This is a genomic window from Cellulomonas sp. P4_D11 (assembly GCF_056401915.1).
Genome location: NZ_JBFUIK010000004.1, coordinates 56,776 through 112,874 on the forward strand (window position 1 = coordinate 56,776; position 56,099 = coordinate 112,874).

The window sequence follows — 56,099 nt, forward strand, 5'->3', positions numbered from 1 at the left end:
CTCCGCCAAGGTGAACGGCTCGCAGTACAACGGCAACGTCTGCGCGCGGAAGGTGCGCAAGTCGAACGTCGTGGGCTTCGTGACGATCTTCGAGGGCTCGATCACCCCGCAGACCGCCGATCCCGTGCGCCAGGACGTGCAGTCGATCCTGCACGGCCTCGGCTTCTACACCGGGCCGATCGACGGCGTCACCGACCCGACCGCGGCGGTCACGGCGTTCCAGCTGGCCGCCGGCCTGGTCCAGGACGGGACGCTCGGCCCGGTGAGCCGGGCCGCCGCCGCCCTGGTGCCCCCGTTCCCGGGGTCGACCGAGCAGGGGCAGACCAGCGCCGCGACGAAGGCCTACCAGCAGCGCCTGCACGACCGCGGCGCCGTCATCGACGTCGACGGCATCCACGGACCGCAGACGTCGTCGGTACTCAGGTCGTTCCAGCAGGCCCACGGCCTGGAGGTCGACGGCATCGGCGGCCCGCAGACCTGGACCGCCCTGTACACGCGGGCCGCGTGACGGCCCCCGACGAGGCCGGGTCGTCGTTGCCGAGGGGGCGACGACGACCCGGCCCGCCGCACGCGTGACGCGGTGACGCACCGGGGGCCGGTGCGTGTGTCGGCGACGGGTCGTGCGGTCGAGTCAGTGCGTCTTGCAGCACGGCTCGGCGAGCACCACGGAGCCGTGGGAGGCCGCGGAGACGCCCGCGAGACCGGTCACGGTGGCGAGGGCGAGGACGAGCGTGATGGCGAGCTTCTTCATGAGGGGACCTTCCCGAGGGTGTGCCGGACTCTCCGGTACACCTGGCATGGTCCCCAGCCTGGTGTCGTGGGCGCAATGACGCGGACAACACCGGGGTAGACACGACCCGGTACGTCAGGGCCGCGGGGGGAGCGGCACCGCCCCTCGGATACCTGCCGCGGCCAGCGCGCGACCGTACGCCTCGACCACCCGTTCGTCCGCGTCACCGGCCACGCGGAGGCGGTCGCCGATGCGCCGCCACAGCGTCGCCGCGGACCGGCCGGACGCGATCATGTCGAGAAGCTCGGCGGCCGACCGGTACTCCTTGACCGCCTCGGTGCGGGCACTCTGCGCGAGCAGCGCGTCGCCCAGCGCCTCGTGCGCGGCCGCCGCGTCCCGGCGCACGCCGTCCCGCAGCAGCTCCACGGCCTGCGCGGCGTGCCGTTGGGCGGCGTCGGCGTCGTCGAGCAGCAGCCAGGCGCGCGACCGCACGGACTCCACGCGCGCCAGCTCGACCTGCGACTCCCCGATCTCGAGGGCGGTCTGGGCGGCGTCGAGCTCGGCAAGCGCCTCGGTGGGCCGGGGCGGCTCGACGGTGACGAGGAGGTAGGCCCGGTCGAGCCGCAGCCGCGGCAGGTCCCGGTCGATCTCGTCGGCGCCCGCGAGCGCGATCGCGGACTCGAGGTGGACCAGGGCGGCGTCGGGATCGGCCAGGGCGTCGTCGACGAACGCGAGGTTCCAGTGCACGGACGAGACGGCCCGGGCCGAGCCGTGCTCACGCGTGTGCGCCAGCAGCTGCCGGCCGCGGAAGCGTGCATAGGTGGTGTCGCCGCGAGCGACGTAGGCCCAGATGATGGTGGACTCGAGCCGGACGACCTCGTCGGAGCCCGCCACCGAGGCGGGCAGGCGCTCGCGCAGGTCCTCGCCGCGCGCGACGGCACGGTGCAGGTCGCCGAGCTCCGTCAGCGCCATGACGATCCGCATCGCGGCGTACGCGGCCTGCGGGTACCGGCGGGCCTCGATGAGCCGCTCGCAGACGCCCTCGAGCACGTCGACCGACCCCTCGAGCTCGCCGGCCACGTCGAGGGCCTCCGCGTGCGCCAGGCCGACCCGGGCCGCCGCGTCGACGTCGAGCCCCGACACGTCGGCGCCGGCGAGCACCTCGGCGGCCGCCTTGGGCGACCCCATGCGGGACAGGCGACGGGCCTCGACGATGGCGCTCTCGGCGGAGCGGTACTCGGGTGCCCGCTCGCCGTCGACCAGGAACGCGACCGGGACGTCGAGCACCTCGGCGACCCGGGCGAGCGAGTCCGGGCCGAGCGTGCGCGTCCCGCGCTCGACGTGCGAGATGTAGGTGGGGTGCACGCCGGCGGCACGCGCGAGCTCGCCCTGGCTGAGCCCAGCCTTCTCCCGGGCGTCCCGCACGCGTCGGCTCAAAGGGTGCACGGACTCACGATAGGTACGGGGGCCGTCCACCGAAAGGTGGAGGTCGGCTGACGTCCCGCAGACAGCTGGTCGTCACGAGTTGACTACCGAACAATCTTTCTGTCTAGACAAATGAATCGATCGGCTGCAGACTGGAGCCACCGACGAGGCGCGACCACCGCCCCGGGACGGCGACGACGGACAGGAGCGACCGATGCGGACACTGACGCTGGGGATGAACGTCTCCCTCGACGGCTTCGTGGCGACGCCGGAGGACGGGCTCGACTGGATGTTCCCGAACTTCAGCCCTGAGCTCATGGCGGACACGGAGGTGCTCCTGGCGGGCTTCGACGCGATCGTCATGGGCCGGGTCAACTACGAGGGTCAGGCCGCGACGTGGCCCGGCGCCGAGGGACCGCTGGCGGACATCATGAACGGCCTGGAGAAGGTCGTGTTCTCGACGACTCTGGAGTCCGTGGACTGGCAGGGGTCGCGGCTGGCCACGGACCCGCCGGAGGTCGAGATCCCGCGCCTCAAGGCCCAGGACGGCGGACCGCTGGGCGCGTCCGGCGGCGCGACGTTCGCGCGGTACCTCACGTCGCACGACCTGGTCGACGAGTACCGGCTGACGGTGCACCCCGTGTTCCTCGGCAACGGGAAGCCGATCTTCGCGGACCGGACGGCGCTCGAGCGGGTGTCGTCGACGGAGTACCCGAACGGCGTCGTCGTGACCACCCTGCGCCCGAGGCGGGGCTGACGTGCTCGACGTCGCGGTCATCGAGGACCCGGCCGTGGCCGAGGCGTCGCTGGACCCGATGCGCACGCGGCTGCTCGCGGAGCTCGCCGAGCCCAGCTCGGCCGCCGCGCTCGGGCAGCGGCTCGGGCTGCCGCGCCAGAAGGTCAACTACCACCTGCGGGCGCTCGAGCACCACGGCCTGATCGAGCTGGCCGAGGAGCGCCGCAAGGGCAACGTCGTCGAGCGCGTGATGCGGGCGACCGCGCTCTCGTACGTCATCTCCCCCGCCGCGCTCGCGTCCCTGCGACCGGACCCGAAGCGATCGCCCGACCGGCTCTCCGCGGCCTGGCTGCTGTCGCTGGCCGGCCGGCTGGTCGAGGACGTCGGCGCCCTGATCACGGGCGCCGCGCGCGAGCAGCGCACCCTGGCCACGTTCGCGCTGGACGGCGAGGTCCGGTTCGCCTCCGCGGCCGACCGGTCCGCGTTCGCCGAGGAGCTGAGCAGCGCCGCGCTCGCCCTCGTCTCCAAGTACCACCACGAGGACGCCGCGCACGGCCGGACCTTCCGGCTGGTGGTCGCCGTCCACCCGAGCACCACGTCCCGCGCCGACAGAGAGAAGGAGTGACATGCCGCACGCGTTCGAGGTCCCCGAGGAGCTCTCGTTCGACCTGAGCCCCGACGCCGTCTGGGACGCCATCGCCACCGGACCGGGGATCAGCTCGTGGTTCATGGGCGCCACCGAGGTGCGGCCCGAGGACGGCGTCGTCACCACCCGCATGGGCGGCTGGCAGCAGGAGTCGCAGATCGTCGCCCTCGAGCCGGGACGGCGCTTCGCCTTCCGCGGCGCCGAGAGCCCCGACGGCCGGTTCTTCGCCATGGAGTTCCTCCTCGAGGCCCGCCAGAGCGGCTCGACGGTGCTCCGCGTCGTGAGCAGCGGCTTCCTGCCCGCCGACGACTGGGAGGACGAGTACGAGGCCATGCGCAGCGGCGGCCGGATGTACCTGCACACCCTCGCGCAGTACCTCACGCACTTCACCGGGCGGCCTGGCATCGCGGTCACCCCGTCGGGCGCCCCGGGCGACCTCGACGGCGCCTGGGCCGCGGCGAAGGCCGACCTCGGGCTGTCCGACGACGCGACGGTGGGTGACACGGTCACGCTCACACCGACCGGCCTGCCCCCGATCGAGGGCGTCGTCGACTGGGCCGCTCCCGACGTGGTCGGCGTGCGCAGCGGCGACGGGCTCTACCGGTTCTTCCGCGGCTACTACGCCCCCAGCGTGGGGCACCACCTGTTCGGCACGACCGACGAGACGCGCGCGACCGCCGCCTGGCAGGGCTGGCTCGACGCCGTCACCGCCTGAGAAGGAGAACGACCATGACGATCGACGAGTACCTCGCGGGCCTGCCCGCCGACCAGGCCGCCATTGGGTCCGCGCTGCGAGACCGGCTCGACGCCCGCCTGCCCGACGCCGAGGGAAGCATGTGGCACGGCCACCCCGTCTGGCTGCGCGGCAACGACCCCGTCGCGGGGTTCAAGGCGTTCCCCCGCTGGGTCACCCTGCTCCTCTGGCACGGCTCCGAGGTCACCGAGGCGACCGGCGCGCTGACCGCGTCGGCCGACGGGTCGCGGTGGAGCCTGAAGATCGCGACGGCCGACGACCTGGACGTTGCAGCGGTCGACGGGTGGATCGGTCAGCTCGCCGGCTGAGGCCCTCTCGACGGGCCGGAGGGGTCTGGGGGTGGACATCGGGTCGCCATACCCCCAGACCTCCTCGGTGAACGGGTCGGGTCAGTGACCCTCCTGGACCGGGTACACGGCGTCGGCGACGAGGCCGTGCGCCTCCCGGTGCACCGTCGAGGCGGCCTCGGCGGACGGGGCGTCGACGAGGCAGAAGACCTTCCCGTTCTGCTCGTCGACCCAGTACTGCAGGTAGCTGACCCCGTGACCCTCCTGGGTGGCGAGGTCGGCCTGGTGCGCCTGGGCGACGTCACCCAGCGTGACCTCGCCGAGGTGGTGGACATCCATGAACAGCGGCATCGGAGTGCTCCTTGGAACAGTGATCGGACCAGCCCGGAAGTGGGCTGGCCCGATCACCGTAGGAATCCGCACCGCCTGTGCAGATCGGTAGTGACTACCTATGTTTCAGTGCGCCAGCACCGGTGCCCCGTCCTGGGTGGCCGGGGCGAGAGCCTCGGCGCGAGCGGCGCGGTCGGCGCGGGTGCGGAACAGCGTCGCGGTGAGGATCGCGCCGAGCAGGAAGATCCCCGCGGCCCACGAGTAGGCGACCGAGAAGCTGTGCAGCGCCGCGTTGGCGAGCACCTGAGGGCTGGCGGGCGCGTGGGCCGTGACGTACGCCGCGGCGGCCGTCGCGGCGAGCGTGTTGAGCACGGCCGTGCCGATGGCCCCGCCCACCTGCTGGCTGGTGGAGACCATCGCCGAGGCGGCGCCGGCCTGCTGGCGGGCGATGCCGAGCGTCGCGATCTGGAACGACGCGGGCATGATCGAGCCCATCGCCATGCCCATCACGATCAGGCCGACCAGCACCCGCGGGTAGCCGCTGGTGAGCCCCAGCGTGGTGAACCAGAGCATCGCGCTCGCGCCGAGCAGCATGCCGATCGGGACCAGCAGCTTGGGCCCGAACCGCGGGACCAGGATGTTCGACTGGACCTGCGCGGTGATGACGATGAAGACGACCATCGGCAGGAACGCGGCGCCCGTCTGCATCGGGGTGTAGCCCAGGGTGAGCTGCAGGTAGTACGTGAGGAACAGGAACACCCCGAACATGCCGGACCCGGCGACGAGGATCGCGAGGAACCCGGCCCCGCGGTCGCGGTCGACGACGATCTCGAGCGGCAGCAGCGGGTGCTGCGCGGTGCGCTGCCGCAGGACGAAGCCGACGAGCAGGACCAGGCTGGCGGCGAGCGAGCCCCACACCGCCGGCGCGTCCCAGCCCTGAGGCTGGGCCTGCGAGAAGCCGAACACCAGGGCGAACAGGCCCGTGGACGCGAGGATCACGCCCGGCACGTCGATGCGGGTGTCGTGCCGCTCCTCGGTGCGGGAGAGCAGGACGGTGCCGGCGACGAACGCGAACGCGGCGATGACCACGTTGACGTAGAGGTTCCAGCGCCAGTTGAAGTTCTCGGTGAGGAAGCCGCCGAGCAGCAGGCCGATGGCGCCGCCCATCCCGGCGATGGCCCCGAAGACGCCGAACGCGCGGGCGCGCTCCTTCGGGATGGTGAAGGTGGTGGTCAGCACGGACAGGGCCGCCGGGGCGAGGACCGCGGCGAACGCACCCTGCAGCGCGCGGGCGCCGACGAGCATCTCGAAGGTCTGGGCGGCGCCGCCGAGGGCGGACGCGAGGGCGAAGCCGACGAGGCCGATGAGGAACATGCGGCGGCGGCCGAACATGTCGGCGAGGCGGCCGCCGAGCAGCAGCAGGCTGCCGAAGGCGAGCGCGTAGGCGGTGACGACCCACTGGCGGTCGTTGTCGCTGAACCCGAGGTCCGCCTGGGCGGAGGGCAGCGCGATGTTCACGATGGTCGCGTCGAGGACGACCATGAGCTGGGCGAGGGCGACCGTGGCCAGCACGAACCAGCGATGCCGGCTCTGTGTGGCGGTCTGGGCGGGTGACGACATGGTGATGCTCCTGGGACGTCGTGGTCGGTGGAGCGACTGTAATACGGAACTTGCCAGTTCCGGAACCCCCCAGTCTCGATTTATCCGGCTACAGTGGGTCCGACGACGAAAGAGGCGACGAATGACCGTGGACGACCTGACCGGGGCGACGACGACCCGGAAAGCCGGCCGACGACGTGACGAGTCCAAGGACGACGCGATCCTGCTGGCCACGCGCGAGCTGCTCGCGGAGCGCGGGTTCGACGGCATGACGATGGACGCCGTCGCCGACCGCGCGGGCGCGGGCAAGGCCACCGTCTACCGCCGCTGGCCGTCCAAGGTGCAGCTCACCGTCGACGCCGTCGTGTGCGTCCGCGGGGTGGCCCAGACCGTCGACGACATCCCCGACACCGGCTCGCTGCGCTCCGACCTGCTCGCCGTCCGCTACGGCCGGCCGCGCACGGACGACTCGGAGCTGATGTCCGGCCTGATGTCCGCGGTGAAGGAGAACCCCGAGGTCGCGGCGGTGTTCCACGAGCAGTTCGTCCGCACCCGCGTGAACCTCATGCGCGGGCTGCTCGAGCGCGCGCAGGCCCGCGGCGAGCTGCGCGCGGACGTCGACCTCGACATGGTCGCCGCCGTCGCGCCGGCCATGATCGCCTACCGCAAGATGGTCGCCGGGCAGCACGTCGACGACGAGTTCGTGGTGCAGATGATCGACTCCGTGATCCTGCCCCTGGTCACCGGCTCCTGAGGAAGGTTCCCGCAGGTCGCGGCACACCTTGACCCGCGCGCCGCACCGCTGCCACGCTCGGACGAAGCGGGACCGGTGGCGCACCGAGGGGGTTGTGCATGGCGGGCGAGCGGATTGTCACGGTCGATCTCGGCACCGATGACGAGGGCAACCCCGTGTTTCTCGCCGTGGCCGCGGAGCAGGTCGGGCCGACACTGGTCGCCGACGAGGACGTCGTTGCCCGACTGGGTGCCCTCACCGCACCGATCGAACGGCTCAGCCGTGAGGTGCTCGAGGCGCTGAAGCGCGCGTCCCCCACCAAGGCCACCGTCGAGCTGTCGTTCGGCGTCGCCATCGAGTCGAGCGGGCTGGTCGCGATGATCGGCAAGGGCAAGGGCGAGGGCAGCATCACCGTGACCCTCGAGTGGGACGGGTCACGGGAGACCGGGGCCAAGGGCTGACCGGTGACACTCCCGGAGGCCACGGTCGACAAGCTCAAGGCCCTACTCAAGGCGTCCACCGCGCTCGTCGTGGTGGACGGCAAGCCCAAGGGCTCCGCGGTCTTCGTCGACGACGACCTGGTCCTCACGTGCGAGCACGTGGTGCGCGGCGGGACCCGGCTGGACATCCAGCCGTTCACGGGCGCGCTGGTCCCGGCGGTGGACGTCGTGTCAGTCCTACCCGACCTCGACGTCGCGCTCCTGCGGATTCCAGCGGCGCAGGTCGTTGCCAGCCAGCCGTGCGCCGCGCTGGGCGGGGAGCTGGTGGACGGGCCGTTCTCCGTGGTGGGCTACCCGCGCGAGGACGGGCATGAACCCGGCATCGAGGTCCGGGACGCGGGCGGCCACACGCGGCAGGACGCGGTGACGGGCGCCGTCCAGCTCCTGCAGATCGACCCTGGCGTCATCGTGACATTCGGCAACAGCGGCGGCCCGGTGTTCAGCCAGGAGACCGGCGCCGTGGTCGCACTCGCCCGCACGTCGAAGGACGCGGCCGACGCGCTGGGCGGGGGCGCGGTACCGGTCTCGCGGGCGGCGGCGCAGATCCCCGAGCTGGCCGCCCTCCTGCGCGAGCCGCCGGCTGCCTCCCGCCGTTGGCGCGACGCGCTCGGGTCCGAGGCGTGGGCGCAGCTGGGCTACGCGTGGGACCCCACGAGCCAGATTGAGGTGGTGGTCCAGGAGGACGAGGACGACAAGGCGGTGTGGCGCATCGGGGTGGACCCCGCGCCGATCGGGCGGGTCAAGGACCAGGTGGGCCCCAACCTGGGCAGCGACATCGGCGACGCCCTCTTCCGGTGGGCGCAGCGCCAGCGCACCCGCGACGACGACGAGGTGCTCGTCCTGGGAAGGCTCTTGGCTGGCGCGCTGTTCCCGCCGGCCTTCACCGACGAGCTCGAGCGGCGGCATGCCTCCGACCAGGTGATCGTGCGGCTCACCATCGCCCCGGGCAGCACGCTCGCGGACATCCCCTGGGAGCTGTGCGCCGTGCCCAGCACCCAGGACCGGTTCCTATCCACCGATGAGCAGTACCTCCTCGTCCGTACGCTCCCCGACCGCCGGCCACCCGCGCCGGCCACCGACGACGTCCTGCACGTGGCGGCGGTGGTCGCCCTCCCGGGCAAGTGGGACTACCCCGTGGTCTACGGCGACGAGAGGTACGAGTACCCGGCGGCCGCCGACGTCGCGTACGGCCTGACGGCCTCGATCGAGGGCGACCAGGGCGGGCGTGTCCGCTCGGCGGAACTGGTCAACCCCCGGCTCGGAGACATCCGCCCGACCTTCGCCGACGGGCCGACCCCCTTCCGGGTCTTCCACCTCATGGCGGTCGGGCGGACCTCCACCCGCGACGGCCGGGAGACTGTCCAGGTCGCGCTCGCCAACGAGCGTGCCACGGTCCAGGCGCAGCTGGTGGGCGCCAGCTGGTACCCCCTGGAATCGATCCTCGCCACGGCGGTCGGCGCCGGTGCCACGGTGGCGGTCCTACAGCTCCTGCTGCCGTCGGTCGACTCCCGGGAGCAGCCGCTCACGCTCAAGGCGCTCGCGGCGGCGATCCCGGACGAGCTGGACTCGGTGGTCGTGACGCGGTTCCCCGTGCACCCCCGGCAGGCACAGGAGTTCAACGACGCGTTCTACGACGAGCTGCGCGCCGGGCGGTCCGTCGAAGCAGCGGTTCAGGCGGCCCGTCGCGAGCTCTCCGTGAACAAGCCCATCGAGGACAGTTCGGGCTTCGGCTGGTTCTGCGTGCTGACGCGCGGGATCGAGGAGGTCCGGCTACTGGTTCCGGTCGACGAGGTTCGCCTCGCAACGCCCGGACGTCCGGCAGGACCGGTCGACCGTGAGTGACCACGCGCCGCCGAGCGAGGAAGCCGGGATGCCGACGGACCTCCTCGCGCGCGCTCTCCGCGAGGCGGGTGCCACGTTCGCCGTCGAGGGCGACCTGCAGGCGGCGCTCGACGCGCTCAGCGCTGGCCGTACCGTCGACCGCGCGACCGTCGAGGAGATGGGGACCGCCCTGCACGAGCGGGTCCAGGCTGTCGGTCGCGGGCTCACGATGCTCCGCACGGTCACGCAGCGCGTCCAGCACCTCGCGCGGGTCGTCGAGCTGACGGAGCTCGGGTGGCCGGCCACGCGCGAGCACCTGCGCGAGGTACTCGACCGCGACCCGGCCGCCGGGCGCGCCGAGTGGCTGGACTTTGCCCTCACGGCTGCGAGCCGGATGCAGACGAACGCCCTGCTGCGGCTCGTTGACGAGGTTCCGCTGACTGGGTCGGTGGTCCTGCAGGACCGGATCGCGGCTCTGCGCGCGGCGCTCTCCGTGACCGGGGCACCCGAAGACGTCGGTCACCAGATGAGCCTCGCCATCGCCCGCTCGGTCTTCGCCCCGGCGGTCGCCGGGCTGACCGTCGACGGGACGACAGTCCCCGACCCCGCCGTGCGGAGCGACCTGCGGGCGCTATGGGCGCGGCTGGCGTTGCGCGCGGGCATGCACTCCGAGGCGGAGCTCGCCCTCTCAGGCGCGCCGGACGACGTCGACGACGACCGGACCGAGGCCCAGCGGCTCGCGCTGCGCGCCCAGGCGGCCGCGGCCCGGGGCGACGACGCCGGGGCCGACGGGCTGTGCGCCGCGGCCCGTCGGCTGGACGCCACGCAGCCGGACGTCGCGCAGACCTCGATCCTCCTGCGGCGGCGAGGGCTGACCGAGGAGCCGGAGCAGACGGGCACCCGCGGCCGCCGCGACCTCGACGGCGCGCTCGGCGCCGCCCGGGCGGCCGTCGTCGCGCTCGAGTCCCTGGCCGACGTGGACGCGGAGCTCGGCGTGCTGCTGGACCCGGCCCCGGAGCTGTGGCACGCCGTGGCCGAGCGCGCCGCCGCCGAGGGCGACACACAGACGTGCCGGCACGGCATCGAGCAGGTCGCCGCCGACCCGAGCAGGGCGGACGGCACACTGCGCGCGTCGGCCGCCGAGATCCTCGCGAGCATCGAGGTCGAGCCGGACGCGCAGGTCGAGGCCCTCACGCAGGCCGGCGACGCGCGATCAGGGGCCGGGCAGTTCCGGCTCGCGGCGGACTGCTACCGGCGGGCGATGCGGGTGGACGGCGCCTCGGACCGGCTGCACGCGCTCGCGGCGCTCTCGCTGGCGGACATCGTGGCCGTGACGTCGCAGAGCCTGCCGTACCGGGAGGTCGCCGCCGAGCTCGACGAGGCGATCCGGCTCGCGCGGTCCGTAGGCGAACACCTGGACCTGGCCGGGAGCGAGTCGTGGTGCTACCTCGTCATCGCGGTCCTGGACAAGCAGCTGGCTCGGGCCGAGGACCAGCCCAAGTCCGCCCTCATGCACGAGGCGCTGCTCGCATCGGCCCGTGCGGTCGCGTTCCTGCCCGACGCTGCGAGCCGCTGGGCGGCCCTCGGAGACGCCGCCGACGAGCTCGACCTCGAGCACCTGGCCTACGAGTGCTTCGCCCGCACGGGCAGCATCACCGGCGACCTCGCCCACTCCGGCATCGCCCGGACGTTGGCCAACATGGGCCGCTTCGACGAGGTCGTTACGGTGCTCGACGGGATCGACGACACTTGGGAGGCGTGCGCCCGAGGCTTCGCGTACGTGCGCAGCGGCAGGCCCGCGGAGGCAGTACGCGAGTTCGAGTCCCTGGCCGAAGTCGACCCGACCTGGGCGTGGGCGTGGGCGTCGCACGTGCTCGCCCTGCTCACGCTCGAGCGCCAGGACGACGCGCTCGCGGTGGTGCGAGGGTGGCTCGGCCAGCTCGACAATCAGCAGCGCGAGATGTCCGGCCTGGCCGCGCAGGCCCTCGCGGCGTTCGTCGCTCAGGACGTCCCGGCGCTCCTGAGCGCGGGCGAGCGCCTACGGGCCGCCGAAGGTCAGGACGGCGGGGACGGCCAGAACGCCATCGCGCGGGCGCTGCTGCTCGGCGGGCGCACGGCGGAGGCGGTCGACGCGTGGACCCTGCTGCTCGAGTCCGCGACGAACCCGCTGGCAGTCACGGACTGGGCCCGGCTGGAACGCCCGCTCATCGAGTCGATGCTGGGCACCCTGCCGGACGAGGTCGCCCGGATCGACGAGGTGGCGCGGCGTCGCCTCGCGGAGTTCGAGGCCGTCGACGCCGACGTCGACCTCACGCGGCTGCGCCAGGATGGCGCGGCCAACGCAGAGTTGACGGCCGACCTATGTGCCGCGCTGCTCGCCGTCGCCCACGGCGGACCGGTCGAGCTGGCCGCAGTGCTGGACGGACCGGGACGCTGGGACGATCTTGCGGCCGAGGTGACGTCGCTGCGGGCATACGCCGACCAGCTCTCGCAGCAGGCAGTGCTGAGCAGCCTCGCGCGCGAGGCCGTCGAGACCGCGGTGCGCGGCGACGAGGACCAGGCGGCCGCGGCGCTGCGTCGGCTGCTCGACGAAGCCCCGTGGACGACGGACGACCTGCTCCGCGAGGCATCTGGCGAGGTGCCGCCCGAGGTCCTCCAGGTGCTCGGAGCCCTCGCCGACGATCCGGCCTACGCGTTAGCCGCGAGCACGGTCCTGGGGTGGCTCGGCACACCGACGGACACCGGCGCCGGCGCGGACACGCTGCGGGTGTTCCTGCCTGCCTCGTGGTTCGCAGGCCTCACCGACCCGGTGTCGCAGCACGAGATATTCCTCGTCGCGCTCCCCACGCTGCGAGTCACGTCGCCCGTGCCGATCCCGACCGTGCGGGTGGTGGCCGCCCCCGAGCTGGAGCCCGACGGGTACCTAGTCCTCGCCGCGGACGACATCGTGCTGAGCCAGGGCACCGTCCCGGCGGACCGCCGGTACCTTCCGGACCACGCCCTCCCCGTCGGCCACGCCCTGGAGCCCGACGATCGCGTGCCGGCCGGGTGGAAGTCCGTCGCCGACGACCCGGCGATCGCTCTGCTGACGCTGTCCCCCACCGAGCTGGTCGCGACGCTGCTCGGCCAAGTGGTCCAGCGCCGGGCGGCCGGAGACTGAGAGGGTCTCAGGTCAGCCAGACCGCCCGCCACGGCGCGAGCCAGAGGTTGTCGTCGTCCCCCGGCCCGGCCGGCACGCCCGTGAGCGCGTCGACGGGCGACGCCAGCCCGACCTCGCGCAGCCGCCACCCAGGCACCGGCCGCCAGTCGCCGGTCACGTTGTAGGCCGCGAGCAGCGGTCCGAGCGGGTGCCGGCGCACGACCGTGAGGACGCCGGGGTCGTCGGGACCGAGCACCTCGCTCGTCACCGACGCGTGCAGGTGCGGCAGCGACGCCCGGACCCGCGCGAGGTGCCGCAGCCCCTCGAACACCCGCCGCTCGACCGTTCCGTCCGCGTTCCGCCGCACGACCGCCGCCGGGTCGAGCCGCGGCCGGTGCGCCCACCGGTTGTCGCCGCCGTGCCCGGGCTCGTCGGCCCACGCCGGGTCGTTGGCCAGCCCCAGCTCGTCGCCCGACCACACCACGGGGACGCCGCCCCAGCCGAGGACCACGGCGTGCGCGAGCAGCAGCCGCGCGACCGCGGCGTCGACCCACGCCGGGTCGTCGGCCGCCCGCGCCGCCTCCAGCCCGACCAGGCTGGCCGCCGTCCCGCTGATCCGCCGGTCGCCGGTCGCGGCGTTGTGCTGGAACACCAGGCCGCGGGCGTCGGACCCCGGGAACTCGCCCGCGTACCAGTCCGAGAGGAAGTGCCGGTGCCGGTAGCCGTCCAGCCCGACCGCGGCCGCGTCCTCGTCGGCGATCGCCCAGCCGATGTCGTCGTGGCACCGCACGTACGTGACCCACGCGGTGGTCGACGGGATCGGCGGGAGGGCGCGCAGGGCCTGGCTGGCCAGCGTCGCGTCCTTCGCGGCGAGCATCGACCAGACGTGCACCATCAGCCCGTTGTGGTACGCCAGGTCGCTGACCTTGCCGTGGTGCTGGCCGGTGCCCAGGTAGTGCACGAGGTCCGCCGGCCCGACGATCGCCTCGGCCTTGAACACCACCGCGGGGCACGCGATCCGGGCGACGGCGCGCAGGGCCTGCGTGATCGCGTGCACCTCGGGCTCGTTCTGGCACGACGTGCCCATCCGCTTCCACAGGAACGCGATCGCGTCGAGCCGGAACACCTCCACGCCCTGGTTGGCCAGGAACAGGACCACGTCCATGAGCTCCGCGAAGACGTGCGGGTTGGACCAGTCCAGGTCCCACTGCCACGAGTGGAACGTGGTCCACACCCAGCCCTGCAGGTCGTCGTCCCAGGTGAAGCTGCCCGGCGCGAAGTCGGGGAACACCTCGAACAGCGTCCGCTCGTACGCGTCGGGCAGCGTGCGGGTGGGGTAGACGTGGAAGTAGTCGCGGTACCGCTCCTCGCCCGCGCGCGCCCGGGCCGCCCACTCGTGCTCGCGCGCGACGTGGTTGAGCACGAGGTCGAGCACGAGGCTGATGCCCTGGTGGCGCAGGTCCGTGGCGAGCGCCCGCAGGTCGTCCATGGTGCCGAGGTCGTCGCGCACCGTCCGGTAGTCGGCCACCGCGTAGCCGCCGTCGTTGTCGCCCTCGCGCGGGCGCAGCAGCGGCATGAGGTGCAGGTACGTCACCCCGAGCTCGCGCAGGTAGTCGACCGACCCGCGCACCCCCGCGAGGTCACCGGCGAACCTGTCGGTGTACGCGGCGTAGCCGAGCATGCGCGGGTCCTGGAACCAGTCCGGCGCCAGCGTCCGCTGCTGGTCGAGCCGGTGCAGCTCCGGGTCGCGCTCGGCGTAGGTGCGGGCGGCGCTCGCGACGAGGTCCGCGAGGAGCCCAGGCGCCCCCGGGTACGCGGCCTCGATCCCGTCGCGCAGGTCCGGCCACCAGCGCTCGAGCCGCAGCTCGAACAGGTCGCGGCGGGCGGGATCGACGTCCTGCAGCGCCGACGCGGCGGCCGCGAGCACGTCCGTCGGTATCGCCATGCCCTCCCCCTCAGGGACCCGGCGCGACGCTGCGCCTGCTCGAAACCCTAGGTGCTGCTTGCACCGAGCGGGTGACGACACTGCCCCCGGCGCCCTCCGCATCGATACGGTCCGCTCAGTCCACGACGCAGCGAGGAGGGTGGCGCATGTCGCACGATCCACGGTCGCGGGCCCGCGCGCGGTGGACGATCGCCGCGACGGTCGTCGGGTGCGCCCTGCTCCTGGCACTGCGCGCCGTCGGCCATCACGAGCCCCGGTGCGGCGCGGGCGCGGCGGACACGCTCGTGCTCTGCGTGTCCGTCGACGTGGTCGACAGCCCGCCCGCGCCCGCCCCGCAGGACGCGAACCAGCTCGACCCCATAGCCCAGCTCACGATCTCCGCCGGCCTCGACGAGGACTGGGTGGAGACGGCCACGACGGACGACCCGGTCGAGGTGTGCCCGGACGGGTCCACCCTCAGCGCCGCGGCCGAGAACCTGCTGAACACCCCCAGCCTCGTCGGGAAGTGGACCTGCGGGTCCGCACCCTGAACCACCCGATCGAGTCATCCGGACATTTCCACCCGAACGCTGCCATAGCGCGCAAGCCCGACTGCCCCCACACTGGCCGGATGAGCCCGTCCGCGGCAGCCCCGTCGACGGCCGCGGTGCGCGTGTTCGACGTCCTGGTGGTCGGCACCACCAACGTCGCCCGCTCGCCCGCCGCCGAGAGGCTGCTGCGCGCCCGGCTCGGGCAGGACGGTGGCATCGCGGTCACCAGCGCGGGGACGCACGCCGCGCTCGGCGAGCCGGTGCCGAGCCCGCTGGACGAGCTGCTCGCCGGGGCGGGCGCCGGCGATGCCAGGCACGAGGCCCGGCTGCTCGACTCCGAGGCGCTGCAGTCCGCCGACCTCATCCTCACGGCCACGCGGCAGGAGCGGTCGGCCGTCGTCCGCCAGGTGCCGTCCGCCGTCGGGAAGACGTTCACGCTGCGCGAGCTCGCGCGGGTGGCCGAGGCCATCGGCCCGGACGCCCTGCCCGAGGGCGACGTGGCGACGAGGCTCTCGGCCCTGGTCAAGGCGGCGCCGAAGCACCGCGGGCCCACGGCGCCGGCGGTCGCGACCGACGACGACGTCTCGGACCCCGCCGGGCAGGGCAGGGGCGCGTACCAGCGCTCGTTCGACCAGGTGGAAGCGGCCGTCGACGACATCGTCCGGACGGTCAAGCCGATCCCCGGCCCGGCCGACCCACCCGCGCCCGTCCGCCACCACCCGGCGCCGGTGCGCCACCCCCGCCGCAGCCGCAAAATCGCCATCATCGGGGTCGCGGCGCTGCTCGCCTTCGTCCTCGCCGCCTCCGCGGGGGTGCTGCTGGTCGCCGGCCTGCTCGACAGCCGCGTCCAGCGCTTCGCCGACCCGTTCGCGGACCTGCCGACTCGACCCCCGTCGTTCGTCCCGAAGCCTCCGTCGTACGGGCACCCGGTGACCATCCTCGTGCTCGGGTCGACGGACGACCTGAAGACGGAGAAGACGGGAAGCTGGGCGGCCGCCGCCGCGCAGACGGACGTCGTGATGCTCGTGCACGTCTCCGCGGACCGGTCCAGCGCCCAGGTCGTCGCCATGCCCCCGGACCTCGGGGTCGAGGTGCCCGGCGAGGGGCCCGGCACCCTGCGCACGGCCTTCGCCGCGGGCGGCCCGCCGCTCGCGGTGCAGACCGTCGAGCAGCTCACCGACGTCCGCCTCGACCACGTCGCCCTCACCGACTCCGAGACGTTCGCCCGCGTGACGGAGACGCTCGGCGGGGTGGACCTGAAGCTCGAGAACGACCTGGTGGTGAACGGCCGCGTCGAGGCCAAGGCCGGCGAGCGTCACCTCAGCGGCGCGCTCGCGCTGGCCTGGGTGCGGGGCGGCGGCGGCGACGACCTCGCGCGCTCGCAGCGCTCGGCCACCTGGCTGCGCGCGATCCTGGACCGGCTGGGCGACAGCGAGGTGCGCCGCAACCCGGTCACGTGGCTGCGGCTGCTCAGCGTCGTGTCGGGGTCGGTCGCCGTGGACGAGGGCTTCGACCGCGCCGAGATGGTGGGTCTGCTCACCAGCGTCCGCAACCTCGGGCCGTCCGCGGTGGAGGTCGTGCCGGTGCCGACGACGCTCTCGGCGACCAGCGTGCCGCCCGCCCTCGTGCCCGACACCGAGCCCTTCGGCACCCTCATGGACGCGCTGCGCGAGGACACCTTGAGCGAGCATCTCGACGCGAAGGTCCCGAGCGGCTAGACCGCGATCACCACCTTCGCGCGCGCGTGCTCGCTCTCGAGGTACCGCAGGGCGTCGGCCGCTGCCGGCAGCGGGTACGTCCGGTCGATCACGGGCACGAGCGTCCCGGCCTCGGCCAGCTCCCGCAGGGCGTCGAGGTGCTCGGCGCCGGGCACCACCTGGAGCGCCACGATCCGCTGGCTGACGAACGGCCTGGCCAGGAGCCCACGCACCAGCAGGCCGATCGGGCCGAGGACCGACCCGCCGCGGGAGACCCCGCCGCCGGACAGGATCAGGGTCCCGGTCGGCGTGAGTGCCCGACGCAGGTCCCGCAGGGAGCGGTTGCCGACGAGGTCGAGCACGACGTCGTGCCGACGCCCGGCCCGGAACGCGTCGTCGCGCGTGTAGTCGACCACGTCGGCCCCGAGCGACCGCAGCAGCTCGACGTTCCGGGTGCTGCAGACGGCCGTCACCTCGGCGCCGAACGCCCTCGCGAGCTGCACGGCGAACGTGCCCACTCCTCCGGACGCGCCGTTGACCAGCACGCTCTGGCCGGGCAGGACCCGGTCCGTCAGGCCCTGCAGGGCGGTCGTCCCCGCGAGCGGCGTGGCCGCGGCCTGCTCGAACGTCAGGTTGGCCGGCTTGCGGGCCACCAGCCGCTCAGGCGCGCACACGTACTCCGCGAGCGCGCCGTCGCACTCCCCGTAGACCTCGTCGCCGGGCCGCAGGGCGGTGACGTCCGGACCGACCGCCTCGACCGTGCCGGCGAAGTCCGATCCGCGGATCGGCTCCTTCGGCCCTCGTCGGCCGAAGTCGCTCGAGAGCCGCGCGACGTACGGGTCGCCGCGCATGAGGTGCCAGTCGCGGGCGTTCAGCGACGCCGCGCGCACGCGCACCTTGACCTGGTCCGCGGTCGGTTCCGGCTCGTCGACGTCATCGAGCGACAGCACGTCGGGTGAGCCGTACCGGCTCTGCACGATCGCCTTCATCAGGCCTCCCTTACGCCGTAAGGCTGTGTGCGACCAGCGTGACTTACGACGTAAGTTTGGTCAAGGGTCTACGAGGACAGCTTCCGGTCGAGGCCGTCGAGCAGGAGGTCGAGCCCGAACTCGAACTCGGTCTGGTCGTCACACCAGCCCAGCGTCGAGCCGGGGTCGTCGTGCGCGATCTCGGACAGCATCCCCACCAGGTTCGGCAGGGCGGCCGCGAGCTCCGGGGGTAGCGCGCCGGCGGAGGCCCCGTCGCCGGGGTCGAAGAGCTCCTGGGAGAACCCGAGCGCCCGGCTGCCCAGGGCGTGCAGCGCGTGGTGCGCGAGGTCGTAGGAGAACCCGCCCTCGCGCAGCAGCCCGACCAGCCGGTCGTGGTACCGCACGACGTTCGGGCTCACGGCCGTCTGGGTGGTCAGCAGCCGCGTCACCCACCGGTGCCGGAGCAGCACCTCGCGCGCGGACAGGATCCGGGCGCGCACGGCGGCCTTCCAGTCCGGCCCGCTTGGCAACCGGTCGACGACGTCGTTGATCTCCTCGGCGACCAGGTCCACCGCACCGTCGAGCAGGGCGTCCTTGCTGGCGACGTGGTGGTACAGCGACATGGCCTCGGCGCCCAGCTCGTCGGCGACCCGCCGCATGGTGACGGCCTCGATGCCGTGCTCGTCGGCGATCGCGACGGCGGTGCGCAGCACGCGCGCACGGCTGAGCGGCAGCCGCGGCTGCACCGGTTCGGCCGTCACCCACACCACCCCTTCCCTCCCCGGATCGTACGAGGTGGTCGGGCCTACGACGTGACCGCGATCGTGTAGGTGCCGGTCGCGCAGCCGGTGACCTGCCACCCCCCGGGCACACGCACGGCGTCGGCGTCCGCCACCCCGGTGGTGTCCAGCTGGGGCTCGGCGTCGCCCGGGACCCAGACGTCGACCTCGCAGTTCACGTCCGCGTCGTCGACGGTGGCGACGACCTTCAGGTCGCGTCCGCTCACGCTCGACGACAGCGAGTCGAGCCGCCCGGGGAACGCCCGCGGGTAAGCCCGCATCAGCGGGTCCGCGAAGCCGGCCGGCGGCGGCGTGAGCTCGCCGGTCTCGCAGTCGACCGAGACGAGGTTCCCCGACGACGTCGCGTCGTCCCCGGTCTCGGGCGAGCCGCACCCCTGCCGCCACACCCAGAACGCGCCGCCGAGGCCGAGCCGGTCCTGCGCCGCCCCGAAGCGTTCGACCTTCGCCCCGTCGACCGTCGGGTCGCCGAACCAGCCCCACTCGCCCGCCCACAGTGCCGCTCCGTAGGCCGCGGCGGCGCGGGCCGACACGGCGAGGTTGCGCTCGATCGAGGCGATGGTCAGCCCGAGGCTCTGGTCCATGGTGATCGACTCGCTGTACGGGTGCGGCGAGAAGACGAGCTGGCGGTCGTCGGTGAACCCCGGCGGCGGCGTCACGTCGAACGCGAGCCCGGACCACAGGACGCTCGGCTCGAAGAACGCGAGGTGGTGGTAGCCGCCGGCCTCGTCCTCGGCGGCGCGGATCGCGGTGATCGCGGCGTTGTAGTAGCGCCCGAGCAGCAGGCCGGAGCTGATCGGCGGGGTGGCGCCGATGCCCGGCTCGTTGAGCAGGTCGTAGCCGGCCACGGCGGGTTCGTCGGCGAACGCGCTCGCCACCCACGCCCACGTGCGGACGAGCTCGGTCTGGATCCCGTCGCGGTCGGTGTAGAAGTTGCCGAAGGCGGTCGCGACCGCCGGCGCGAGGTCGCGGGCCATGAACTGGCAGTGCAGCGTCCCGTCGGTGATCGTCGCCCACGCGGGCGCGCCGTCCCACCCGGTCGTGGCCGACGTGCCGCCGCCGCACTGCTGGTCGGGCTGGGCCAGGGCGTTGCCCCAGGCGTCCTGGTGCATGTCGAGCACGGTGTAGAGGCCGTGGGACTTCGCCGACGCCACCGCGTCCCGCACCTGGTCGAGGTACCCCTCGTCGAGCTCGCCGCGGGCGGGCTCGAGCCGCGACCACGACATCCCGAGCCGGACGACGTTGAAGCCCATCGCGGCGATCGCGGCGAAGTCGTCGTCGGTGAGCTCGCCGGTGGCCGGTGTTGCGGGGTCGCGCAGGTAGTAGTCGATGAGCTGGTTGACGTTGACGCCGCGCAGGATCACCTGGCGGCCGGTGACGTCCCCGATGACCGGCAGCCCGCCCGACGTCGGCGCGGGCAGCACGGTCAGGCGCTCCATCCCGCCGGTCGGCGCGACGGGTGCCGTGGCCGGCGGGCCGGCCGAGGCCGGCGCACCCACCAGGAGCGGGACGGCGACGAGCACGAGCGCCACCGCGCCGCCGGCGACCAGCCGGGACCGCGGGTGCGGCGCGTGTGGCACGTGCGAGCGCAACCGCCACCCGACCGCGGTGACCACCGCCGCGACCAGGCCGACGGCGACGCCGTAGCCGATCCCGGTGGCGAGGCTGATCAGGGTCGTGGCGATCCACCAGCTGTCCGCGCCGGCGCCGGCCAGCGTCGGCACGCCCGAGAGGCCCGCGACGACCGCGTCGATGACACCCAGGCCCAGCCCGGCGACGAGCGCGGCCAGCCAGACGGCCGCGACGAACGACCCCGCGCCGGTCCGGTCGGTGAGGCGTCGGTGGGCGGTCCGCACAGCGAGCGCGAACGCACCGACGAACACCGCGATCCCCGCCAGGGTGCCCAGCGCGCCGGCGCCGGACGACGGTGCGAGGAGCGGCCCGGAGAACGCGAAGCCGACGGGTCCGCCGCGCCACACCGACGCCGCGAACCCCACGGCGGCGAGCGCCACCACGACGAGCACGGTCGCCACGGCGGGGCCGGTCGCGCTGCGCGCTGGAACCGGCGCCGTGTCGTCGTCGGCCGACGCCCGCCGGCCGACGCGGAACGCGATCGACGCGGCCGCCGCGACGAGCGGCCCGACGACGAGCCCCTTGACGCCCGCGAAGCCGCTGGTGGTGACGGAGAACTGCAGGGCGGACCAGAACGAGAGGTGCGGGCCGACCATCGGCAGCGCGGCGGCGAGCCCGGCCGCGGCGGCGGCCAGCGCCGTGGCGCCGACGGTCGCGAGCCACGCCGGCACGAAGACAGCGGACCGAGCTGGCCGCGCGAACGCGTACACGGGCGCGGCCGTGGCCACCAGGAGGACCGGGAGCCCGACCACCAGCGGCGCCCAGCGGTACACGCCACCGGTGCCCAGCAGTGGGAGCCCGTGGCCCCCGACCGGGGCGAGCAGGCCGCCCGACGGGTCCAGCAGCGCGAGCGCCACGACGAGCACGAGCACGACCGCCGCGGCCGCCGCGGACGCGCGGAAGGCGGGGCGGGACGGAGACGTCGTCGTCTGGGTAGCCATGGTGATCGCGAACTGTAAACCGCCGATCTGTCCGCCGTCCGCCGTTCCCCCCAACGGCCCAACGCCTAGTGTCGGGACGTGCCCGACGCGCGAGCCTCCGAGACGGCGCTGAACCGCGCGCTGTGGTCGGTCATGAACGAGCGCTTCACCGACGCCGCCGCGGAGGCGATGTGGGTCCGGCCGGAGGCGGTGTGGGGGCTCTTCGCCATCCCGGAGAGCGAGCTCGGCGTCCTGCGCGACGTGCGCGGCCTGGATGTCGTCGAGCTGGCGGCCGGCACCGCGTACTTCTCGGCGTGGCTCACCCGGGCGGGCGCTCGGACCGTCGCCGTGGACCTCTCGTTCGAGCAGCTGGCCACGGCCCGGCGGCTGCAGCGCGCGCTCGGTCCGGTCTTCCCGCTGGTGCACGGGGACGCGGAGCGGGTCCCGCTCGCCGACGCCTGCGCCGACCTGGTGGTCAGCGAGCACGGCGCCGCGGCGTGGTGCGACCCTGAGCGGTGGTTGCCCGAGGCGGCCCGCCTCCTGCGACCGGGAGGTCGGCTCGTCTTCCTCACCAACAGCCACCTGTCCGCGCTCTGCGTGCCGGCCGACGAGGGCGTCGCCGAGGAGCAGCTGCTCCGCGGTCAGCGCGAGGCCCACAAGGTGCAGTGGCCCGGTGGCGGGGTCGAGTTCCATCCCTCGCACGGCACGTGGATCCGGGTGCTGCGCCAGGCCGGGTTCGTGGTGGAGGCGATGCACGAGATCTACGCGCCGCCCGACGGTGGGGACCACCCGTTCTACGAGATCGTGTCCGCGGACTGGGCGCGACGATGGCCCGCCGAGGAGCTGTGGGTGGCCACGCGCCGCCCCTGACCCCCGCTCGCTACGATCGGCCGATGCCGCACGAGGACTGGATCGAGCACCGCCGCCAGGGCGACCGCGAGCTGCTCGGGTGGATCCGACCGGAGGGCGACGGCTACGTCGCCCTCGACGCGCTCGGCCGCCCGGCGACGGAAGCGGTCGACTGGCTCGAGGCCGAGGAGGCGCTCGACGAGCGCGGCCTGCACTGGATCGCCGACCTCTTCCAGCTCGACCGCCCCGACGGCACCCGCGAGCGCGTGCGCATCGTGGAGGTAACGCCCGACCGCGTCGTCGTGAAGGTCGACGACTTCGGCGACGTGGGGGCAGGGACCCCGTCCTACGTCCTCCCGTTCCCGGCCCCGGACGCGCTGCGCCCGTTCGAGGGCGACGCCCAGACGATCGGCGGCTGACGGTGCTGACGACGACCTTCGCGGACCTCACCACTGCCCACGTCGCCGACGCGTGCCTGCGCCTGGGGATCCCCGTGCGGTGCGCCCCGCCGGCGGTGCGCCCGCTCTGGGCCGGCATCCACGTGGTCGGTCGCGCCCGGCCCGCGCAGCACGTCGGGAGCGTCGACGTCTTCCTCGAGGCCCTCGAGCACGCGTCGCCCGGCGACGTCCTGGTGGTCGACAACGGCGGCCGCACCGACGAGGCCTGCGTGGGCGACCTGGTCGCGCTCGAGGTGGCGCGCGCCGGCCTGGCGGGGATCGTCATCTGGGGGCTGCACCGCGACACCGCGCAGCTGCGCTCCATCGCCCTGCCGGTGTTCAGCCTCGGCGCCTACCCCGACGGCCCCGAGCGCCTCGACCACCAGCCCGCCGATGCCCTGGACCGGGGCGCGTGCGGCCCGCACACGGTCACCGGCGACGACGTCGTGCTCGGCGACGACGACGGCGTGGTGTTCGTGCCGTCGTCGCGGGTCGACGAGGTCGCGGGCGTCGCCGCCCGGATCCGGGACACCGAGCGCCACCAGGCCGCGCGCATGCAGCTGGGCACGTCGCTGCGCGAGCAGACCCGGTTCGCCGACTACCTCGTCGCCCGCGACCGCGACGGGATCACGTTCCGTCAGCACCTGCGGTCGCTGGACGCGGCGATCGAGGAGTGAGCTCCCTCAGGCCGACGGGACCCGGACGCGTCGGCGCTTGGTCCTGGCCGGAACTCCGCGGCGTCGCAGCGCCGTGATCCGGCGCCGCGGCACCACGGCGTCCACCACCGCGGACCCCTCGGCGGGACCGTCGAGGACCTCGACCTGCGCGCCGGTCACCGGCTGGAGCGCGAGCCGCCGCTGCGCGACCACGTAGGCCGGCACCAGCAGGACGACCGCCCCGATCCAGGCGAGCGGGTTGCCCCACACGACCCCGCTGTAGCCGTAGGCCGCGCCGAGCACGCCGGCGGCACCCACGCGGCAGACGAGCTCGACCACGCCCGTCAGGGTGGGCACCACGGTCTGCCCGAGGCCCTGCAGGCCGCCGCGCAGCACGAACAGCACCCCGAGCACGCCGTACAGCACGCCGTTGACCAGCAGGTAGTGCGCGGCCATGTCGACCACCCGCTGCTCGCCCTCGCCGACGAAGACGCCGATGATCGCGGAGCCGCCGGTGACGAGCACGACGCCGAGGACCAGCGAGCCGACGACCGACATCCCCATGCCCTGCACGACGCCGCGCCGGATCCGGTCGGGCCGGCCGCCGCCCAGGTTCTGCGCGACGAACATCGAGACCGCCAGGCCCAGCGACGCGAGCAGCGCGACGGCGAGCCCGTCGACCCGGACGGCCGTCGTGTAGGCCGCGACGGCGTCGGGCCCGAGCTCGTTGAGCCGCACCTGCACGGCGAGCGCGCCGATGGCGATGATCGATGCCTGGAACCCCATCGGCAGCCCGAGCCGCAGGTGCCGACGCAGCTCCGCGGTGTCGACGCGCCAGGCCACGGGCGGCACGTGCAGCACCGGGACCCGCCGCCGCACGAACGCGAGGCAGAGCGCGACCGACACCCCCTGCGAGATGACGGTCGACACCGCCGCGCCGGCGACGCCCATGCCGAGGCCGGCCACCGCGGTGACCACCAGAACGATGTTGAGGACGCAGCTGATCGTCAGGAAGATCAGCGGCGTCCGCGAGTCGCCGATCGCGCGGATGATCGCGGACAGGTAGTTGAAGAACATCATCGTGCTGGCGCCCAGGAAGCTGATGACCGCGAACGTCGTCGCCTCGGGGAGCAGCTCCTCGGGCGTCTGCAGCAGTCGCAGCGCCGGGCCGGCCAGCAGCGGCGCGGCCACGGTGAGCAGCGCGCTGGTCGCCGCCGACAGCATCGTCCCGGCCACGACCGACCGTCGCACGGCCGCGTGGTCGCCGGCACCGAACGCGTGCGCCGTCGGGATCGCGAAGCCGTTGGTCATGCCCCACGCGAACCCGAGCAGCAGGAACAGCAGGCTGCCGGTGGCGCCCACCGCGGCGAGCGAGTCGACGCCGAGCACCCGGCCGACGACGACGGCGTCGGCCGCTTGGTAGAGCTGCTGGACGACGTTGCCGACGAGCAGCGGGACGGCGAACAGGAGGATGACGCGCCAGGGGCGACCGGCGGTGAGGACCTTGGGCACAGCGAGACCTTGGGACTGGAAGGGCGGGTGGGAACGCCGCGGAGGTCCGTGGTGCGGGTCGCGTCGTGCTGCGATCGTATCGATACGACACCGTCCGAACGAAACGATTTGATGCAGGTCACAGCGGGTTTCGCCCAGGGATCAGGAGGACCCGGACATCGCGGGCGTCCCGGCGCTGCCCACGCCTGCGCCGCGGTCGCCGGGCGTCAGGGAGCCGGTGTCTCCGTCGGGTCGGCGGAGACGATCGCGGCGGGCTCCTCCGTCGCGAGCGTCGTCGCCGCGGGCGGGTCGGTGGGCGTCTCCGTCGGCGTCGGCGACTCGCTCGGCGCGGGGGTCTCGCTCGGGTCCGGCGTCGGCGACTCGCTCGGCGTGGGGGTCTCGCTGGGCGTCGGCGTCGGCGTCTCGCTGGGCGTCGGCGTCGGCGTCGGCGCCGGCGTCGGCGTCTCGCTGGGCGTCGGCGACTCGGTCGGCGTCGGGGTCGGGGTCGGCTCGGGTTCCGTGGTCGGGGCTGGGGTCTCGGTCGGCGTCGCCGTCGGGGCGGGCTCCTCGGCCGTGGGCGCCACCGGGACGACCGGGGTTGCGGCGTTCGGCTGCCCGTTCACCAGGATCGGGGTCGAGGTCCCCGCACCGCGGTCGTCCGTCGTGCCGAACTCCCAGTGCCACGGCTCGTTCGGTCCCCGACCGCCCTCGTCCATGTAGGTCGGGTGGTGCCAGCCGAAGAGCGCGGCGTTGGCCTTCAGCCACGCGTACTGCGGCGACCGGTAGCTGTCGGCGCCGTCGCCGAGGTCGATGGCCAGGCCCCAGCCGTGGTTGGACGTGCCGGGGACGGCCGCGAGGCCACCCTTGGCCGCCTTGGTGGTGACCTGCTCCGCGAAAGAGCGGTACGAGTCCGAGAGGACCATGTCGTGGCCGAACGCCTCGCGGTACGCCACGTTCATGCGCGCGAGGGCGTCGGCGGCGTCGCACCGCAGGTGGTGCTGGGGGGCGAACTCGACCGCGCAGAGCACCTCGAGAGGGATGTTCCCGTTGGCGTAGCCGTCGATGGACCGAGCCTGCTGCTCGGCCTTGGCGATCGCGGCCTTGGTGGCCTCGTCGGCGGACACGGCGGCCTGCTGGGCCGCGAGGGTGATGCCGGCGGCGGCGTCCCGAGCCTGGACGGCGGCCGCGGCCGCGGCGACGACGTCCCGGGTGTCGGCCGCGGCGTGGGCGCCGACGACGGCGGCATCGAGCGCCGCGACGTTCGGGTCGGCGGCCACGAGCATGCGGGCCAGCGCGGCGTTCTGCGCCGACTGGTCCGCCAGGTCGAGCGCGACCAGGAGCACGTCCGTCTCCACGTCCTGGACCGCGCGCGAGGCGGCCTCGACGTCGCCGCCGGCCACCTCCTGGCGCGCACCCAGCACCCGTGGCGGCAGCTGCTCGACCGTCAGCTGCGGGGTGGTCGCCGGCTTCTGGTGAACCACGACCTCGACGCCGTCGGGGAGCCGCAGCGAACCGGGCTGCACGACCGGCACGGGCGGCACCGCCACCAGCGGGCCGCCGACGAGCGTGACGGTCGCGGTCTCCACGGCCGTGATGCGGTCGTCGAGCCGGAGCAGTGCCGTCCGCTTCACCTGACCGACCGGCTCGGTCGCCACGGGGAGGTGCGCGACCTGCGGCTGCGCCACCGCACCGACCTGGGCGACGTCCGCGGAGTACGAGGCGACGAACGGCACGACGGCAAGTCCGGCCGTCAGGATCGCCGTCGTCGACACGAGCAGGACGGACTGCGGCACCCGACGACCCGGATTCGAGCGCGCGCGGTGACGGCCTCTGCTCTTACGTGATCCGAGCACTGATGCCCTCCGCACTGCCTCGACAGTCGACCTTCTCACCGGCTGCGCCCGCGCGTCGACCGGTGCGGTGGGCGAAACCGGGCCCCAGGGAGGCGAAGTTCTCGGAGACTCTTGCCCACGCGCGCGAACACCGGGTGAGCCTCAGGCGCCGAAGGGACGAACGGCACATATCGGGCCGACCGGCCGCTCACGGCCGGGTCGGTCCCTTCCTGCAGGTCAGCGGCTCAGCCGCTCGCCCGAGCATCGATCAGGTCGAGGTCGCGCACGGCGTACCGGTAGTGCTCCCACTCCTCCTCGAGGATCACATGGAGGCACGAGAGCACGGTCTCGGGGTACTGCGGGGCGTGCGGGTTCTTCCGTGCCTCGGCCAGCAGCTCGGGCGTCGCGGCGTCGAGGAAGTCGCGCACCATCGCGACCCGGCCCGCTCGGACCTCGAGCACCTCGCCGTACGACGGTGTGTCCGTCCGGAAGATCGACATGTCGATGCCGTCCTCCCCCGCCGAGCCGGCGTCCATCTGCCCGAGGGGATGGAACGGCTGCTCGAGTTCGAGGATCCCCCGCCCCAGCCACACGTCGGTGGCGAGCACCAGGTGCCGCAGCGTCTGCGCGAACGACCACTCGCCGTCCACCGACTCGTCGACGGTCGCCGCCGGCATCGTCGCGACCCGGTCGAGCGTGCCCGCCCACGTGCGCTCGAGGACCGCCCACGCCGCCCGCAACCCCGCAGGGCTGTCGGCGCGCTTCTGGTCCCGGCCGGGGAAGCGGCGGTTCAGCTCGGCCTCGACGAACGGGACCACGTCGACGCCATTCACGTAGAACGCGCTCTCGCCGTCCAGGAGCCACGGCGCGTCGATGTCGGCGCCAGCCGCGTCGACCCCCCGCATCACCACGCCGGACAGGTCGCTGCCGACGAACCTCGCGCCGCGCAGGTTCCGGCCGACGAACCGCTCCGCCTCGGGCTGGTCGGACTCGGTGGAGGTGGCCATCGCTTCTCCTCGTCGCACCGTCGGGATCGCGAGTCCAGTGTCGGGGCGTCACGGGTCGCTGTCCACGCAGGTGCCCGCCCTCCACGCCCACGAACGCGCCCGGCCTACCCGCGATCGTCGGGCTTGGCGTAGAGGATCTCGCGGGCCTGCTCGGCGGCGCGGGAGATGCTCTCGCCGACGAAGTCCATGAACCGCGCGACGTTCTCGAGGCGGACGGCGGCCGGGGTGTGGGGCCCGAGGACGCTGACGCCCTGCCGCGCGGTCTCGGCCAGCTCGGCGTTCGACCGGGCGCTGGCGATCATCGACTGGTACCAGACGCCGGCGTCGGCGACGTAGCGCTCACGACGACGTTCGTCGCGCTCCCGCAGGACGAGACCCTGGCTCTCGAGGAACGCGATCGCCTTGGAGATCGAGGCGGGGCTGACCTGGAGGCGCGCGACCAGCTCGGACGCGGTGAGGCTGCCGGCGTCTGTGGTGTAGAGGCAGGTGAGGACCCCGGCGGCGATCCTGGGCAGGCCGGACCGCATGAGCAGCGTCGTGAACGTCTCCTCGTACTCCCGGACGGCCTCCGCGTCGCGGCCGTCGGCCTGCGGGGGCGACTGCGGTCCGCGGGTCGTCGCCGGCCGGCGCCGGTGGGCGTTGCGCTCGGCGGCGCGGTGGGCGAGGTCGGAGCGGTACGCGGTCGGGCCGCCGTTGCGCATCACCTCGCGCGTGATCGTCGACGTGGGGCGGTCCAGACGCCTGGCGATCTCCGCGTAGGCGAGGTCGTCGGCCAGGCCCAGCGCGATCTGCTGGCGTTCCTGCTGGGTGAGCCTGCCTCCCGGCATCGCAACCTCCGCTGTCCTCGACGAGGTGCTCAGCATAGCGTTCATTTCATAGCCATTGCAACGCGTCTGTTGCGTTAGATTCCGAGCCGTTGCAATGATTTGTCCGCGCTGACCTGGCCGTTTGTCTGCTCGTCGCAAAGAAGTAGTTGCCTGGTAAGCGAACGCAACGTAGCGTTTCACATGTCAGAAACACCCCACAGCACCGAGTACAGGAGTTGAGCACGATGCAGAACTTCCCCACCCCCACCCCGATCACCGCCGTGCTCGACATCCCCGCCGGGCGCGTCCAGCTCATCGCGGCGGACCGTGCCGACACGGTGGTGGACGTCCGGCCCGCGGACGCCACGAAGGGGCGCGACGTGAAGGTCGCCGAGCAGACCACGGTCGACTTCCGCGACGGCGTCCTGCGGATCGAGTCCGTGGCCAAGAACCAGGTCCTCGGCGCCTCCGGCTACATCGAGGTGACCGTCCAGCTGCCCGCCGGCTCGCAGGTCGAGGCGACGGCTGCCGCCGCCGAGCTGCGGGGCGTCGGCCGGCTCGGCGACGTCGCGTTCCAGGGCGCGCAGGGCGAGATCAAGCTGGACGAGGCCGCGAGCGTGCGCGTCACGACGAACGCCGGTGACGTCACGGTCGGTCGGCTGCACGGTCCGGCGCAGATCAACACCCAGAAGGGCGACATCCAGATCGCCGAGGCCGTTCGCGGGTCGCTGGTGCTGAGCACCCAGGCCGGCAACGTGTCGGTCACGGCGGCCGCCGGCTCCTCCGCCTCGCTGGATGCCGGCACCTCGTACGGCCGGGTCCAGAACGCGCTCGTGAACGCCGGCAGCGGCCCGGAGCTGACCATCAAGGCGACCACGGCCTACGGCGACATCACGGCCCGCAGCCTCTGAGTCGCTCGGCCAAGGCGGCGTCCACCGACACCCTCGTCGGCGGACGCCGCCTTCGGCGTTCCTACGGTCGTCGCCGCACCGGTCCGAGCCAGCGAGGCACCCTCCGCCGGTAGTCGTCGTACGGCGCACCGAACCGCTCGTGGAGAAACCGCTCCTCGGGGATGATCGCTCCCCAGAGCACGAGCAGCACCGCGACCGGGAGCAGGACGAGCCCCCAGAACGTGGGCACCAGCAACGCCAGCCCGGCGTAGAGCGCGAGCAGGCCGACGTACAACGGGTTGCGGGAGATCCTGAACGGACCGCCCTCCAGCATCGTGGTCGTCGCCTGCCCGGGCAGCAGCCCAGTCTGGTGGCGGCTGAACAGCCACAGCGCCCAGCCGTTCCACCCGGCGAACGCGACCACCAGCGCCCAGCCGAGCGGGATCCGCCACCCGCCGAGCTCGACCGGGTCGCCCCAGGCCGCGGTGGCCAGCCAGCCGGCGAGCAGGGGCGCGCCGATCGCGACCGGCGGCCAGAGCCGGAACGAGACGACCCCGTGTGCCATGCCCCGAGTGTCCCGGTCGAGGCAGGCGCGCTGGAAGACTGCATCGTGTGACCACGCCGTACGTGGAGCAGGAGAGCTGGGCACGGCTGGTGTTCGACCTCACCGTCGCAGCGTTCGTCGTCGGTGAGGTCGTGCAGGCGATGCGGGTGCGACGGGGCGCCTCGCGCACGGACGTCCTCGGCGAGGTCGTGTTCCGGGTCGTCTTCCTCGCCGGCATCCTGACCTTGCCGCTGTCCCGGACGCTCGCCCCCGACGCCGGCCTCGAGGGTGCCGGGGTCTTCGTCCTGGGCGCCGTCGTCGGATGGTTCGGCTTGCTGCTGCGATGGTGGTCGTTCGCCACGTTGGGCCCGCTGTTCACGACGGTGGTGAAGACCTCCGCCGGCCAGCCCATCGTGAGCCGCGGCCCCTACCGCCTCCTCCGGCACCCCAGCTACACCGGTCTGCTGGCGGCCCTCCTCGGCTTCGGCCTGATGTTCGGCAACTGGGTCGGGGCGTGCGCCTGCTTCCTGCTGGTCCTCGTCGCGGTCGTCTACCGCCTCCTGCGGGAGGAGCGGGCGCTGACCGAGGCGGTGGGAGATGCCTACGTCGCGTTCGCCAAGGATCGCGCCCGCCTGGTCCCGTTCATCTGGTGAGCGTCGGGTCTTGACGGGTCACTTGTTTTTTGCAAGTGTCGGCCTCATCCCGATTCACGACGACGAGAGGCACGACCATGACCGCGATGTTCGTCAATCTGCCGGTGACCGACCTGGAGCGCGCCAAGGCGTTCTACTCGGGGGTCGGCTTCGCCCTCAACCCCGCCATGTCGGATCACAACGCCGCGTGCTTCGTCGTCGAGCCGGACCACAGCTACGTCATGGTCCTGCTGCGCGAGTACTTCCAGACGTTCACCGACAAGCCGCTGGGTGACCCGGCCGTCAACCCCGCGGTCTCGACCGCCGTCTTCCTCGACAGCCGGGACGCCGTCGACGAGACGGTCACGAACGGCCTCGCCGCGGGTGGCACGGAGGAGCACCCCGCGTCGGACTACGGCTTCATGTACCAGCGCCAGCTCACCGACCCCGACGGCAACATCCTCGAGTTCGGGTGGTTCGACGCCTCCGCCGCCGCACCGGCACCCGAGACGCTCGCGGACCAGCAGGCCTGATGGCCGCTCGCGACTACGGCCAGTACTGCGGCGTCACCCAGGCGCTGGAGCTCGTCGGCGAGCGCTGGGCCCTGCTCATCGTCCGCGACCTGCTGGTCGGGCCGCGCCGCTACGGGGAGCTCGCCGCGGGGCTCCCCCGCATCCCGAGCAACATCCTCGCCGCGCGGCTCAAGGAGCTGCAGGCCGCCGGCATCCTGCGCAGGGCGCCGCGGTCGCGCATCATCATCTACGAGCTGACGCCGTTCGGCCGCGAGCTCGAGCCCATCGTGCTCGCGCTCGGCGCGTGGGGCTTCAAGGCGATGGGCGACCCGCGCGACGAGCAGGTCATCACCCCGGACGCGATGACCATGACCCTGCGCACCGCCTTCCGGCCGGACGTGGCCTCGGGTCTGCCGACGACCACCTACGGCGCCCGGTTGGGCCCCGCCGAGCTGCTGGTCCGGGTGTCCGGCTCCACCCTCGACGTGTCACGCGGCGACGACGGGCCGGTCGACCTGGCCTTCGCCACCGGCCCGGACATCCGCCGGCTCCTCTCCGGCGAGCTCGCCCCGGACCGCGCGATCGCGACCGGCGTGGTCCAGGTGCTGCGCGGGCCGGACGACCTCCTCGACCGCTTCGCGAGCACGTTCCACCTGGCCGCCTGACCCCGTTGACGCGGACGCGGCTGTCCGCCACCGTCGGGAGATGCACTCGGCGATGACGTTGTCCGACGATCCAGACGACCTCTCGCGGGCGAGGTTCCGGTTCAGCCCTCCCGACAACGAAGCGCCGGCCGCCGTCGGCGCGAGCGGAGTGATCGGGCGGTCAGCCGACGTGGCGATCCTGCTGATCGGCCTCTCGCGCTACAGCACCGGGCTGATGATCGACCTGGCGGTCCGCCGACGCCTCGATCCTGGGCCGACCGATCGGCTGCACGCGGCCTTCGACGCCGGCCTGCTCGTCGGTGTTCAACTCGCAGACGGTCGCACCGCCGTGTCCGGAGACCTCGACTGGAGCGCGTCCCCGGCCGGCGACGAGCCGATGCTCATGCATCGCGGGGGCGGAGGCGGCGGCCGCGAGTGGTCCAGCTCGCTGTGGCTGACGCCTGCGCCGCTGCCGGGAGACCTGGTGATCGTCGCGGCCTGTCCCGCGCTGGACGTCGACGAGTCCAGGATCACCGTCGATGGCGCGGTGCTCCGGGCTGCGGCCGACGCGGTCGAGATCCTCTGGCCCCGCGAACCGGACCAGGCGCACCCGCACGTCCGACCGGCTCCGGTCGACGTGCCGCCCGGGGGCTGGTTCGAGCGGGCGATCGCCACCGCCCGGTTGGACGAGCCGACGCCCTGACGTCAGCGGACGCTGTCGGCCGCGAGCGCGTCGGTGAGCAGCCCGACCAGGGTTTCGAGCTGCACGTCCGTCGACGACGACGCGTCCTCCTCCGCCGCCCCGTCCAGCGCCCGAGCAGCCAGCGCCGACTTGCTGTCGATCAGCTCGGCGATCTTCGAGTCGATGGTCTGCGCGGCGATGATCCGCCACGCAGTGACGGGCTCGTCCTGGCCGATCCGGTGGATCCGGTCGATCGCCTGCGTCTGCTCGGCAGAGGTCCACGAGAGCTCGGCCAGCACCAGGTTGGAGGCGACCTGCAGGTTGATCCCCACGCCGGCAGCCATCAGCGAGCACACCGCGATCTGCACCTCGGGGTCGTCGACGAACGACGCGATGTTCTTGTTGCGCGTCCGCGTCGTCTGGTCGCCACGGATCGAGGCGTACTTGATGCCGCGGTCGGCGAAGGTCTGCTCGGCCTGGTCCATGACATCGACGTGCCGGGCGAAGAACACCACCTTGCCGACGTTGCGCGCGAGCTGCGCGGCATAGTCGGCGGCCAGCCCGGCCTTCGCCTGGCCGATCCGTCGGACCATCGTGAAGACGTTCTCGCCGTTGGCCTTCGAGCTGGAGTCCTTGAGCTCCGCCGCCGCCACCCGCCGCACGAGATCGTGGTCGATCCCGTCGATGGCTTCTCCGCTGCGCCCCTCGACGACCGACCGGTAGCGCTCGACCATCCGCTGGGTGAGCGCGGCCTCGGCGGCCCTGATCGAGCGGCCGACCGCGCCGTCGAGCTCGACCGGCAGGTCCGCCACCCGTCGCGCGGGGATGTCGGCAATCACGTCGACCTTGCGACGACGCACGATGCCCATGTCGATCACGCTCGCGCGCGCGGCGGCGTAGAACCCGGGGTCGGCGGGCGTGAGCCCGGTCTCCTCGAGCGCGGCCATCAGCGGGCCGAGCGGCTTGGTGTCGTCGATCCAGCCGAGGAACTGCCAGATCGCCCGGAAGTCCTCGATGTCGTTGATCAGCGGCGTGCCGGTGAGCGCCATCAGCAGCGGCCGGGCTGTGCGGGCGCGGATCCGCTCCGAGAGCGCGAGCACGTGCTGCGAGCGCTGCGACGTCTTGTTCTTGATGAAGTGCGCCTCGTCGACGACCATCCCGCGGAAGCCGAGGGTGCCGAGCCAGCCGACGTGCCGATCGAGGATGTCGTAGTTCACGATCACGACGTCGGCGAACCCGTCGACCTGGTCGCCGTCGCCGTGAACCACGGTCGCCCGCCGGAACGGCGTCCACAGCCCGACCTCGTGCGCCCAGTTCGTCTTGACGACGTTGGGCACGACAACCAGCAGCGGATAGGCGTCGGCCGCCTGGGCGGCGAGCAGCGCCTGCGCGGTCTTGCCGAGCCCGGGCTCGTCGGCGAGCAGGAACGTGCGGTGCCCGCCGGCCGTCGCCGCAACGACCTGCGCCTGGTGCGGCATGAGCTCCCGGCCGGGAGGAAGCGGCACCCGGCGCGGCTCGGGCAGCGCCATGCAGGCGGGCGCGCCGGTCGCGGCCCGCTCGAACGACCTGAACAGCGGCTCGAGCAGCTCCCACCCGGCCAGCCGCCGAGCCTTCGCCGCGGTCCGCTCGGCCGCGGCGGCATAGTCGGGAGCCAGGAACGGGTTCGCGAGCTGTCGAGCAATCACCGACCGCGGCACCACCTGCGTCGCGGCCCCGGGCACTGGCGCGGGCGGCGGGGCAGGCGCGGGCTCCTCCGGCGGCTCCAGCCCGCCGGCGCGCATCAGCGTCGCCTTGTAGGCACGCGCGGCATCCGAGACCCGGGCGTCGTCGGCGAGCAGCTCGAGCAGCGAGGTGTCGCGGGCAGCGGTCCGGGCCAGCTGCGTCGCCACCCCGTCCAGCCGCTTGAGCTGCTCCCCGCGCCGCGATGCGGACAGGCCGGCGTCGGCCATCACCCGCGCACGCTCCTCGCGCACGAGCAGGGCCACCACCTGGAACTTCGTCCGCACCGCCGGCTGCTTCTGCGGCCGCTGCACGGCACGGTCGACGTCGCGGGCGACCTCGGCGAGGACGGGGATGATCCCCTGCTCGGAAGGACGCGGCGCACGGTTGCGCTGCGCGCCGGAGTCAGTGCGCGCGCGACCGGACCCGCGTTGGCCGCCTCGTGCCACATCTCCTCCTCAACCCACCAGCCGCACCGCGAATGCGGCGCAGCGCGCAACGACGCCAGAGACCGGGACCGGTCGGTCGTCCGACCGCGACTCCACGTCGGAGTCAGCCCCTCCCTGGGCGCCCGCTACTGAGCGCCGGGTAACGCAGGAAAACGCCACCACCTACCGGCCCGCGCTCACGCCGCCGGGCACCTTCCGTGAACCTCCGCGGGCACGATCGTGACCCTGCGTGATCTCCGGAGCACCTGGAGCCTACCGCCGCCCGCCTCGATCCAGTCGGTCGCCATGCTCATGTTCGTCAGCAAACGGTTGCGTCCCGGTGCGGTGCCGACCTGCCGGTCGTCCGTGCACGAGACGACCACGATCGGCTGCGGCCGCGATGGCGCCTGACATGCTGCAGGTCATGGAGCTCGTGTACGTCTTTGCTGTGGAGGACGCTGACGCGGACAGCTGGTCGGCGGAGGTGGCGGTTGCTGCGTCCAAGCCATCGGAAGCCGTCCGGCGCATCCGTTCAGCGGGCTTGCACAAGAAGCAGATCCGCAACGAGGCGCGGCCGGTTCGCGTCATCGGCCTCGACGAGCTACCCGAACTGGGCGCTTCATCGGGCGGTATCGTCCGCCGGCGGCTGAACGACGCCGGATGGACACCGTGGAGCGCTGTACCCAAGGGCGCTTCGCTGAATTGGCGTGTCAGCGGGGACGCGGTGGTGGAGACGAATGGCCGTGGTCACGGATAGCCGCTCCTCTGCGCGAGACGCCGCAACTCACCACGGATCGCACAGCGCCCCACTGACCTGCAACAACACGCGGACCTCAGGGCTGATTGAAGGTGCCAGACACCCGCTTTAGGAGTTCGATCCGGAGGCCCAACAACCGCGCTGACCTGCGGAAATACATGCAAGTAGTTCCGCACCTGACAATGCTTCGAACGCTCTGCTGACCACATGCTGACCACGGATCGCCCTCCGATACGCCGGCCCAACCCGAAAACGCTCAAGAGCACGCGCAGCGTCGTGGCCAGACACGCGCACCGTCCCAGCAAACGCTGCACCCGAGGACTCGTCGCTACAGCCAACTCGCCGGTGGAAGGGACGAAACGAGCCGCGGCATGTGTGCGACGCGGTGTTCAGCGCCGGTCGCAACGCTCGACGCAATCGTGTCCATGCGGGTACGCCCCACGGTGGATTGCAGGTCCCGCTCAGTTCACCCGTTCAAATCCGGCATTCTGAAAATCTTGGATCGTGGCAGCGGACGTATCGTCGGGAACCGCCAGAACCAGCAGTCGCCGAGCGCGAGTTGCGGCCACATAAAAAATCCGGATCTCCTCGGAACGCTCGCCAGCCTGCCCGGAAAGGCCAAGCGCCCATGTGTCGGCCTGCGGCGTGAACCACTCCTTTGCAGGCGCCTCCGCGACTACCATCACCGCATCTACGGACTCACCCTTTACGCCGTGCACGCTCTCCACCCGCATTCCATCATCATCACTCACCGCAATGAAGTCCTCGACCGCGCCACCACGGAAATCTCGCGGAACACTGAGAGGTGCGCCCAGGTCTGCTATCGGAAATATCAGACGCACCAACCGGTCAAAGTCATTTAGGGCCCCCGTAGCCCATTGATGCAAATCGCCCTCCGCCAACGGAAGTTCATCGATCATCGCGATCATCGCCGATCGAAATACGCGCAGGTCCAAAGGTAGCGACGGCGGAGGAGATCCAAATGCTCGCCGAAGCACCGTCCGCTGCAACTCCTCGAGGTCGTCCAGTTTCAACGCGCCGCCATCGACCTTGATGCGCAGCAGCAGCTCGAGCAGCGCCGGCAAGCGGTGTGTGTGCCGTCCACGAATCGCGTTCGCGAGGGCATTCGCTCGGGTTACGATCACGGACTTCTCGAAATCTCCGTGGGCGGAGTCGATCAGGGTCCTGAACGTCTCGGGAAGCGATCTTACGTCGTTTGGCGGGTACAGGATCACAAGCGGAGGCACTTCATAGTCCTTGTCGGGCCCCACTGCACGATCTGGTGTGGCAAGCTCGCGGAATCGCGCGCTAACGTTGCATATCAACTGCGAGGAACGGTAGTTCTCAGTAAGTCGCTTCTCGCGTAGCCCAGCCACTCGAGCAAGTTCACGGGACAGCCTTGGGGCGGCCCCCCCGAAGCCGTAGATGGACTGGTCAAAGTCGCCCACCAACACAAGCGATTTTAACCCCGCCTGGTGCAGCGCGCGGACGCACGCGATCTGCATCGCGCTCGAATCCTGGGCTTCGTCAATGAGCAGTTCGTCAAACCGTTCGACCACGGCGCGTGCCAGCGCCGCGTGGCCCGTGAGTACCCGGTACGACCAATAGAGGGCGTCGTCAAAGGAAACGTAACCAGTGGCCGCCGTGTCCAGCTTGTACTGCTTCACGGCTGCCAGCGTGGCGGCCGAGCCGTCGCCTCTCGGCTTCTTGAGCTCGATCTCACCATCCTCCAAGAAGCGGTAGTCGAGGCTATTGACGCCAGCAGGTTGACCTGCCGCTACCGCATCTTCATCCATTCGGACCGCACCTAGTGAGCTCGTGACTACGTGACCGAACGGGAGGAGCACGTAGCGCAGGAGGAACGAGTGAAGAGTGCCAACAAAGGCTTCCGGCTTAATCAACACGCGATGGTTGTCATATGCCGCGGTGGCAATCTCTTTCGCTCCTACCTTTGTGTGCGAAAGCAGCGCGAAACTTGCGCGGTTTGCCTTTAGCCACGCAGCGCGTGCGGCGACGGATCGGGTCTTTCCCGAGCCCGGGCATGCCGTGAGAAATAGGTTGCCTTCGCCGATCATCGCCTCGCGCTGTTGATCGCTCAAGCCAAAGTTCGGCGTGGTGTCGCTCATCGCTGAGTCACCCAACGGATAGACCTGGACAAATACTCCGGCACGACGAATGGGAATTGGCCATCCATTAAGGTCTCCACGAGCTCCTGAGCGAACACGCCCTTTGAGTCTTCGATCGTCTTGTAAAAGGCGTCAGCGAACTCCCTTGGTTCGACGCCGGATTCAAAGATTTGCCGTACGCCGACAGCCAGAATCGGATGTGTGCGCGCGAGCGCGTCTAGGAGGCCCTCGGGAGCGGCGGCATTGGTGTATGCCAAATCCCACTCTAGAGTCGTCTCAGCCAAATAGACCACCACCTGACCATCGCTGGCACCGATCAAACCTTCAGCACGAGGCGAGCGCGCGTGCGCAGCACCATCGTCACCGATGTACGGGTCGGAATCCGAAATTACGGCACAGCGGGTTGGCAACCCGTCGGATGAAAAGAGGCCGATAAACGGCTTGAATGCAACACCCTCGATATTTACGATTGCGACGCCGTAGTCCGCGAGCGAGATGTCCATCGTTCGAGCGATTGCCGGCAGCAGCAATTGCTCCGCGATACCTTCAACGAGGAGCACACCCTCGGCAAACAGTAGCGACGATTTCGTGACATCCAGAAATCTACGGAGAAAGCGGAACTGCTTCGGATCTAGGCTCGCACGATGAAGGGCGTGAGCGGTGGCACTCGCTCCTCTGGAGCGCGCGATTGCCGTGATTCTCTCCACTTGTGCAGACGACGCGAATTGCGGTGAATGCGTGGTCGCGATGACCTGCGCGTCTTCTAACGTCAACTTTTCAAGATACTGCATGAGCAACGACTGCAATTGCGGATGGAGATGCGCCTCTGGCTCTTCGACTAGAAGGACGCTCAGGGCGGCATCTGTTTCGTGCTGGAGTGCGGCGAGTACGACTGCGATGTACACGAGGTTGTTATAGCCAAGGCCGCTCTGCTGAAGGTGGGTTACGCTGTCTGCACCGGCAAGCGCCTGAAGCGTGGCGACAATTCGATCGTAGTCGGAGGGTGTGAAGCGCAGGGCGGAAAGGTAGGAAAACGCACCTTTCCCGGTCATTCCACTGAGCCGGTCCTGGATTGCGCTCGAGGAGTTCGCGATGGCGGGCACGACCTCGAGTTGATCGTTTGCAGCCTGCGCGATCGCGAGAAGAGTGTCGCGGTCCGGGTGCCCCGGCGGCGCGAAGGCCCCTACGAGAGCCGGCAACTTGTTTGCGGGACCTGGCTTCAGATCGCCGAGCGCGTCTCTGAGGGCCGGCAGGTACACGAATTGGAGCGCCTCTCTGGCGATTGCCTCGACCTCGTTCTGAGCGAAGTCGCCACCGAAGAGCCGAGATACTATTCGTCCGTCAGAGCTTCGGACTGCCTTCAACGTAATCTTTGCCTTGCCGACGCCCAACCTGGGCGTGAGTAGGGTAATTAGCCGTCCCCGCTCGCTGTCGGGAACATCTCCGAACGTAATGACGATTTCTAGCTCATCGACAGCGTCGGCACCTTCCGTAAAGTCGCTCTCTTGGATCCATCGTTGACCCATCCGACCGGCATGCGGAACGAGTACGCTCCGGATCGCGTCCACGATCGCCGATTTCCCCGAGTTGTTTGGCCCCACGACGACGGCGAGCGGACCTGTGAGGGGGACCTCTACGTTCATTCCCCTGAAGCCTTGAAGAGCGACGCTTTCGATGTGCACTGTTCTCCCTCAGTCGCGGGCCCAATCGCACAATAGTGGGACAATCGTGCTGAGGTCGACGAGACGAGGTTCGTCGCACCCGTGATCGTTCAGAACGATCACCCTCAACGGAGGGCATGCCGCCCGAGACGGCAACACGAGTCGTAATTGATCCACAGCAGTGAATCTGGCAAGGCGGCAGGTGGGTCTCCGGCAGCCCAGACGGCCGCAGCGAACAGCTCGCCCGCCCCCGATCTGGTCTCGGGGCACGCCGTGCAAGAAGAGTCAGGCTGTGATCGATCCCGCGCCTCCACGGCTCCCGCGAAGGGATCACGGACGCACGGAAGCTCGATTCGTCCAGCGCGACGCGAGAAGCCTGACTGCCGATCGCGAGCTTTCTTGCCGCCGACGACCGGCGTCAGCGCCTCCGGCGAGCAGCTTCCTCGTCGTACAGGTCCGAGACAGTGCCGACACCGAACTCAGCCTCGAGCTTGGCCTGCGCCTCAGCGCGGCCCGAGGCGAGGACACTCGCGCGCTCAGAAATCTTGCCTCGGTCGCTTGTGATCATGGCGCGATACGTGCGCGGCTTGGTCGCTGCTGGGCGTGGGGAGCCAGGTCGGTCTCCCGGGAAGCGGCGGACGCCGCCGGCGTGGTGTTCGACGACTAGATCCGACCCCTCCACCCAATAGCGGGCGCCGGCCGGGATCAGCACGGGCTGCGCGAGCATGAGCCAGCCGACGCCGTCGTCCCCGCTCAGGGTCAGCTCGTCGACGAGCAACATTCGGTCGGCGGTCACGCGCTCACTCATCGCTCGAGGCTAGCTCCGAACTGGCATCGCTTGCGCTTGCCGCACCCACTGCGGCCGTTCGCGACGGGGGCGGATCTGCCGCGATTCCGAGTTCTGGCCGCCAAACACGCGTCTTGCGGCCGGACGCGCACACCTGCTCCCAGGAGGGCACGAAGTGCGATGTGCGCACCTCTACAGCTCGTCTCGATAGGTAGGCGTCGCGTGTTACGCACATCGCGGCGCACCTATCACCAGGAGCATCCGCTGCTCGAGCCGCGTGAGGAGGTGGCGCCGTGGTGATGTCGATGCACAAGCTGACCGTCGGGGACGGCTACGCCTACCTGACTAGGCACGTCGCTGCCGGTGATGCCGATCTGTCCCCGGGTGACTCGCTCACCGCCTACTACGAGCAGACCGGCAACCCCGCGGGTCGCTGGCTCGGCAAGGGCCTCGAAGGGCTCGGGAACGGCCATCTGCACGTCGGAAGCCCGGTCACCGAACTGGCGATGACGCAGGTGTTCCGCGACGGATGCGACCCGGTGACCAGTGCACCGTTGGGAAGGCCGCACCGGGCGCCCGCGCCGGGTGAGGGCCGGCACGCGGTTGCCGGCTACGACCTGACGTTCACCGCCCCCAAGTCGGTCTCCGTCGCCTGGGGGCTGGCCGACGAGTCGGCGCGGGCGACCCTCTACGAGGCGCACCGGGCAGCGCTGTCGACGGCGCTGCGGTTCGTCGAGCACTCGGTGATCCGGACCCGGGTCGGCGCGGCCGGCTGTCGGCAGGTCAAAACGCGCGGCATGATCGCGGCCGCGTTCGACCACTGGGACTCCCGCGCCGGTGACCCTAACCTGCACACCCACGTCGTCGTCGCGAACAAGGTCCAGGGACCCGACGGCGCGTGGCGCTCCGTGGACGGCCGCACCCTGCATGCCGCGGTCGTGACCGTCTCGGAGCTCTACGACGCCCTTCTCGCCGATGAGGTCTCGCGGCGGATCGGCGCGTCGTGGTCGTTACGTGATCGTGGGGAGCGCCGCAACCTCGCGTTCGAGCTGGACGGTGTCGGCGAGGATCTGTTGGCCGAGTTCTCCGCCCGCTCGGAGCAGATCCACTGCGCCGAACAGCGCTGGACGGAGGAGTTCACGGAGCGCCGCGGGCGAGCACCGTCACGCACGGAGACCATTCGGGCGCGGCAGCATCTGACCCGCGAGACCCGGCCACCGAAGGTCGTCCGTCCGTTGCGCGACCTGCTCGCGGGTTGGGGCAACCGCGCACGCGTGCTGACCGGGCTCGAGCCGGTCGACCTGGCCGCCCGCGCGCTGACGGGAACCTACGGGCGTCCGCTGCGAGCGACTGATGTCGGCCCGGAGGTCCGGTCGGCGATCGTCGCGCAGGTCATCGACGACGTCTCGACGCGCCGGTCGGTGTGGTCGACCTGGAACCTCGGCGCCGCTGCGCTGCGATCCTCGCTGGCGCTGCGCATGGCCACGCCCGAAGACCGCCTCGAGCTGACGAACGACCTGGCGATCCAAGCAGGCGGCGCGTGCGTACGGATTGACGACGACGCAGACCCGGAGCGGCGTCGCGTTGGCGAGGAGATTTACACGTCGACGGAGCTCCTCCAGGCCGAGCGAGCGCTGCTCGACGCCGCCGAGACGGACCTCCCGATCGGGATCCACCCTCTTGCCGACCGCATCGCCGATCGCGAGCTGTCCGACCTCGCCGACGACCAACGAGACGCGACCAAGGCGGTGCTCGTGTCCCGACGAAGCCTCGACGTCCTGGTCGGGCCGGCGGGCTCGGGGAAGACAACGACCCTGGCAGCCCTGGCTGATACCTGGCGGCTGACGCGTGGTGACGTCGTCGGTCTGGCGCCATCGGCCAGCGCGGCCGCGACCCTGTCCGACACCCTGGGTGCGCGCTGCGAGACGGCAGCCAAGTGGATCTACGAGTCCACGGGCGACGGTGCCGCGCGGCGGGCGTTGCGGTACGAGGCGGAGATGGCCGTCCTTGGCGATCCCACCTCGAGCCTCCTGGATCGTCGCGACGCCAACGATCGGCGCCACCACCTCGCCTCGGATCAGGACCGGTGGCGGTTCCGCCGCGGGCAGCTCGTGATCGTCGACGAGGCTTCCATGGCCGACACCCGCACGTTGGCCGCCCTCGTCGAGCAGGCCTCAGCGGCCGAGGCGAAGGTGCTGCTCGTCGGGGACCACCTGCAACGCGGGGCGGTCGATGCCGGAGGTGCGTTCGGGATGCTCGCCCGCCGCGGCCCCACCGCCGAGCTGCGGACCTTGTGGCGGTTCAGCCGCCCGTGGGAAGCCCGCGCCACCCTCGACCTGCGCCACGGCGACGCCGCCGCCCTAGACGCCTTAATCCAGCATCGCCGGGTCAGCCACGGCACGCACGACGACATGCTCGACGACGCGCTGACCGCAGCGACCGAGGCCGAAGCGCAGGGCCGAACTGTCCTGCTCGCCGCCGCCGACCGGCGCACCGTCAACGAGCTCAACGCCCGAACCCGCGCCGAACGTATTCGCACCGGCGCCGTTCGCACCGCTGGCATCACGCTTAGCGACGGACTGACCGGTGGCATTGGCGATCGCGTCGTGACCCGCCGCAACAACCGCCGCCTACGCACCACCGACGGGTTCGTCCGCAACGGCGACCTCTGGCAGATCATCGATGTCCTGCCCGACGGCGGTCTTCGCATTCGGCCCATCCACGAACCCGCTGGCGCGACGCTGCGGCTCCCGGCGACGTACGTCGCTGAGTCCGTGGAGCTCGGCTACGCCACCACCACCGCCCGCAGCCAGGGCATGACCGTCGACGAGACCCACACCGTCATCACCGCCGGCATGGGCCGCGAAGACCTCTACGTCGCCGTCAGCCGCGGCCGCCACCTCAACCGGCTCTACGTCGCCACCGACCGCCCCGACCCGGATTGCCTCCCGGGCGGTGCGCCCGAGAGCGCCCGCGAGATTCTCGACCGGGTCCTCGCCACGACCCATGCGGAGAACTCCGCCACCGAGACCTGGGCCTCGCACCACCCGGACGATCCGCTGCCGCCGCTCCCGGCGACCCGTCCACAGCCCGCCATCCCGTCGCTGCGTCCACAGATGACGCCGCGCCCCTTGACGTCGTCGCCCCGCTCGGTCCCCGATGGACCGGTACTGGAGCGGTGGTGACCACCCCAACCCACCAAAGGAGACCGACCATGTCGACAACCACGCAGACCGCCGTCACCGCCGCTCGGCAGTACTACCGCGTCAAGGACGCAGCCGCCGTCCTCGGAGTGCCGGTGCGGACGCTCTACCACCTTGCCGAGACCGAGCAGATCCCGTGCCGCCGGCTCGGGACCGTCATCCTCATCCCGGCCTCGTGGGTCGATCGGGAGCCCGCGCAGCCGCGCCGACGCTGATGTCCGTCACCCGGCGGACGCTTCCCTCGGGCACGGTGACCTGGCGCGCGAAGGTCTTCTTCGAGCACCGGGTCATCGCCGAGAAGTCGTTCCAGCGCAAGACCGACGCCAGGCGCTGGGAGGCCGACCAGCTGGTCAAGCTCCAGAGCGGCGCCTGGATCGACCCGAGCCGAGTGTCCTTCGGGATGCTCGCCGAGGAATGGCAGGGCTCACGACAGCACCTCGCCGTCCGGAGCCAGGAGACGACGCAGTTCCTGCTCGACTCTTACGTAATCCCGCTGCTCGGGCGCTTCCCGATCGCCGTGATCTCGGCGACGGACGTCGAGCGGGTGCTGACGGCGATGACGGTTCGCGGGCTGGCGACGGCCACCCGGCGACGGGTCCTGTCCGTCATCCGGCTGGTGCTCGACTACGCCGTCCGCGACCGGCGGATATCGGTCAACGTCGCCCGCTCGATCCCGCTCCCCAAAGGAACGACCAAGCGCGAGCCGCACTGGCTGCGCGCAGAGCAGCTGGGCAAGCTCGCCGACGCGATGCCGCCGAACTGCCGCCCCGTTGTCCTCTTCCTCGGCCTGGCCGGCTGCCGGTTCTCGGAGATGTGCGCGCTGCGTGTCGACGACGTCGTCCAGACACCGCACGGCCTCGGCGTGCGGATCCACCGCGCCGCCCCGCAGTCGAAGCGAACCAGCGGCGCAATCTTCGGGCCGACGAAGACTCACCAGACCCGCACCGTGCCGGTCCCGCCGACGCTCGAGACGTACGTCCGAGACCGGATCGAGACTGCCCCGTCTGGCTCGTACCTGTTTCCCAGCCCGACGGGCGCGATCTGGACGAACACCAACTTCCGGGTCCGCTCCCGCTGGACCGAGACCACACAGACGGTTGGTCTGGCCGGCACGACGATCCACGACCTCCGCCACACCGCCGCCTCGCTGCTGATCGCCGCGGGCGCGGACGTCAAGGCGGTCCAGATGATCCTCGGACACGCCACCGCGACGATGACGATGGACCTCTACGGCCATCTCTTCTCCGAGGCGCCGTGGGTGGCTATGGAGCGAATGCCGCTCTTCCCCGATCCCGATCGAGCACCGGCTGCTGGTAGTGACCTTGGTGGAACTTGACCACGGACCTGCATGCTTCCTCGGCCAAGAGCCAGCCCTGACGGTTCCTCACCGCCGCCGTCTCGCCGAATCAATATGCCGGGCGGATACGAACACGGACATCAGATGCGCGCCACACCTCGCTCGGGCCGGTGATGGTCGAGCATCGAAGTCCCTTGGTCCGGCACTTCCCGCGACTGAGTGCTGCTACGAGGCCGTTGTCCTGCTCGGCGCCCCCACCGCGGCGGCAGGCCGCTAAGACTGCGCTCGATAGCTGCATGCATGGGCGTGAGCCGGGTCGCAGAGCAGGCGACGCGCTCAACGGTGCCCTGGGGCGCGGTAGATCGTCTCGACGACGTCAGCGCCCTTGCGACGTTCGACGGCAAGGACGAAGTCCTCGACGTTGTCGACGCCACCGATGACGCACAACTCGACCACGGTGTCCCTAAGGTGCCGACCACGCCGGCGCTCGCTGAACGGGAACTGGGCGATGGTCATGAATGACTCGGCGCCTCGCGGTGGTGAACTCGGGAAGATGGTCGCGCCGGTGTTCATAGTGGTGAGCCGGATGTTGTCGGCGTAGGCCTCGACAACCCGAGCCGTGTCCAGGACGAGCACGTCGTGCTCGCTCGCCCGGTAGGAGTTTGCGCCGAGCAGTCCGTCGAGGCGATCGGGGTGTGTCCACATGAACACGCGGTCGTTCAGGAGCCCCAGGTACTCCTCGAGCGTGACGTCCGTCAGCTTCAAGTTGTGGAGCATCAGAGGCTTCTGATCGCGAACGGTGATCGCGCCCACCTCGGGGTGCGTGAGGCCGTAGGACCGAGTTCGGCGGCCGGCCAGGATCGCCGTCCGGGTGGCGGAGTCGGGGGCACACGCCTCGACGAGCTGGTTTGTGGTCCGCAGGCCGATCTGCTGAATGCGTGGCCACGAGTCGCGCTCGGCCATGTGGTGCAGAACGGGGTAATGGCGAACCAACTCGTCGGGTGTCATCGGCCTTCTCGTCGGGTCGTGGTTCTCGTGGGCGCAGACGCGCGTAACTACCAGCGGCGGCGGTCGATGACGGCGCGGGTGTCAAAGCGCGTGGTGATGAGACTGACGGGGATACCGGAGACCCGCTCGACCTCTTCGATAAAACGGATGGTCTCGTCAGTGAGCTGGTCGTAGCGCTGGGCCCGCTGATTGGCGACGTCGATGTAGTCCGCGAAGGTCAGGGCGATGTCGGTGGCGCCGTTAAGCTCCACGCTTCGGCGTAACAGGTCCCAGTCGAACTCCGCGATGCGGCGCTGACGATGGCTGACCGAGCTGGTCTCGGTGGTCTGCATCTCCGACAACGGGACGCCACAGCGAGCCGCAAGCTCCTCGTAGGTCAGCTCCTGCGACATTGGCCCGGACGACCCGCCCTCGGTATCGGGGTTCTTCACCCGGATCGGGTACGTGCGGGTTACCAGGATGACGTGACGGACGCGCCGCGGACCGATACCGGCTTCGGCGAGAGTGCCATTCGTAGTTGTGTCGCGGCTGGTGACGTGTGGGTAGTAGCCGTGGAACAGGCTCAAAGCGGTGCCCTGAGTGCCCTCGACCAAGATGCGGTCTCGGTTGCGATACGCCTCTTCAAGGACGTCACGGGCAGGTCGGATGTACGCGGCCAACTCAGGGACGTCCTTCGCGAGGCGCACCGGGATCGGCAAGTCGGCACCCCGCCCGAGGATGCGGCGACTGGCAGCGTGACCGCCTCCCTTGCCGGTCGAGGCGATCGACTTCACGAGATCCGCCTCCGCCTTCAGGTCGCCGGGCTCGATGATCATTACCTGCGGGTCGATGCTCAGCCGGTCGGCTTCGACTCGGCACTCGGCGATCTCCTCCTGCAGCAGAGTGGGGTCGATGGTCGCGCCCGGGCCGATCAGGAGCTTGGCTCGTGTGTTCGCCTGCGTTCCTGAGGGGAGCTGACGGTGGGTGTACGGGGTCGGAAGCGGAACCTTGTGGCCCGCGTTCGGACCGCCGACGCGAACCAGCAGGTCGTACTCGCGGGCCAGGAAGAAGGCGATGTTGCCCTTGCCCTCGCTGCCGTACTGAGCGCCGACGAGGACATCGACCAGGCGCACATCGGCGTCCGGCAGCAAACCGAGAGCCGCCGCTGCGCGGATGAGAACATCGCGCTCGTTGCTTCGCGCGGTGTCGATCGCAACGTCCGCGTCGTGGATGAGCTCGGCGACCTTCTGCTCGGTAGGGTCTTGCGCGACCTCGGCGTAGGAAGCGAGCTCCTTGATGCCGGAGGACTCGCCGCGCTCGCGGTAGCGCTCACTGAGCACCTCCGTCGACGAATGCAGGTGGACGTGGACGATGTCGACGCCAAGCGCATCACGCAGAGCGTCCACCTGCTCCTGAATGCGGATGGCGTCGACTACCCACAGACCGGTCGGCTCGTCGCTCCCCGCCAGGGGACCCAGCTCCGCAGAGGCCTGGCCGGCGATGCCTGCCCCACTTATGCGTGCCGCGACGGCTTCGGCGACCCATGCTCCGCCCGTGGTCTCATCTAGTCGGGTGCCATAGGCCTGGAGGGCCGCCCGTTCGGCCGGCAGCGCGTCGCCCTCGCGTAGCGCCGTCTCCTGCAGCAGTTCCTTCGTGCTGACCAGGTTCGCGCCGTAGCGCCCGGCCAGGCCTCGGGCGAGCGTCGTCTTGCCGGTGCCAACCTGTCCCGAGATCACGACGATCTTGAGGGTCTCCACCGCCTCACGCTCCTTCGGGGCCGACGGGCTGGGACCCCGAAGGGAGGGTGTAGATCACGGTCGGCACGCCCTGGGCCAGCAGAGACCGTTCGATGGCCGCCTCGATGAGGTCCCATCGACCACCACCCTGGCCAGCGCCGATTCTGGGCATGTGCACGGTCGCGGGTGGAGTGCCATGCGACCCGCGAGCAACGTCGGCGAGCTTGTCGAGCGACCTCGCGAGCGCGACGTAGGAGAGGCGCGCCGAGGAGCTCGGCCCGTACCCGGCCTGCGCAACCATGCTGACGACGGTAACGTCGGCGCCGTTCGTCGCCCGTGCCCTCACCGAGTGCACATTTCCGAGGGTTAGGTTGTCCGGGCTGGCGATTGACCAGGCGTGGAACGCCCGGCTGGCGTCGGGGACTACGCGAGCGAGCGCCGCGGCCACCCCGTATCGTCCCCAGGCTCGCGCACTGTCTGAGACGACGTGCGCCAGGACGACAGGGACGCCCTCCGCGGCGGCGTTGACCGCGTCGGCGAGGTCACCCTGGGTGTGAGTCAGTCCCGGGCGCCCTGGAGTGCCCTCGGTCGTGGGCTCGAGGAGAGCCAGAACCCGAGGCAGGAGGCGGCCCGGGTAGGCGGGCACCCCCACGGCCTGGGCGTTGACGGTGACGTCGTCGACCGTCATTCGGCCACGCGCGGTCTGTCCCACGGCGGCGGGAGCTCCGCCGATCTCGTCGGCACCGATCCGGGCACCGCGTTCGACGTTGCCGGTCCAGGCGCGCGAGACGAGGGCATAGTCGCAACGCAGCGGCGAGTCGACGGTGTCTCGCACTCGGCTTAGCGCGGCAAGGGCCATCGGGCGGTCGGTCGCCTGAACGAGCCGGCGCAGGAGCGCCTCGGTCGAGACGTGAAAGCGCGCTCGTTGGGCCATGACGAAGTCGATGTCAGTCGTCGAGTTCACGACGCCTTCGATCGCAGCGGCAGGCATCAGGATCTCAGCCGCAGCCACATTGCAGAGAAGCTCCAGCTGCCAGGAGTCGTCGACTGCGAGCTCCTCCACCGCTCCGGTGCTCGTGCGGTGGCGCGTGTCCTCAGCAGCGTCCGGGAAGAACGCGTGCGCGAGCTCGTGCGCGACGCTGTAGCGGAGCCGGCCGCGCGGTCGGGTCGGGTTGTACTGGATGACCATCGGCGCGCCGGACGAGACGAAACGAGCGAGCGGAGCCGACCCCGGCGTCTGCTCGCGCCTCGAAGGTCCCTCGGCGACGAGTCGCGCGTCTTCGACGTCGAAGTGCGGCTTGAGGGCGATCCCCATCAGCGAGGCAAGCTGGAACGGGTCGGTAGGGGAGCCGACGACTCCTTCATCGGCGGCGCTGAGAAGAAGGTCCGTGACCAGCGTGGAGATCGTGGCTAGTGGGTCGGCGCCACGCGAGAGTCGCTCCACGGACAGATTCGTCCACGTGCGATCTTCGTCGGCGTCGCCGGTCATGGCTGGAGTCTAGGAGCGGCAACCGACAGGCGACGAGGTTCTGAGGGCCGAATTCCCAGGCTCAGCCCGTGGCGCTGCGCGGGCGCCCGCCCGTGGTCGGGTACGGGTTCCCTGCGTCGAACAGCGGGAGTTGCTCGGCGATCACACGACCGACGTTTGGCGGGCGATACCGATCGGACTTGAGCACCTTGCCGTCGTCGCGCAGCACCGGGCGACCATGTGCGTCAAGCTTGCTCATGTTCGATCGGTGGACCTCCATGAGGACCGCGTCCAAGTCGACGCCGTAGGTAACCGCAGATCCGTAGGCGACGTAGATGACGTCTGCCAGGGCATCGGCGATGGCGACAAGGTCCCGCTCCTCGACCGCGTCGGCGAACTCCTCGACCTCTTCCCGGAGTAACCGCACCCGCAGCTGAGCGATCGCGTCTGCAACGTGGACGGTGGGCAGAGGCTCCCGCGGAAGGTCAAACGCAATGTGGAACTCCAGGACCCGTGCCTGTACCTCTCCCGGGGTTGTCAGCGGGCGCACCGGCGTGACCTTGACGGCGTCGGTGCCGTGCGCGGTGACGACCAGCCGCGGACTGGGCAGTGGGACGTCGAAATCCAGCGTGAGCTGCTCTACCCGAGGGAGTGAGACGCTGCCGTCTTCACTCTGGGCTAGGCCACCACGGACCGCCGTGACACGAGACGGGCGGTGCGACCTTGCTGCGATCGACCGTCGACTACCCATGGGGTCAGGTTGCCACAAGCGCGCCGCATCGCTCCATCCCGACCTACCAACATCACACGCCGAGCAGTCGGGGCCCGGAGGCGCCGCGGTCGCCAGGGGCTTTCGGGGGCACCATCCAACAGTCGGCCGTGAACCAGACCGCTGACCACATGCTGACCACGAACCGGACATTGCGGTCGCAACCACCACGCCAGCTGCACGCAAGACCGCGCTGAACTGCACAAACACTTGTGCGCCTGGGCAGATTCGAACTGCCGACACCCGCTTTAGGAGAGCGGTGCTCTATCCCCTGAGCTACAGGCGCGCGGGACGGATGACGAGGATCGATATCGCGGTGGCCGCAAGCGTCGCCGTCGGTAGTCCCGAGCGTCGCCGAGAGTCCCGGAGGCCTCTCAGCGCGGGGTCAGCCTATCGGCCGGACGCGGGCGCGCCGAAAGCGCGGAGCGCATAGCGGGCCGATCCACTCTGGTGGCCGCGTCGCCGCCAGGGCTAGCGTGACAACCCCGACCATCGGAGCTCGGGGCGAGCGCACCACCACGGCACAGCGGCGCACCGTCGCGCACTGCGCCCCGCGCGCGTCGCACGACCGGCCGCGCGCCCTCCCACATCGCGCACGCCGCACCGAAGGACCACCCCCATGACCGCCGCGCGTACCCACGTCCTGCGCTGGATCACCGTCCCGCTCGTCGCCCTCGGCCTGACCGCCCTGGCCGCACCCGCCCAAGCCAACCCGCCGGTTCCGACTCCGCCCACAGGCCCGGCCACCTTCGACGCCGGGCAGGCCTGCGCGTTCCCGCTGACCTACAGCGGGACAGGCGGGTTCACGACCACCCACACCACCAGGCACGGGACCATCACGGCGGGGCGCGGCCAGAGCCTCCCGCTGACCAACGCCACCACCGGCAAGGCGACGACGCTGCCGGCGTCGGGCGTCGTGGACATCACGACCACGCGACCCGACGGGTCCACGCAGGTCGTCGCGCTCGGGGCGCACGTCATCATCCTGTTCCCGACGGACGTGCCGGCGGGACCGTCGACGACGCTCTACAAGGGTCGGGTGGTGTACACGATCGACGCGAACGGCGTGTGGACGATCCTGTCCTCCTCCGGGCCGACCAGGGACATGTGCGCTGCGCTCAGCTGACGCCCCCCGCTCGCCGAGTGACTGTCCGTCGCCCATGGGAAGATCGCCAGATGACGACGGAGCAGAAGCCAGCGCCCGACATCACCAAGAACGCGGACGACACCCAGCTGTGGGTCGAGCGCACGGGCAAGCGCCTCTACACGGGCCGCAACTCGCGCGGGGCCACCGTGAAGATCGGCAGCGTGGGCGTCGAGGACGTGTTCAGCCCGGGCGAGCTGCTGAAGATCGCGCTCGCCGGGTGCAGCGGGCTGTCGGCGGACGCGAAGCTGAGCCACCGGCTGGGCGACGACGTCGACGTGACCATCAAGGTCTCGGGCGAGAGCGACCCTGAAGAGGACCGCTACCCCGCGATCGCCGAGGAGATGGTGGTCGACCTCAGCGGGCTCGACCCGGAGGCCCGCGAGCGCCTCATCACGATCATCCACCGCGCGGTCGACTCGCACTGCACCGTCGGCCGCACGCTGGAGGCCGGCGCGACCGTGCAGCTCACCGTCACCGGGGAGCGTTGATGCCGAGCCTCGTCGAGGCGGCGCTGGCCAAGTCGGTCACCATCCCGTCGAGCACCATCCACGCGCACGTCGAGTCGCTGCGCCGGCGCAACCCGGAGGCGACGCCCGAGCAGCTGGTCCGGCTCCTGGAGAAGGAGTACCTGCTGGTCGTGCAGACCACCGGCGGCGCGGTCGGCGCGACGGCGGCGGCGCCCGCGGTCGGCACGGGCGTCGCGCTCGTGCTCACGGCCAGCGACGTGGCGACGTTCTTCGGGGCGTCGGCGGCGTTCGCGCTCGCGGTGGCCTCCGTGCACGGCATCGAGGTCGAGGACGCGGAGCGCCGTCGCGCGCTGCTGCTGACGACGATCCTCGGCGACGCCGGGACCAAGGTCATCACCGACGGCGCCGAGCTGACCAGCGTCAGCGTCGCGCGCGCCCTGCTCACGCGGATGCCGATGGCCACCGTGCGCAAGGTGAACACGACGATGACGCGCCGATTCGTGCGCACGCAGCTGACCAAGCAGACCGGGCTGGCGATCGGGCGCATCATCCCGTTCGGCATCGGCCTGGTGGTCGGTGTCGCGGGCTCGCGCGCCCTGGGCAAGAACGTCATCGACGGCGCGCGCAAGGCGTTCGGGCCGCCGCCGCTCTCGTTCCCCAAGGTCATCGAGATCGCAGGTCCCGACGACAAGCCGGAGATCCTGCCCGCGCCGCAGAAGCGGCTGCCTGGGCGGCTCAAGAGCCTCGGTTCGCGCAAGACCGCCCAGAAAGACGCGAGCTAAAGACGACCTACCAGCGCGCGTGCACGTGCTGGCGGATCCGGCCGTCGTACACCCCGCGCAGGCCGTCGAGCGTCTCCTCGTCGATCGGCGGCAGCGACGCGGCGGCGGCGTTGCCCACGGCCTGCGCCGCCGAGCGCGCGCCCGGGATCACGACGGACACGCCGGGCTGGTCGATGATCCACCGCAGGGCCAGCTGCGCGGTGGTGTAGCCCTGCGGGGTCAGGTCGGCGACCTCGCGGGCCGCGGCCACGCCGACCTCGAACGGCACCCCGGCGAACGTCTCCCCCACGTCGAACGCCTCGCCGCCGCGGTTGTAGGAGCGGTGGTCGTCGTCGGCGAACTGCGTGTGCTCGTCGTACTTGCCCGACAGCAGTCCCGACGCCAGCGGCACGCGCGCGACGATCCCGACGCCTTCCTGGACGGCCAGCGGCAGCACCTCCTCGAGCGGCTTGCGGCGGAAGACGTTGAGGATGATCTGCACGGTCGCGACGTTCGGCCGGATGATCGCGTCGAGCGCCTCGTTCACGGTCTCGACGGAGACGCCGTAGGACGCGATGCGGCCCTCGTCGACCAGGACGTCGAGCGCGTCGTAGGTGGACTCACGGCGGTAGACCTCCGACGGCGGGCAGTGCAGCTGCACCAGGTCGAGGGTGTCGACGCCGAGGTTCTCCCGCGACCGGTCGGTCCAGGCGCGGAACCACGAGAGCGTGTAGGCGTCGGCGACGTGCGGGTCCGCGCGGCGGCCCATCTTCGTCGCGACCGTCAGACCGTGGCCCGGGCGCGACGCCAGGAACGTGCCGATGAGCTTCTCGGAGCGGCCGTCGCCGTACACGTCGGCGGTGTCGAGGAAGGTGACGCCGGAGTCGACGGCCGCCGTCAGCACCGACAGCGCGGCCTCCTCGCTCACCGATCCCCAGTCCGCACCGAGCTGCCAGCAGCCCAGCCCCACGACCCCGACCGACCGACCCGTCCGACCCAGCTGCCTGCTCTCCATGGACAGCGACGTTACCCGCGCGGACGATGGCCACGTGACGAGCATCCCGATCGACGCGGTGGTCCGGTCCTTCCCCGTGTCGGCGACGGTCGCGTGGGAGCTCGTCGCCAACCTGCGCAACCACGAGCGCTGGATCCCCCTGACCCGGGTCGAGGTCGACGGCAGCACGGTGACGGCCGTGTCGGGTCCGCTGGCGAAGCGCGGCTTCCCCGGGCTCAAGGACGTCATGACGATCGACCGCTACGACCCTCCCGCGGGGACCGAGCCCGGCGTCGCGACGTTCACCAAGGTCGGCCACGTGCTCAAGGGCACCGCGAGCATCGTCGTCGTGCCCGCGGGACCGTCGTCGAGCCGCGTGTTCTGGAGCGAGAACGTCTACCTCGCCGGCCCGCTCCCCCGGCGACTCACCGCGGCAGTGCTCACGCCGTTCCTCGGCGGCATGGTCCGGTACGCGCTGATGAAGGCTCGGCGGGAGGCTCGCGCAACAGATCGCCTCGCTTGACGACGATTGCGCAACGGATCGCGCCCCAGCGCGCAATCCGAGATGACGGACCCGGACTCTCGCGGCTCGTAGCCTTGTGGGAACGACACGCCACGAGGAGCCTCATGACCCCGACCGCCCCCGGACGTACCGACCGCCGCTACCTGATGTGCGAACCCACGCACTACACGGTGTCCTACGAGATCAACCCGTGGATGGACAAGACGCGGTTCACCGACGCCGACCTCGCGGTCCGTCAGTGGCGCACGCTGCGCGACACGTACCTCGAGCTCGGCCACACCGTCGAGACGATCGACCCGATCGCCGGCCTGCCGGACATGGTCTACGCCGCTAACGGCGCGACCGTCCTGGACGGCGTCGTCTACTCCGCGAAGTTCCGCTACGCCGAGCGTCAGCCCGAGGGTCCCGCGTACCAGAAGTGGTTCGCCGACCGCGGCTACGTCACGCACACGGCCGCCGAGACCAACGAGGGCGAGGGCGACCTGCTCGTCGTCGGCGACCTGGTCCTGGCCGGTACCGGCTTCCGCACCGACCGCGCCGCGCACGCCGAGCTCCAGGAGCTCTTCGGCCGCCCGGTCATCTCGCTCGACCTGGTCAGCCCGCACTACTACCACCTCGACACCGCGCTGGCCGTGCTGTCGAGCGACCCGGCCGACCCGCAGATCGCGTACTACCCGCCGGCGTTCTCGGCCGGCTCGCGCGCGGTCCTGCAGCAGCTGTTCCCCGACGCCGTCGAGGCCACTGAGCGCGACGCCGTCGCCCTCGGGCTCAACGCGGTGTCCGACGGCTACAACGTCGTCGTCGCCCCCGGCGCCGTCGACCTGGCCGCGGCCATCGCCGAGCGCGGGTACAACCCGATCCCCGTGGACACCAGCGAGCTGCTCAAGGGCGGCGGCGGCGCCAAGTGCTGCACGCTCGAGATCCGTCCCGCCTCCGGGTCCGGGCGATGACTCTCGTGGAGGTGGCCCCGGCCTCGGTGCTGGCCCACAACTACCACCCGCTGCCGGTCACGCTGGTCGACGGGCTCGGCTCCTGGGTCACCGACACCGAGGGTCAGCGCTACCTCGACCTGCTCTCCGGGTACTCGGCGCTGAACTTCGGGCACCGCAACCCAGTGCTCACGGCCGCGGCGCACGCGCAGATCGACAAGCTCACGCTGACGTCCCGCGCGTTCGACCACGACCTGCTGGAGCCGTTCGCGGCGCGGCTGGCCGCGCTGGTCGGTCCGCTGGTGGCCGGTCCGCCGATGGTCCTGCCGATGAACACGGGCGCCGAGGCCGTCGAGACCGCCATCAAGGCCGCGCGCAAGTGGGGCTACGACGTCAAGGGCGTTCCCGACGAGCGCGCGACGATCATCGTCGCCGACGGCAACTTCCACGGCCGGACGACGACGATCGTCTCGTTCTCCACCGACCCCGACGCGCGCCGCGGCTTCGGCCCGTACACGCCCGGCTTCACGGTCGTCCCGTACGGCGACGCGCAGGCTCTTGCCGACGCCATCGACGAGACCACGGTCGCCGTCCTCCTCGAGCCGATCCAGGGCGAGCAGGGCGTCGTCGTTCCCCCGGACTCGTACCTGCCGGCCGTCCGCGCCCTGTGCACGGAGCACGACGTCCTCTTCATCGCCGACGAGATCCAGTCCGGCCTCGGCCGCACCGGCACCACGCTTGCGTCCGAGCTCTGGGGCGTCCGGCCCGACCTGGTCACGCTGGGCAAGGCTCTCGGCGGCGGGGTCCTGCCCGTGTCCGCCGTGGTGGGCCGCGCCGACGTGCTCGGCGTCCTCACGGCCGGCACCCACGGCTCGACGTTCGGCGGCAACCCGCTGGCGTGCGCCGTCGGCCTCGCGGTCGTCGGCCTACTGGAGACCGGCGAGCTCCAGGCACGCGCCACGACGCTGGGCCTCGAGTGGGGCGCCCGGCTCGACGCGCTGGTCGACGACGGCCTGCTCGCCTCGTCGCGACGCGTGGGCCTCTGGGCGGGGCTCGACGTCGCGCCCGGTCGCTCGTCGGGACCGGCCACGGGTCGCGAGCTGTGCGAGCGGCTCCTCGCCCGCGGCGTCCTGGCCAAGGACACCCACGGCCGCACCATCCGGCTGGCGCCGCCGCTGACGATCGCGTCGGAGGACCTCTCCCTGGCGACCGACCGCCTGACGGACGCCCTCCGCTGAGACCGGACGTCCGGCGCGGCCCAGCTCCCCCCGGCCGGGCCGCGCCGGACGCCCCCCTCTCCTCCCACGTCCGCACATCCGAGCCCCCGGGCGCCCGAATGTGCGGACGCTGCTGCGTCACGGTGCGTGCGCCCGCAGATCCACGCGCCCCAACAACCGAATCCGCGGACGCTGCCATCACCACCCCGTTGAGTCCGAGGAAGCGGCTGCCATGGCCGCCAGATGCTCGACGTCCGCGTGCGGATGCGCAACGTCCGCACTCCAGCGGGTCAGGGCCCTACGGAGTGCGGACGTCCCCGACCCCATCCCGTTGCGCCCGAGGAAGTGGTCGCTGTAGCAGCCAGCTGCTCGGACGTCCCGCTCAGAAGATGCGCAACGTCCGAGCAGGTGGAGGTCAGGGCCTCCATCTGCTCGGACGTTGCGGAGAAGCTAGCTAGCTGAACTTGACTGCGCCGAAGAGCCAGCCGTTCAGGCCGGCGCCGCCGACCGCCATGCTGGACACGTCGGTGCGGCGCATCTGCGCGTCGTGGGACGGCGACCTGGACCAGGCGGAGACCATCGAGGACGCGGACCCGTTGCTCACGCAGGCGACGATGTTGTCGCCGCCCGAGTGCCAGATGCCGCCGGCGTTGGCCATGGTGATCGCGTGGGAGACCAGGCTGCCGCTGCGCGAGACCGACAGCTGCGAGAGGCCGAGCGAGGCCCGGTAGGCGTTGATGGCGGAACCGATCGCCGAGACGCTCGACTCGCCGGCCCCGGAGCCGCCGGCGCCCTTGCACACGAGCCCGCCGGAGGGGATGCCGCCGGTGGCCGGTGCGGCGGGCGCCGACGAGGCGGCCCTCGGGGCGGACGAGCGGGTGGTGGACCGGGTGGTCGTGGTCTTCGCGCGGGCGGCGGCCGCGGCGGCGGCAGCCTCGGCGGCGGYGGCCTG

At 71.5% G+C, this 56,099-nt stretch carries 51 protein-coding genes and 1 tRNA gene (2 of these 52 only partly in view); 29 read left to right on the forward strand and 23 right to left on the reverse strand.

Translation table 11 applies throughout. The features are described 5' to 3' along the window. Positions 1-508: the 3' portion of a peptidoglycan-binding protein gene (locus AC1DT4_RS03830; protein ID WP_477088440.1), read on the forward strand. The gene continues 623 nt to the left of window position 1, outside the view; the window shows 508 of its 1,131 coding nt (coding positions 624-1,131); its start codon lies off the left edge, out of view; its stop codon occupies positions 506-508. A gap of 357 nt (positions 509-865) precedes the next feature. On the opposite strand, the gene AC1DT4_RS03835 is transcribed toward AC1DT4_RS03830, so the two are convergent. Then, a complete protein-coding gene (locus tag AC1DT4_RS03835) occupies positions 866-2,176 on the reverse strand; it encodes a helix-turn-helix domain-containing protein (RefSeq protein WP_477088441.1) in 1,311 nt (436 codons plus the stop codon). A gap of 193 nt (positions 2,177-2,369) precedes the next feature. Between AC1DT4_RS03835 and AC1DT4_RS03840 the strand changes: the two genes are divergently transcribed. Genes AC1DT4_RS03840 through AC1DT4_RS03855 form a run of 4 tightly spaced genes read left to right on the forward strand, consistent with a single transcriptional unit; the run spans position 2,370 to position 4,599 of the window. After that, positions 2,370-2,912: a dihydrofolate reductase family protein gene (locus AC1DT4_RS03840; protein ID WP_477088442.1), complete on the forward strand. Its 543-nt coding sequence runs from the start codon at positions 2,370-2,372 to the stop codon at positions 2,910-2,912. Between the two features lies 1 nt (position 2,913). Next, entirely contained in the window at positions 2,914-3,516 is a 603-nt protein-coding gene (locus tag AC1DT4_RS03845) for a helix-turn-helix domain-containing protein (RefSeq protein ID WP_477088443.1), read from the forward strand. A 1-nt stretch (position 3,517) separates the two neighbouring features. Then, a complete protein-coding gene (locus AC1DT4_RS03850; protein ID WP_477088444.1) occupies positions 3,518-4,252 on the forward strand; it encodes an SRPBCC family protein in 735 nt (244 codons plus the stop codon). Between the two features lie 14 nt (positions 4,253-4,266). Continuing rightward, positions 4,267-4,599: a hypothetical protein gene (locus tag AC1DT4_RS03855; RefSeq protein WP_477088445.1), complete on the forward strand. Its 333-nt coding sequence runs from the start codon at positions 4,267-4,269 to the stop codon at positions 4,597-4,599. A gap of 81 nt (positions 4,600-4,680) precedes the next feature. Here AC1DT4_RS03855 and AC1DT4_RS03860 read toward each other — a convergent pair whose 3' ends face one another. Both AC1DT4_RS03860 and AC1DT4_RS03865 read right to left on the reverse strand, forming a co-directional pair. After that, entirely contained in the window at positions 4,681-4,929 is a 249-nt protein-coding gene (locus AC1DT4_RS03860; protein WP_477088446.1) for a DUF4242 domain-containing protein, read from the reverse strand. Positions 4,930-5,034: 105 nt separating this feature from the next. Continuing rightward, complete coding sequence (locus AC1DT4_RS03865) at positions 5,035-6,528, reverse strand: MFS transporter (protein ID WP_477088447.1); 1,494 nt, start codon at positions 6,526-6,528, stop codon at positions 5,035-5,037. Positions 6,529-6,649: 121 nt separating this feature from the next. On the opposite strand from AC1DT4_RS03865, the gene AC1DT4_RS03870 reads away from it, so the two are divergent. The 4 genes from AC1DT4_RS03870 (at position 6,650) to AC1DT4_RS03885 (ending at position 12,721) form a co-directional block, all read left to right on the forward strand. Then, positions 6,650-7,261 carry a TetR/AcrR family transcriptional regulator gene (locus AC1DT4_RS03870; protein WP_477088448.1) on the forward strand — a complete coding sequence of 204 codons (612 nt, stop codon included), beginning with the start codon at positions 6,650-6,652 and terminating at the stop codon, positions 7,259-7,261. Positions 7,262-7,359: 98 nt separating this feature from the next. Continuing rightward, the gene (locus AC1DT4_RS03875; protein WP_477088449.1) at positions 7,360-7,701 is read left to right on the forward strand and encodes a CU044_2847 family protein; all 342 of its coding nucleotides are present in this window, start codon (positions 7,360-7,362) and stop codon (positions 7,699-7,701) included. Between the two features lie 3 nt (positions 7,702-7,704). Continuing rightward, positions 7,705-9,582, forward strand: a complete 1,878-nt coding sequence (locus AC1DT4_RS03880) for a trypsin-like peptidase domain-containing protein (RefSeq protein WP_477088450.1) — start codon at positions 7,705-7,707, stop codon at positions 9,580-9,582. Between the two features lie 28 nt (positions 9,583-9,610). Continuing rightward, the gene (locus AC1DT4_RS03885) at positions 9,611-12,721 is read left to right on the forward strand and encodes a hypothetical protein (protein WP_477088451.1); all 3,111 of its coding nucleotides are present in this window, start codon (positions 9,611-9,613) and stop codon (positions 12,719-12,721) included. A gap of 7 nt (positions 12,722-12,728) precedes the next feature. Here AC1DT4_RS03885 and AC1DT4_RS03890 read toward each other — a convergent pair whose 3' ends face one another. Further along, positions 12,729-14,645 carry an alpha-amylase family protein gene (locus AC1DT4_RS03890; protein ID WP_477088452.1) on the reverse strand — a complete coding sequence of 639 codons (1,917 nt, stop codon included), beginning with the start codon at positions 14,643-14,645 and terminating at the stop codon, positions 12,729-12,731. A 146-nt stretch (positions 14,646-14,791) separates the two neighbouring features. Between AC1DT4_RS03890 and AC1DT4_RS03895 the strand changes: the two genes are divergently transcribed. Together AC1DT4_RS03895 and AC1DT4_RS03900 are read left to right on the forward strand one after the other, a co-directional pair. After that, on the forward strand, positions 14,792-15,175 hold the full coding sequence (locus tag AC1DT4_RS03895) for a hypothetical protein (RefSeq protein WP_477088453.1): 384 nt from the start codon (positions 14,792-14,794) through the stop codon (positions 15,173-15,175). Between the two features lie 80 nt (positions 15,176-15,255). After that, positions 15,256-16,893 (forward strand): LCP family glycopolymer transferase, encoded by a 1,638-nt coding sequence (locus AC1DT4_RS03900; protein WP_477088454.1) that lies wholly within the window; start codon positions 15,256-15,258, stop codon positions 16,891-16,893. Here AC1DT4_RS03900 and AC1DT4_RS03905 read toward each other — a convergent pair. From AC1DT4_RS03905 to AC1DT4_RS03915, 3 genes are all read right to left on the reverse strand, one after another. Further along, entirely contained in the window at positions 16,890-17,861 is a 972-nt protein-coding gene (locus tag AC1DT4_RS03905; protein ID WP_477088455.1) for an NAD(P)-dependent alcohol dehydrogenase, read from the reverse strand. The two genes, AC1DT4_RS03900 and AC1DT4_RS03905, sit on opposite strands and share 4 nt — an antisense overlap. Positions 17,862-17,929: 68 nt before the next feature. Further along, positions 17,930-18,601 (reverse strand): TetR/AcrR family transcriptional regulator, encoded by a 672-nt coding sequence (locus AC1DT4_RS03910; RefSeq protein ID WP_477088456.1) that lies wholly within the window; start codon positions 18,599-18,601, stop codon positions 17,930-17,932. Between the two features lie 44 nt (positions 18,602-18,645). Then, complete coding sequence (locus AC1DT4_RS03915; RefSeq protein WP_477088457.1) at positions 18,646-21,210, reverse strand: cellulase family glycosylhydrolase; 2,565 nt, start codon at positions 21,208-21,210, stop codon at positions 18,646-18,648. A gap of 78 nt (positions 21,211-21,288) precedes the next feature. Here AC1DT4_RS03915 and AC1DT4_RS03920 point away from each other — a divergent pair, with 78 nt between their 5' ends. The 3 genes from AC1DT4_RS03920 to AC1DT4_RS03930 are packed head-to-tail and all read left to right on the forward strand — an operon-like array spanning position 21,289 to position 23,152. Then, on the forward strand, positions 21,289-22,059 hold the full coding sequence (locus AC1DT4_RS03920; protein ID WP_477088458.1) for a class I SAM-dependent methyltransferase: 771 nt from the start codon (positions 21,289-21,291) through the stop codon (positions 22,057-22,059). Between the two features lie 23 nt (positions 22,060-22,082). Next, on the forward strand, positions 22,083-22,457 hold the full coding sequence (locus tag AC1DT4_RS03925) for a hypothetical protein (RefSeq protein ID WP_477088459.1): 375 nt from the start codon (positions 22,083-22,085) through the stop codon (positions 22,455-22,457). A gap of 2 nt (positions 22,458-22,459) precedes the next feature. Then, complete coding sequence (locus AC1DT4_RS03930; protein WP_477088460.1) at positions 22,460-23,152, forward strand: RraA family protein; 693 nt, start codon at positions 22,460-22,462, stop codon at positions 23,150-23,152. 6 nt (positions 23,153-23,158) lie between these two features. On the opposite strand, the gene AC1DT4_RS03935 is transcribed toward AC1DT4_RS03930, so the two are convergent. The 4 genes from AC1DT4_RS03935 to AC1DT4_RS03950 form a co-directional block, all read right to left on the reverse strand. Continuing rightward, entirely contained in the window at positions 23,159-24,643 is a 1,485-nt protein-coding gene (locus AC1DT4_RS03935) for an MATE family efflux transporter (protein WP_477088461.1), read from the reverse strand. 206 nt (positions 24,644-24,849) lie between these two features. After that, a complete protein-coding gene (locus tag AC1DT4_RS03940; RefSeq protein ID WP_477088462.1) occupies positions 24,850-26,415 on the reverse strand; it encodes a M15 family metallopeptidase in 1,566 nt (521 codons plus the stop codon). Between the two features lie 284 nt (positions 26,416-26,699). Further along, positions 26,700-27,461: a DinB family protein gene (locus tag AC1DT4_RS03945; RefSeq protein ID WP_477088463.1), complete on the reverse strand. Its 762-nt coding sequence runs from the start codon at positions 27,459-27,461 to the stop codon at positions 26,700-26,702. 104 nt (positions 27,462-27,565) lie between these two features. Beyond that, on the reverse strand, positions 27,566-28,288 hold the full coding sequence (locus AC1DT4_RS03950; protein ID WP_477088464.1) for a helix-turn-helix domain-containing protein: 723 nt from the start codon (positions 28,286-28,288) through the stop codon (positions 27,566-27,568). A gap of 224 nt (positions 28,289-28,512) precedes the next feature. Here AC1DT4_RS03950 and AC1DT4_RS03955 point away from each other — a divergent pair, with 224 nt between their 5' ends. Beyond that, positions 28,513-29,178 (forward strand): DUF4097 family beta strand repeat-containing protein, encoded by a 666-nt coding sequence (locus tag AC1DT4_RS03955; protein ID WP_477088465.1) that lies wholly within the window; start codon positions 28,513-28,515, stop codon positions 29,176-29,178. 61 nt (positions 29,179-29,239) lie between these two features. Here AC1DT4_RS03955 and AC1DT4_RS03960 read toward each other — a convergent pair whose 3' ends face one another. Next, positions 29,240-29,722, reverse strand: a complete 483-nt coding sequence (locus AC1DT4_RS03960) for a methyltransferase family protein (protein ID WP_477088466.1) — start codon at positions 29,720-29,722, stop codon at positions 29,240-29,242. Between the two features lie 47 nt (positions 29,723-29,769). On the opposite strand from AC1DT4_RS03960, the gene AC1DT4_RS03965 reads away from it, so the two are divergent. The 4 genes from AC1DT4_RS03965 (at position 29,770) to AC1DT4_RS03980 (ending at position 32,192) form a co-directional block, all read left to right on the forward strand. Next, complete coding sequence (locus tag AC1DT4_RS03965) at positions 29,770-30,354, forward strand: methyltransferase family protein (protein ID WP_477088467.1); 585 nt, start codon at positions 29,770-29,772, stop codon at positions 30,352-30,354. Between the two features lie 77 nt (positions 30,355-30,431). After that, the gene (locus AC1DT4_RS03970; protein WP_477088468.1) at positions 30,432-30,866 is read left to right on the forward strand and encodes a VOC family protein; all 435 of its coding nucleotides are present in this window, start codon (positions 30,432-30,434) and stop codon (positions 30,864-30,866) included. Next, entirely contained in the window at positions 30,866-31,510 is a 645-nt protein-coding gene (locus AC1DT4_RS03975) for a winged helix-turn-helix transcriptional regulator (RefSeq protein ID WP_477088469.1), read from the forward strand. The genes AC1DT4_RS03970 and AC1DT4_RS03975 overlap by 1 nt, the downstream gene beginning before the upstream one ends. A 169-nt stretch (positions 31,511-31,679) precedes the next feature. Further along, a complete protein-coding gene (locus AC1DT4_RS03980; RefSeq protein WP_477088470.1) occupies positions 31,680-32,192 on the forward strand; it encodes a hypothetical protein in 513 nt (170 codons plus the stop codon). Between the two features lie 2 nt (positions 32,193-32,194). Here the strand turns inward: AC1DT4_RS03980 and AC1DT4_RS03985 are convergent, their stop codons facing one another. Further along, complete coding sequence (locus AC1DT4_RS03985) at positions 32,195-34,339, reverse strand: DEAD/DEAH box helicase (protein ID WP_477088471.1); 2,145 nt, start codon at positions 34,337-34,339, stop codon at positions 32,195-32,197. Between the two features lie 403 nt (positions 34,340-34,742). Here AC1DT4_RS03985 and AC1DT4_RS03990 point away from each other — a divergent pair, with 403 nt between their 5' ends. Next, positions 34,743-35,075, forward strand: a complete 333-nt coding sequence (locus AC1DT4_RS03990; protein WP_477088472.1) for an LpqB family beta-propeller domain-containing protein — start codon at positions 34,743-34,745, stop codon at positions 35,073-35,075. Positions 35,076-35,536: 461 nt separating this feature from the next. Here the strand turns inward: AC1DT4_RS03990 and AC1DT4_RS03995 are convergent, their stop codons facing one another. The 3 genes from AC1DT4_RS03995 to AC1DT4_RS04005 form a co-directional block, all read right to left on the reverse strand. Continuing rightward, positions 35,537-37,201, reverse strand: a complete 1,665-nt coding sequence (locus AC1DT4_RS03995; RefSeq protein WP_477088473.1) for a UvrD-helicase domain-containing protein — start codon at positions 37,199-37,201, stop codon at positions 35,537-35,539. Continuing rightward, a complete protein-coding gene (locus AC1DT4_RS04000; protein ID WP_477088474.1) occupies positions 37,198-38,883 on the reverse strand; it encodes an ATP-dependent nuclease in 1,686 nt (561 codons plus the stop codon). The genes AC1DT4_RS03995 and AC1DT4_RS04000 overlap by 4 nt, the downstream gene beginning before the upstream one ends. Before the next feature lie 397 nt (positions 38,884-39,280). Beyond that, positions 39,281-39,670, reverse strand: coding sequence for a hypothetical protein (locus AC1DT4_RS04005; protein ID WP_477088475.1), 390 nt, complete (start codon positions 39,668-39,670; stop codon positions 39,281-39,283). Between the two features lie 278 nt (positions 39,671-39,948). Between AC1DT4_RS04005 and mobF the strand changes: the two genes are divergently transcribed. Genes mobF through AC1DT4_RS04020 form a run of 3 tightly spaced genes read left to right on the forward strand, consistent with a single transcriptional unit; the run spans position 39,949 to position 44,188 of the window. Beyond that, positions 39,949-42,834, forward strand: coding sequence for a MobF family relaxase (gene mobF / locus AC1DT4_RS04010; RefSeq protein ID WP_477088545.1), 2,886 nt, complete (start codon positions 39,949-39,951; stop codon positions 42,832-42,834). 29 nt (positions 42,835-42,863) lie between these two features. Continuing rightward, the gene (locus tag AC1DT4_RS04015) at positions 42,864-43,067 is read left to right on the forward strand and encodes a helix-turn-helix domain-containing protein (RefSeq protein WP_175346810.1); all 204 of its coding nucleotides are present in this window, start codon (positions 42,864-42,866) and stop codon (positions 43,065-43,067) included. Between the two features lie 35 nt (positions 43,068-43,102). Then, entirely contained in the window at positions 43,103-44,188 is a 1,086-nt protein-coding gene (locus AC1DT4_RS04020; RefSeq protein WP_477088476.1) for a tyrosine-type recombinase/integrase, read from the forward strand. Positions 44,189-44,485: 297 nt separating this feature from the next. On the opposite strand, the gene AC1DT4_RS04025 is transcribed toward AC1DT4_RS04020, so the two are convergent. The 5 genes from AC1DT4_RS04025 to AC1DT4_RS04045 form a co-directional block, all read right to left on the reverse strand. Then, a complete protein-coding gene (locus tag AC1DT4_RS04025) occupies positions 44,486-45,157 on the reverse strand; it encodes a DUF7002 family protein (RefSeq protein ID WP_477088477.1) in 672 nt (223 codons plus the stop codon). A 47-nt stretch (positions 45,158-45,204) separates the two neighbouring features. Next, a complete protein-coding gene (locus tag AC1DT4_RS04030; RefSeq protein WP_477088478.1) occupies positions 45,205-46,893 on the reverse strand; it encodes an adenylosuccinate synthetase in 1,689 nt (562 codons plus the stop codon). 4 nt (positions 46,894-46,897) lie between these two features. Then, entirely contained in the window at positions 46,898-48,361 is a 1,464-nt protein-coding gene (locus AC1DT4_RS04035) for an ImmA/IrrE family metallo-endopeptidase (protein ID WP_477088479.1), read from the reverse strand. A 61-nt stretch (positions 48,362-48,422) separates the two neighbouring features. Continuing rightward, complete coding sequence (locus AC1DT4_RS04040; protein WP_477088480.1) at positions 48,423-48,890, reverse strand: pyrophosphohydrolase domain-containing protein; 468 nt, start codon at positions 48,888-48,890, stop codon at positions 48,423-48,425. A gap of 432 nt (positions 48,891-49,322) precedes the next feature. Then, positions 49,323-49,395 (reverse strand) — tRNA-Arg (locus tag AC1DT4_RS04045). Positions 49,396-49,728: 333 nt separating this feature from the next. Here AC1DT4_RS04045 and AC1DT4_RS04050 point away from each other — a divergent pair. From AC1DT4_RS04050 to AC1DT4_RS04060, 3 genes are read left to right on the forward strand one after another with little or no spacing between them, the layout of a single operon-like run. Then, positions 49,729-50,235 (forward strand): hypothetical protein, encoded by a 507-nt coding sequence (locus tag AC1DT4_RS04050; RefSeq protein WP_477088481.1) that lies wholly within the window; start codon positions 49,729-49,731, stop codon positions 50,233-50,235. 50 nt (positions 50,236-50,285) lie between these two features. After that, a complete protein-coding gene (locus AC1DT4_RS04055) occupies positions 50,286-50,744 on the forward strand; it encodes an OsmC family protein (protein ID WP_477088482.1) in 459 nt (152 codons plus the stop codon). Next, entirely contained in the window at positions 50,744-51,505 is a 762-nt protein-coding gene (locus AC1DT4_RS04060; RefSeq protein WP_477088483.1) for a hypothetical protein, read from the forward strand. The genes AC1DT4_RS04055 and AC1DT4_RS04060 overlap by 1 nt, the downstream gene beginning before the upstream one ends. Before the next feature lie 7 nt (positions 51,506-51,512). Here the strand turns inward: AC1DT4_RS04060 and AC1DT4_RS04065 are convergent, their stop codons facing one another. Then, positions 51,513-52,499: an aldo/keto reductase gene (locus tag AC1DT4_RS04065; protein ID WP_477088484.1), complete on the reverse strand. Its 987-nt coding sequence runs from the start codon at positions 52,497-52,499 to the stop codon at positions 51,513-51,515. Positions 52,500-52,533: 34 nt separating this feature from the next. On the opposite strand from AC1DT4_RS04065, the gene AC1DT4_RS04070 reads away from it, so the two are divergent. The 3 genes from AC1DT4_RS04070 to rocD all read left to right on the forward strand — a co-directional run bounded on the left by AC1DT4_RS04070 (position 52,534) and on the right by rocD (position 55,168). Beyond that, complete coding sequence (locus AC1DT4_RS04070) at positions 52,534-53,001, forward strand: SRPBCC family protein (protein WP_477088485.1); 468 nt, start codon at positions 52,534-52,536, stop codon at positions 52,999-53,001. 104 nt (positions 53,002-53,105) lie between these two features. Beyond that, complete coding sequence (ddaH, locus tag AC1DT4_RS04075) at positions 53,106-53,951, forward strand: dimethylargininase (protein WP_477088486.1); 846 nt, start codon at positions 53,106-53,108, stop codon at positions 53,949-53,951. Continuing rightward, complete coding sequence (gene rocD, locus AC1DT4_RS04080) at positions 53,948-55,168, forward strand: ornithine--oxo-acid transaminase (RefSeq protein ID WP_477088487.1); 1,221 nt, start codon at positions 53,948-53,950, stop codon at positions 55,166-55,168. Before ddaH ends, rocD begins: the two co-directional genes overlap by 4 nt. A gap of 433 nt (positions 55,169-55,601) precedes the next feature. Here rocD and AC1DT4_RS04085 read toward each other — a convergent pair whose 3' ends face one another. Continuing rightward, positions 55,602-56,099 carry the 3' end of a CAP domain-containing protein gene (locus tag AC1DT4_RS04085; RefSeq protein WP_477088488.1) on the reverse strand. 639 nt of this gene lie beyond the right edge of the window, so 498 of the gene's 1,137 nt are visible here — the last part of the coding sequence; its start codon lies beyond the right edge, outside the window — the gene reads right to left on this strand; the stop codon is at positions 55,602-55,604.

What these genes read in the sequence shown, in the direction of transcription:
- AC1DT4_RS04060 (WP_477088483.1), top strand. Translation starts at nt 50,744, where the DNA reads ATGCCGAGCCTCGTCGAGGCGGCGCTGGCCAAGTCGGTCACCATCCCG.
- AC1DT4_RS03945 (WP_477088463.1), bottom strand. Translation starts at nt 27,461, where the DNA reads ATGGCCACCTCCACCGAGTCCGACCAGCCCGAGGCGGAGCGGTTCGTC.
- AC1DT4_RS04035 (WP_477088479.1), bottom strand. Translation starts at nt 48,361, where the DNA reads ATGACCGGCGACGCCGACGAAGATCGCACGTGGACGAATCTGTCCGTG.
- AC1DT4_RS03840 (WP_477088442.1), top strand. Translation starts at nt 2,370, where the DNA reads ATGCGGACACTGACGCTGGGGATGAACGTCTCCCTCGACGGCTTCGTG.
- AC1DT4_RS03875 (WP_477088449.1), top strand. Translation starts at nt 7,360, where the DNA reads ATGGCGGGCGAGCGGATTGTCACGGTCGATCTCGGCACCGATGACGAG.
- AC1DT4_RS03870 (WP_477088448.1), top strand. Translation starts at nt 6,650, where the DNA reads ATGACCGTGGACGACCTGACCGGGGCGACGACGACCCGGAAAGCCGGC.
- AC1DT4_RS04015 (WP_175346810.1), top strand. Translation starts at nt 42,864, where the DNA reads ATGTCGACAACCACGCAGACCGCCGTCACCGCCGCTCGGCAGTACTAC.
- rocD (WP_477088487.1), top strand. Translation starts at nt 53,948, where the DNA reads ATGACTCTCGTGGAGGTGGCCCCGGCCTCGGTGCTGGCCCACAACTAC.
- AC1DT4_RS03855 (WP_477088445.1), top strand. Translation starts at nt 4,267, where the DNA reads ATGACGATCGACGAGTACCTCGCGGGCCTGCCCGCCGACCAGGCCGCC.
- AC1DT4_RS04025 (WP_477088477.1), bottom strand. Translation starts at nt 45,157, where the DNA reads ATGACACCCGACGAGTTGGTTCGCCATTACCCCGTTCTGCACCACATG.
- AC1DT4_RS03900 (WP_477088454.1), top strand. Translation starts at nt 15,256, where the DNA reads ATGAGCCCGTCCGCGGCAGCCCCGTCGACGGCCGCGGTGCGCGTGTTC.
- AC1DT4_RS03895 (WP_477088453.1), top strand. Translation starts at nt 14,792, where the DNA reads ATGTCGCACGATCCACGGTCGCGGGCCCGCGCGCGGTGGACGATCGCC.
- AC1DT4_RS03995 (WP_477088473.1), bottom strand. Translation starts at nt 37,201, where the DNA reads ATGAGCGACACCACGCCGAACTTTGGCTTGAGCGATCAACAGCGCGAG.
- AC1DT4_RS03975 (WP_477088469.1), top strand. Translation starts at nt 30,866, where the DNA reads ATGGCCGCTCGCGACTACGGCCAGTACTGCGGCGTCACCCAGGCGCTG.
- AC1DT4_RS03890 (WP_477088452.1), bottom strand. Translation starts at nt 14,645, where the DNA reads ATGGCGATACCGACGGACGTGCTCGCGGCCGCCGCGTCGGCGCTGCAG.
- AC1DT4_RS03970 (WP_477088468.1), top strand. Translation starts at nt 30,432, where the DNA reads ATGACCGCGATGTTCGTCAATCTGCCGGTGACCGACCTGGAGCGCGCC.
- AC1DT4_RS03915 (WP_477088457.1), bottom strand. Translation starts at nt 21,210, where the DNA reads ATGGCTACCCAGACGACGACGTCTCCGTCCCGCCCCGCCTTCCGCGCG.
- AC1DT4_RS03865 (WP_477088447.1), bottom strand. Translation starts at nt 6,528, where the DNA reads ATGTCGTCACCCGCCCAGACCGCCACACAGAGCCGGCATCGCTGGTTC.
- AC1DT4_RS03860 (WP_477088446.1), bottom strand. Translation starts at nt 4,929, where the DNA reads ATGCCGCTGTTCATGGATGTCCACCACCTCGGCGAGGTCACGCTGGGT.
- mobF (WP_477088545.1), top strand. Translation starts at nt 39,949, where the DNA reads ATGTCGATGCACAAGCTGACCGTCGGGGACGGCTACGCCTACCTGACT.
- AC1DT4_RS04005 (WP_477088475.1), bottom strand. Translation starts at nt 39,670, where the DNA reads ATGAGTGAGCGCGTGACCGCCGACCGAATGTTGCTCGTCGACGAGCTG.
- AC1DT4_RS03850 (WP_477088444.1), top strand. Translation starts at nt 3,518, where the DNA reads ATGCCGCACGCGTTCGAGGTCCCCGAGGAGCTCTCGTTCGACCTGAGC.
- AC1DT4_RS03905 (WP_477088455.1), bottom strand. Translation starts at nt 17,861, where the DNA reads ATGAAGGCGATCGTGCAGAGCCGGTACGGCTCACCCGACGTGCTGTCG.
- AC1DT4_RS03925 (WP_477088459.1), top strand. Translation starts at nt 22,083, where the DNA reads ATGCCGCACGAGGACTGGATCGAGCACCGCCGCCAGGGCGACCGCGAG.
- AC1DT4_RS03960 (WP_477088466.1), bottom strand. Translation starts at nt 29,722, where the DNA reads ATGGCACACGGGGTCGTCTCGTTCCGGCTCTGGCCGCCGGTCGCGATC.
- AC1DT4_RS04055 (WP_477088482.1), top strand. Translation starts at nt 50,286, where the DNA reads ATGACGACGGAGCAGAAGCCAGCGCCCGACATCACCAAGAACGCGGAC.
- AC1DT4_RS03885 (WP_477088451.1), top strand. Translation starts at nt 9,611, where the DNA reads ATGCCGACGGACCTCCTCGCGCGCGCTCTCCGCGAGGCGGGTGCCACG.
- AC1DT4_RS03955 (WP_477088465.1), top strand. Translation starts at nt 28,513, where the DNA reads ATGCAGAACTTCCCCACCCCCACCCCGATCACCGCCGTGCTCGACATC.
- AC1DT4_RS04065 (WP_477088484.1), bottom strand. Translation starts at nt 52,499, where the DNA reads ATGGAGAGCAGGCAGCTGGGTCGGACGGGTCGGTCGGTCGGGGTCGTG.
- AC1DT4_RS04050 (WP_477088481.1), top strand. Translation starts at nt 49,729, where the DNA reads ATGACCGCCGCGCGTACCCACGTCCTGCGCTGGATCACCGTCCCGCTC.
- AC1DT4_RS03990 (WP_477088472.1), top strand. Translation starts at nt 34,743, where the DNA reads ATGGAGCTCGTGTACGTCTTTGCTGTGGAGGACGCTGACGCGGACAGC.
- AC1DT4_RS03950 (WP_477088464.1), bottom strand. Translation starts at nt 28,288, where the DNA reads ATGCCGGGAGGCAGGCTCACCCAGCAGGAACGCCAGCAGATCGCGCTG.
- ddaH (WP_477088486.1), top strand. Translation starts at nt 53,106, where the DNA reads ATGACCCCGACCGCCCCCGGACGTACCGACCGCCGCTACCTGATGTGC.